This window comes from Cyanobium sp. ATX 6A2 (genome assembly GCF_024346355.1).
In the GTDB taxonomy this organism is placed as follows: domain Bacteria; phylum Cyanobacteriota; class Cyanobacteriia; order PCC-6307; family Cyanobiaceae; genus NIES-981.
Window position 1 is genome coordinate 56,899 of record NZ_JAGQCU010000005.1, and the last position, 55,674, is coordinate 112,572.

The 55,674-nt window shown below is 70.9% G+C and carries 54 protein-coding genes and 1 tRNA gene (1 of these 55 only partly in view); 32 read left to right on the forward strand and 23 right to left on the reverse strand.

Annotation, left to right across the window (positions count from 1 at the left end; translation table 11 throughout):
* Nucleotides 1-95: 95 nt before the first annotated feature.
* From gcvP to KBY96_RS06575, 4 genes are read right to left on the reverse strand one after another with little or no spacing between them, the layout of a single operon-like run.
* Complete coding sequence (gene gcvP, locus KBY96_RS06560; RefSeq protein ID WP_254978560.1) at nt 96-3,032, reverse strand: aminomethyl-transferring glycine dehydrogenase; 2,937 nt, start codon at nt 3,030-3,032, stop codon at nt 96-98.
* A complete protein-coding gene (gcvH, locus tag KBY96_RS06565) occupies nt 3,029-3,421 on the reverse strand; it encodes a glycine cleavage system protein GcvH (RefSeq protein ID WP_254978561.1) in 393 nt (130 codons plus the stop codon). The genes gcvP and gcvH overlap by 4 nt, the downstream gene beginning before the upstream one ends.
* Nucleotides 3,422-3,448: 27 nt before the next feature.
* Nucleotides 3,449-4,708, reverse strand: a complete 1,260-nt coding sequence (locus tag KBY96_RS06570) for a methionine gamma-lyase family protein (protein WP_254978562.1) — start codon at nt 4,706-4,708, stop codon at nt 3,449-3,451.
* Nucleotides 4,705-5,517: a hypothetical protein gene (locus tag KBY96_RS06575; protein WP_254978563.1), complete on the reverse strand. Its 813-nt coding sequence runs from the start codon at nt 5,515-5,517 to the stop codon at nt 4,705-4,707. Before KBY96_RS06575 ends, KBY96_RS06570 begins: the two co-directional genes overlap by 4 nt.
* A 104-nt stretch (nt 5,518-5,621) precedes the next feature.
* Here KBY96_RS06575 and KBY96_RS06580 point away from each other — a divergent pair, with 104 nt between their 5' ends.
* The 12 genes from KBY96_RS06580 to KBY96_RS06635 all read left to right on the forward strand — a co-directional run bounded on the left by KBY96_RS06580 (nt 5,622) and on the right by KBY96_RS06635 (nt 18,460).
* Nucleotides 5,622-6,623 (forward strand): acyl-CoA desaturase, encoded by a 1,002-nt coding sequence (locus KBY96_RS06580; protein WP_396122286.1) that lies wholly within the window; start codon nt 5,622-5,624, stop codon nt 6,621-6,623.
* Nucleotides 6,624-6,854: 231 nt separating this feature from the next.
* Nucleotides 6,855-7,313 (forward strand): 50S ribosomal protein L9, encoded by a 459-nt coding sequence (gene rplI, locus KBY96_RS06585; protein ID WP_254978564.1) that lies wholly within the window; start codon nt 6,855-6,857, stop codon nt 7,311-7,313.
* A 216-nt stretch (nt 7,314-7,529) separates the two neighbouring features.
* Nucleotides 7,530-8,915 (forward strand): replicative DNA helicase, encoded by a 1,386-nt coding sequence (dnaB, locus tag KBY96_RS06590; protein WP_254978565.1) that lies wholly within the window; start codon nt 7,530-7,532, stop codon nt 8,913-8,915.
* Nucleotides 8,915-10,435, forward strand: a complete 1,521-nt coding sequence (locus KBY96_RS06595; RefSeq protein WP_254978566.1) for a glycosyltransferase family 39 protein — start codon at nt 8,915-8,917, stop codon at nt 10,433-10,435. The genes dnaB and KBY96_RS06595 overlap by 1 nt, the downstream gene beginning before the upstream one ends.
* Nucleotides 10,432-11,544: an S-(hydroxymethyl)glutathione dehydrogenase/class III alcohol dehydrogenase gene (locus KBY96_RS06600; RefSeq protein ID WP_261358176.1), complete on the forward strand. Its 1,113-nt coding sequence runs from the start codon at nt 10,432-10,434 to the stop codon at nt 11,542-11,544. The genes KBY96_RS06595 and KBY96_RS06600 overlap by 4 nt, the downstream gene beginning before the upstream one ends.
* Before the next feature lie 13 nt (nt 11,545-11,557).
* Nucleotides 11,558-12,457, forward strand: a complete 900-nt coding sequence (gene fghA, locus KBY96_RS06605) for an S-formylglutathione hydrolase (protein WP_254978567.1) — start codon at nt 11,558-11,560, stop codon at nt 12,455-12,457.
* Between the two features lie 18 nt (nt 12,458-12,475).
* Entirely contained in the window at nt 12,476-14,443 is a 1,968-nt protein-coding gene (gene mnmG, locus KBY96_RS06610) for a tRNA uridine-5-carboxymethylaminomethyl(34) synthesis enzyme MnmG (RefSeq protein ID WP_254978568.1), read from the forward strand.
* A complete protein-coding gene (locus KBY96_RS06615) occupies nt 14,437-15,126 on the forward strand; it encodes a hypothetical protein (RefSeq protein ID WP_254978569.1) in 690 nt (229 codons plus the stop codon). Before mnmG ends, KBY96_RS06615 begins: the two co-directional genes overlap by 7 nt.
* On the forward strand, nt 15,123-15,932 hold the full coding sequence (locus KBY96_RS06620) for a hypothetical protein (protein WP_254978570.1): 810 nt from the start codon (nt 15,123-15,125) through the stop codon (nt 15,930-15,932). The genes KBY96_RS06615 and KBY96_RS06620 overlap by 4 nt, the downstream gene beginning before the upstream one ends.
* A gap of 26 nt (nt 15,933-15,958) precedes the next feature.
* On the forward strand, nt 15,959-16,711 hold the full coding sequence (locus KBY96_RS06625; protein ID WP_254978571.1) for a sulfotransferase: 753 nt from the start codon (nt 15,959-15,961) through the stop codon (nt 16,709-16,711).
* Nucleotides 16,712-16,811: 100 nt separating this feature from the next.
* A complete protein-coding gene (locus KBY96_RS06630) occupies nt 16,812-17,666 on the forward strand; it encodes a hypothetical protein (RefSeq protein WP_254978572.1) in 855 nt (284 codons plus the stop codon).
* 113 nt (nt 17,667-17,779) lie between these two features.
* Entirely contained in the window at nt 17,780-18,460 is a 681-nt protein-coding gene (locus KBY96_RS06635; protein WP_254978573.1) for a chorismate lyase, read from the forward strand.
* Here the strand turns inward: KBY96_RS06635 and KBY96_RS06640 are convergent.
* The 3 genes from KBY96_RS06640 to KBY96_RS06650 form a co-directional block, all read right to left on the reverse strand.
* The gene (locus KBY96_RS06640) at nt 18,404-18,925 is read right to left on the reverse strand and encodes a DUF1269 domain-containing protein (protein ID WP_254978574.1); all 522 of its coding nucleotides are present in this window, start codon (nt 18,923-18,925) and stop codon (nt 18,404-18,406) included. The two genes, KBY96_RS06635 and KBY96_RS06640, sit on opposite strands and share 57 nt — an antisense overlap.
* 28 nt (nt 18,926-18,953) lie before the next feature.
* On the reverse strand, nt 18,954-19,595 hold the full coding sequence (locus KBY96_RS06645; protein ID WP_254978575.1) for an RNA helicase: 642 nt from the start codon (nt 19,593-19,595) through the stop codon (nt 18,954-18,956).
* 128 nt (nt 19,596-19,723) lie between these two features.
* Nucleotides 19,724-20,275, reverse strand: a complete 552-nt coding sequence (locus KBY96_RS06650; RefSeq protein ID WP_254978576.1) for a SprT family zinc-dependent metalloprotease — start codon at nt 20,273-20,275, stop codon at nt 19,724-19,726.
* A 65-nt stretch (nt 20,276-20,340) separates the two neighbouring features.
* On the opposite strand from KBY96_RS06650, the gene KBY96_RS06655 reads away from it, so the two are divergent.
* Complete coding sequence (locus KBY96_RS06655; RefSeq protein WP_254978577.1) at nt 20,341-20,760, forward strand: hypothetical protein; 420 nt, start codon at nt 20,341-20,343, stop codon at nt 20,758-20,760.
* A gap of 5 nt (nt 20,761-20,765) precedes the next feature.
* Nucleotides 20,766-22,886: an NAD-dependent DNA ligase LigA gene (ligA, locus tag KBY96_RS06660; RefSeq protein ID WP_254978578.1), complete on the forward strand. Its 2,121-nt coding sequence runs from the start codon at nt 20,766-20,768 to the stop codon at nt 22,884-22,886.
* 15 nt (nt 22,887-22,901) lie between these two features.
* On the opposite strand, the gene KBY96_RS06665 is transcribed toward ligA, so the two are convergent.
* Nucleotides 22,902-25,640, reverse strand: a complete 2,739-nt coding sequence (locus KBY96_RS06665) for an HAD-IC family P-type ATPase (protein ID WP_254978579.1) — start codon at nt 25,638-25,640, stop codon at nt 22,902-22,904.
* A gap of 83 nt (nt 25,641-25,723) precedes the next feature.
* Here KBY96_RS06665 and KBY96_RS06670 point away from each other — a divergent pair, with 83 nt between their 5' ends.
* The gene (locus KBY96_RS06670; RefSeq protein ID WP_254978580.1) at nt 25,724-25,930 is read left to right on the forward strand and encodes a valine--tRNA ligase; all 207 of its coding nucleotides are present in this window, start codon (nt 25,724-25,726) and stop codon (nt 25,928-25,930) included.
* Here KBY96_RS06670 and KBY96_RS06675 read toward each other — a convergent pair.
* On the reverse strand, nt 25,906-26,523 hold the full coding sequence (locus KBY96_RS06675; protein ID WP_254978581.1) for a TVP38/TMEM64 family protein: 618 nt from the start codon (nt 26,521-26,523) through the stop codon (nt 25,906-25,908). The genes KBY96_RS06670 and KBY96_RS06675 overlap by 25 nt on opposite strands.
* A gap of 67 nt (nt 26,524-26,590) precedes the next feature.
* Between KBY96_RS06675 and KBY96_RS06680 the strand changes: the two genes are divergently transcribed.
* Together KBY96_RS06680 and KBY96_RS06685 are read left to right on the forward strand one after the other, a co-directional pair.
* A complete protein-coding gene (locus KBY96_RS06680; protein ID WP_254978582.1) occupies nt 26,591-28,252 on the forward strand; it encodes a mechanosensitive ion channel family protein in 1,662 nt (553 codons plus the stop codon).
* An 84-nt stretch (nt 28,253-28,336) separates the two neighbouring features.
* Nucleotides 28,337-28,882 carry a hypothetical protein gene (locus KBY96_RS06685; protein ID WP_254978583.1) on the forward strand — a complete coding sequence of 182 codons (546 nt, stop codon included), beginning with the start codon at nt 28,337-28,339 and terminating at the stop codon, nt 28,880-28,882.
* 26 nt (nt 28,883-28,908) lie between these two features.
* On the opposite strand, the gene KBY96_RS06690 is transcribed toward KBY96_RS06685, so the two are convergent.
* The 4 genes from KBY96_RS06690 to KBY96_RS06705 form a co-directional block, all read right to left on the reverse strand.
* Nucleotides 28,909-31,755, reverse strand: coding sequence for a valine--tRNA ligase (locus tag KBY96_RS06690; RefSeq protein ID WP_254978584.1), 2,847 nt, complete (start codon nt 31,753-31,755; stop codon nt 28,909-28,911).
* Between the two features lie 58 nt (nt 31,756-31,813).
* Entirely contained in the window at nt 31,814-32,644 is an 831-nt protein-coding gene (locus tag KBY96_RS06695; RefSeq protein ID WP_254978585.1) for a mechanosensitive ion channel family protein, read from the reverse strand.
* A gap of 162 nt (nt 32,645-32,806) precedes the next feature.
* A complete protein-coding gene (locus KBY96_RS06700; protein ID WP_254978586.1) occupies nt 32,807-33,442 on the reverse strand; it encodes a 2OG-Fe(II) oxygenase in 636 nt (211 codons plus the stop codon).
* Nucleotides 33,443-33,452: 10 nt separating this feature from the next.
* Entirely contained in the window at nt 33,453-33,956 is a 504-nt protein-coding gene (locus tag KBY96_RS06705; RefSeq protein ID WP_396122287.1) for a protein phosphatase, read from the reverse strand.
* Nucleotides 33,957-34,021: 65 nt separating this feature from the next.
* Between KBY96_RS06705 and KBY96_RS06710 the strand changes: the two genes are divergently transcribed.
* Nucleotides 34,022-34,276 (forward strand): hypothetical protein, encoded by a 255-nt coding sequence (locus KBY96_RS06710; protein ID WP_254978588.1) that lies wholly within the window; start codon nt 34,022-34,024, stop codon nt 34,274-34,276.
* A gap of 9 nt (nt 34,277-34,285) precedes the next feature.
* Nucleotides 34,286-36,985, forward strand: a complete 2,700-nt coding sequence (locus tag KBY96_RS06715) for an HAD-IC family P-type ATPase (RefSeq protein WP_254978589.1) — start codon at nt 34,286-34,288, stop codon at nt 36,983-36,985.
* A gap of 21 nt (nt 36,986-37,006) precedes the next feature.
* On the opposite strand, the gene KBY96_RS06720 is transcribed toward KBY96_RS06715, so the two are convergent.
* From KBY96_RS06720 to KBY96_RS06740, 5 genes are all read right to left on the reverse strand, one after another.
* Nucleotides 37,007-37,240: a hypothetical protein gene (locus KBY96_RS06720; RefSeq protein ID WP_254978590.1), complete on the reverse strand. Its 234-nt coding sequence runs from the start codon at nt 37,238-37,240 to the stop codon at nt 37,007-37,009.
* Nucleotides 37,241-37,264: 24 nt separating this feature from the next.
* Nucleotides 37,265-38,092, reverse strand: a complete 828-nt coding sequence (locus tag KBY96_RS06725; protein WP_254978591.1) for a DUF3598 family protein — start codon at nt 38,090-38,092, stop codon at nt 37,265-37,267.
* A 42-nt stretch (nt 38,093-38,134) separates the two neighbouring features.
* Nucleotides 38,135-38,878: a hypothetical protein gene (locus tag KBY96_RS06730; protein ID WP_254978592.1), complete on the reverse strand. Its 744-nt coding sequence runs from the start codon at nt 38,876-38,878 to the stop codon at nt 38,135-38,137.
* A gap of 453 nt (nt 38,879-39,331) precedes the next feature.
* Nucleotides 39,332-39,673 carry a hypothetical protein gene (locus KBY96_RS06735; protein ID WP_254978593.1) on the reverse strand — a complete coding sequence of 114 codons (342 nt, stop codon included), beginning with the start codon at nt 39,671-39,673 and terminating at the stop codon, nt 39,332-39,334.
* A gap of 41 nt (nt 39,674-39,714) precedes the next feature.
* Nucleotides 39,715-40,326 carry a MarC family protein gene (locus tag KBY96_RS06740; RefSeq protein WP_254978594.1) on the reverse strand — a complete coding sequence of 204 codons (612 nt, stop codon included), beginning with the start codon at nt 40,324-40,326 and terminating at the stop codon, nt 39,715-39,717.
* 9 nt (nt 40,327-40,335) lie between these two features.
* Here KBY96_RS06740 and KBY96_RS06745 point away from each other — a divergent pair, with 9 nt between their 5' ends.
* Nucleotides 40,336-41,181, forward strand: coding sequence for a TIGR01458 family HAD-type hydrolase (locus KBY96_RS06745; RefSeq protein ID WP_254978595.1), 846 nt, complete (start codon nt 40,336-40,338; stop codon nt 41,179-41,181).
* Nucleotides 41,182-41,190: 9 nt separating this feature from the next.
* Here KBY96_RS06745 and KBY96_RS06750 read toward each other — a convergent pair whose 3' ends face one another.
* Nucleotides 41,191-42,195, reverse strand: coding sequence for a zincin-like metallopeptidase domain-containing protein (locus KBY96_RS06750; RefSeq protein WP_254978596.1), 1,005 nt, complete (start codon nt 42,193-42,195; stop codon nt 41,191-41,193).
* 140 nt (nt 42,196-42,335) lie between these two features.
* Here KBY96_RS06750 and KBY96_RS06755 point away from each other — a divergent pair, with 140 nt between their 5' ends.
* Complete coding sequence (locus tag KBY96_RS06755) at nt 42,336-43,109, forward strand: AhpC/TSA family protein (protein WP_254978597.1); 774 nt, start codon at nt 42,336-42,338, stop codon at nt 43,107-43,109.
* Nucleotides 43,110-43,157: 48 nt separating this feature from the next.
* Here KBY96_RS06755 and KBY96_RS06760 read toward each other — a convergent pair.
* A tRNA-Val gene (locus KBY96_RS06760) sits at nt 43,158-43,229 on the reverse strand.
* Between KBY96_RS06760 and KBY96_RS06765 the strand changes: the two genes are divergently transcribed.
* The 5 genes from KBY96_RS06765 (at nt 43,230) to KBY96_RS06785 (ending at nt 46,978) form a co-directional block, all read left to right on the forward strand.
* A complete protein-coding gene (locus tag KBY96_RS06765; protein WP_254978598.1) occupies nt 43,230-44,255 on the forward strand; it encodes a lysophospholipid acyltransferase family protein in 1,026 nt (341 codons plus the stop codon). It abuts the tRNA gene before it with no gap.
* Nucleotides 44,256-44,258: 3 nt separating this feature from the next.
* Nucleotides 44,259-44,798 carry a metal-binding protein gene (locus tag KBY96_RS06770; RefSeq protein WP_254978599.1) on the forward strand — a complete coding sequence of 180 codons (540 nt, stop codon included), beginning with the start codon at nt 44,259-44,261 and terminating at the stop codon, nt 44,796-44,798.
* Nucleotides 44,795-45,715, forward strand: coding sequence for a nucleoside triphosphate pyrophosphohydrolase (mazG, locus tag KBY96_RS06775; protein ID WP_254978600.1), 921 nt, complete (start codon nt 44,795-44,797; stop codon nt 45,713-45,715). The genes KBY96_RS06770 and mazG overlap by 4 nt, the downstream gene beginning before the upstream one ends.
* Nucleotides 45,716-45,815: 100 nt before the next feature.
* Nucleotides 45,816-46,103, forward strand: coding sequence for a hypothetical protein (locus KBY96_RS06780; protein WP_254978601.1), 288 nt, complete (start codon nt 45,816-45,818; stop codon nt 46,101-46,103).
* Between the two features lie 62 nt (nt 46,104-46,165).
* A complete protein-coding gene (locus tag KBY96_RS06785; protein ID WP_254978602.1) occupies nt 46,166-46,978 on the forward strand; it encodes a Coq4 family protein in 813 nt (270 codons plus the stop codon).
* Nucleotides 46,979-47,021: 43 nt separating this feature from the next.
* Here the strand turns inward: KBY96_RS06785 and arfB are convergent, their stop codons facing one another.
* Complete coding sequence (gene arfB / locus KBY96_RS06790) at nt 47,022-47,474, reverse strand: alternative ribosome rescue aminoacyl-tRNA hydrolase ArfB (protein WP_254978603.1); 453 nt, start codon at nt 47,472-47,474, stop codon at nt 47,022-47,024.
* Between the two features lie 158 nt (nt 47,475-47,632).
* On the opposite strand from arfB, the gene speE reads away from it, so the two are divergent.
* Entirely contained in the window at nt 47,633-48,463 is an 831-nt protein-coding gene (speE, locus tag KBY96_RS06795; protein WP_254978666.1) for a polyamine aminopropyltransferase, read from the forward strand.
* A 38-nt stretch (nt 48,464-48,501) separates the two neighbouring features.
* Entirely contained in the window at nt 48,502-49,377 is an 876-nt protein-coding gene (gene speB / locus KBY96_RS06800; RefSeq protein WP_254978604.1) for an agmatinase, read from the forward strand.
* A 9-nt stretch (nt 49,378-49,386) separates the two neighbouring features.
* Here speB and KBY96_RS06805 read toward each other — a convergent pair whose 3' ends face one another.
* Complete coding sequence (locus KBY96_RS06805) at nt 49,387-49,785, reverse strand: cyclic nucleotide-binding domain-containing protein (protein ID WP_254978605.1); 399 nt, start codon at nt 49,783-49,785, stop codon at nt 49,387-49,389.
* Nucleotides 49,786-49,919: 134 nt separating this feature from the next.
* Complete coding sequence (locus tag KBY96_RS06810) at nt 49,920-50,174, reverse strand: hypothetical protein (RefSeq protein WP_254978606.1); 255 nt, start codon at nt 50,172-50,174, stop codon at nt 49,920-49,922.
* A gap of 231 nt (nt 50,175-50,405) precedes the next feature.
* On the opposite strand from KBY96_RS06810, the gene gcvT reads away from it, so the two are divergent.
* The 4 genes from gcvT to KBY96_RS06830 all read left to right on the forward strand — a co-directional run.
* Nucleotides 50,406-51,572 carry a glycine cleavage system aminomethyltransferase GcvT gene (gcvT, locus tag KBY96_RS06815; protein ID WP_254978607.1) on the forward strand — a complete coding sequence of 389 codons (1,167 nt, stop codon included), beginning with the start codon at nt 50,406-50,408 and terminating at the stop codon, nt 51,570-51,572.
* Nucleotides 51,573-51,616: 44 nt separating this feature from the next.
* The gene (gene aspS, locus KBY96_RS06820) at nt 51,617-53,440 is read left to right on the forward strand and encodes an aspartate--tRNA ligase (RefSeq protein ID WP_254978608.1); all 1,824 of its coding nucleotides are present in this window, start codon (nt 51,617-51,619) and stop codon (nt 53,438-53,440) included.
* A gap of 66 nt (nt 53,441-53,506) precedes the next feature.
* Nucleotides 53,507-53,995 (forward strand): Dps family protein, encoded by a 489-nt coding sequence (locus KBY96_RS06825; RefSeq protein WP_254978609.1) that lies wholly within the window; start codon nt 53,507-53,509, stop codon nt 53,993-53,995.
* A 316-nt stretch (nt 53,996-54,311) separates the two neighbouring features.
* Nucleotides 54,312-55,674, forward strand: the 5' portion of a protein-coding gene (locus KBY96_RS06830) for a CTP synthase (RefSeq protein WP_254978610.1). The gene runs 350 nt beyond the window's last position; the window shows 1,363 of its 1,713 coding nt (coding positions 1-1,363); the start codon lies at nt 54,312-54,314; the stop codon falls past the right edge of the window.

Sequence of the window (55,674 nt, forward strand, 5' to 3'; positions counted from 1 at the left end):
GTTGCAACACATGGGGCCGACAAGACAAGGCCTGGATGCCAGGGAAATCCTGAAGATTCAGGTTCGCCCGGGCACATTATGCCCCCGGATCGCGCTCAGGCCAGGGCCACCGCCAGCTCCTCCACCGACGGGCAGGTGCACACCAGATTGCGATCGCCGTAGGCGTTGTCGACGCGGGCCACCGCCGGCCAGAACTTCTGCTGCCGTTGCTCCTCGCCAGCCGGGAAGGCGGCCTGGCTCCGGCTGTAGGGCCGCTCCCAGGCCTCGGCGGTGACTGCCGCCAGGGTGTGGGGGGCGCGCTTGAGGGGGTTGTCGAGGGGGTCCACCTCGCCGCGCTCGATGGCTGCCGCCTCGGCGCGGATCGCCGCCATGGCGGCGCAGAAGCGATCCAGCTCCGCCAGCGATTCACTCTCGGTGGGCTCCACCATCACCGTGCCGGCCACCGGCCAGCTCACGGTGGGGGCATGGAAGCCGTAGTCCATCAGGCGCTTGGCCAGGTCGTCCACCTCCAGAGCGCAGCTGCGCTTGAGCGGCCGCAGATCGAGGATGCACTCGTGCGCCACCCGGCCCCCGGCGCCGCGGTAGAGCACCGGGAAGTGGCGCTCCAGCCGCTCGGCGATCAGGTTGGCGGCCAGCAGGGCCACCTGGCTGGCGGTGCGCAGGCCGGAGCCGCCCATCATGCGGATGTACATCCAGCTGATCGGCAGGATCGAGGCGCTGCCCAGGGGCGCCGCCGCCACCGGGCCCACCGCCGCACCGCCGGCACCGCCGGCACCGGGCAGGAAGGGCAGCAGGTGCTCGGCCACGGCGATCGGGCCCACCCCCGGGCCGCCGCCGCCATGGGGGATGCAGAAGGTCTTGTGCAGGTTGAGGTGGCAGACGTCGGCCCCATAGAGGCCCGGCTTGCACAGCCCCACCTGGGCGTTGAGGTTGGCGCCGTCGAGGTACACCTGGCCGCCCCGCTCATGCACCAGGGCGCAGATGCGGCGGATGGCCGGCTCGAACACCCCGTGGGTGGAGGGATAGGTGACCATCAGGGCCGCCAGGCGCTCGGCGTGGGCCTCGGCCTTGGCCTCCAGATCGGCCAGGTCCACGTTGCCCTGCGTGTCGCAGGCCACCGCCACCACCCGCAGACCGGCCATCACCGCACTGGCCGGGTTGGTGCCGTGGGCGCTGGTGGGGATCAGGCACACGTCGCGGTGCTGCTCGCCGCGGCTGCGATGCCAGGCCCGGATCGCCAGCAGGCCGGCGTATTCCCCCTGGGAGCCGGCATTGGGCTGCAGCGATACGCCGGCAAAGCCGGTGATCGCCGCCAGCCACTGCTCCAGGTCGGCCGCCAGGCGGCGGTAGCCGCCCTGCTGCTCGGCGGGCGCAAAGGGATGCAGCTGGGCGAAGGCGGGCCAGCTCACCGGCAGCAGCTCGGCAGCGGCGTTGAGCTTCATGGTGCAGCTGCCCAGGGGGATCATCCCGTGCACGAGGGAGAAGTCGCGGGCCACCAGCCGCTGGATGTAGCGCAGCAGCTCGGTTTCGCTGCGGTACTGATGGAACACCGGCTGGCTGAGCCAGGCCCCCTGCCTGCGCGGCAGGGGGCGGGAGGCGCCCTGCCAGGCCTGCTGCCAGAGCCGATCGCCCTGCTCCAGGGCCAGCTCCAGGGCCGCCAGGGCCGAGCTCAGGGCCGCCGGCGCAACCGCCGGCGCAACCGCCAGCGCCTTCAGCAGCCGGCGCAGCTCCTCAACCGTGCTGCACTCATCGAGGCTGATGCCCACGCCGCCTGGGTGGCGGCGCAGGTTGAAGCCTTCGGCCAGGGCCGCGGCGATCAGGCCGTCGGGGTCGGCGACCGGCACCACCAGGGTGCCGAAGCCGGGGCCGGGTTCGCTCTCCAGGCCGAGGGCCGCCAGGGCGGCCACCAGGGCCTGGCGCAGGCCGGCGATGCGGCCGGCGATGGCGGTGAGCCCATGGGGGCCGTGGTGCACGGCGTAGAACCCGGCCATCACCGCGAGCAGCACCTGGGCGGTGCAGATGTTGCTGGTGGCGCGGTCGCGGCGGATGTGCTGCTCCCGGGTCTGCAGGGCCAGGCGCAGGGCCGGCCGGCCCTCGGCATCGCGGGAGCGCCCCACCAGGCGGCCGGGGATCTGGCGTTTGTAGGCCTCGCGGGTGGCGAAAAAGGCGGCATGGGGGCCGCCGCCGCCCATGGGCACCCCATAGCGCTGGGCACTGCCCACGGCGATGTCGGCACCCAGCTCAGCCACCGGGGTCAGCAGCACCTGGGCAAGGGGATCGATGGCCACGGCCCGGATCAGCCCGGCCGTGCCGGCGGCGGCCAGCAGCGGCGCCGGATCCCACACACGGCCGCGGTCGCCGGGCAGCTGCAGCAGCAGGCCGAAGGCATCGGCGGGCAGCTGGTGGCCGCTCAGGGCTTCGGCATCCACCAGCTCCAGGGTGATGCCGAGGGGTTCGGCCCGGGTCTGCAGCACCGCCAGGGTCTGGGGAAACACCTGGCGGTCCACCAGAAACCGCCCGGCGTGCTGACGGCCGCAGACCGCGTGTGCCAGGGCCATCGCCTCAGCGGCGGCCGTGGCCTCATCCAGCAGCGAGGCGTTGGCGATCGGCAGGCCGGTGAGCTCACTGATCAGGGTCTGGAAGTTGAGCAGGGCCTCGAGGCGCCCCTGGGCGATCTCGGCCTGGTAGGGGGTGTAAGCGGTGTACCAGGCGGGGTTCTCGAACACATGGCGCTGAAGCAGGGCCGGGGTGGCCGTGCCGTAGTAGCCCTGGCCGATCAGGGAGCGCCGCACCTGGTTGCCAGCGGCGATCGCCCCCAGCTCCGCCAGGGCCCGGGCCTCGTCGCAGGGTTCGGGCAGGGATTCAGCGGCGGCCTCGGGCGGCAGCAGGATGTCGGCCGGCACCACCTGTTCGGCCAGGTGCTCGAGGCTGTCGAGGCCCAGTTCAGCCAGCATCCGGGCCTGATCGGCTGCGCTCGGGCCCAGGTGACGCTGGCTGAAGTCCGGGCTGGTGATCACGGGCCCCGCGTTCATCCCTGGCCCTGCACTTTGGCGGCGTAGCTGTCGGCCTGCATCAGGGCATCGAGCTGCTCGGGGGCGCCGGGGCGGACCAGCAGCAGCCAGCCCTCCCCATAGGGGTCGTGTTGCAGCTCCTCGGGGTTGGCCAGCACCGCCTCGTTGCGGGCCTCCACCACGCCGCTGATGGGCGCCAGCAGGTCTTCCACCGCCTTCACCGACTCCACACTGCCGAAGCTCTGGCCGCAGCTGAGCACGGCCCCCACCTCCGGCAGCTCCACAAACACGATGTCGCCGAGCTGATCCACGGCGAAGGCACTGAGGCCGAGGCGAACGTGCTCCCCCTCGGGCCGCACGTATTCATGGCTGTCGGCGTAGCGGCAGTCGCTGGGGAAGCTGAGCGCCATGGCTGGCGGGCCTGAAAGCGGTGCCGCTCAGTCTGTCGGAAGGTGGTGGGATTCGCTGATCACCGTGAGGGCCCGTTGCAGGGCGATGGCGGCATGGGCCCGGTGGGTGCCCCCCTGGACATAGAGCACGTAGGGCTCCCGCAGCGGCCCGTCGGCGGAGAACTCACTGGTGCTGCCATCGATGAAGGTGCCACCGGCCATCACCAGCTCGCTGGCGTAGCCGGGCATCGGCGCCGGCACCGGATCGAGGTAGGAGCCGATCGGCGAGGCGGCCTGGAAGGCGCGGCACACGGCCTTGAGCAGCGCCGGGTCGCCCAGCCGCACCGCCTGGATCACATCGCTGCGCTCGGCGCCGGGCAGGGGATCCACGGCGAAGCCCAGATCGCTGAACACCTGGGCCACCAGCTCGCTGGCGATCAGCGCCTCAGCCACCATCTGGGGCGCCAGGAACAGCCCCTGGAAGAGCAGGCGGTTGAGATCGAAGCTGGTGCCGCCCTCGCTGCCGATCCCCGGGGCGGTGAGGCGGCAGCAGGCCTGCTCCACCAGGTCGGCGCGGCCGGCCACGTAGCCGCCGCTGGGGGCGATGGTGCCGCCCAGGTTCTTGATCAGCGAGCCGGCGATCAGATCGGCGCCCACAGCGGTGGGCTCCTGCTCGTTCACCAGCTCGCCGTAGCAGTTGTCCACGAACACCACACAGCCGGGCTGCAGGCTCTTCACCCGCTCCACCAGCCGGCCGATCTCGGCCACCGCCAGCGACGGCCGCCAGCTGTAGCCGCGGCTGCGCTGGATCAGCACCATGCGCGTGGGCAGGGCCAGGGCCGCGGCGAGACCATCCCAGTCGAGGCCGCCATCGGGCCGCAGACCGAGTTCGTCGTAGCGGATGCCGAAGTCGGCCAGGGATCCCTGGCCGCGCCCGCGCAGGCCGATCACCTCCTCGAGGGTGTCGTAGGGACGGCCGCTGAGAGCCAGCAGCCGATCACCGGGCCGCAGCACGCCAAAGAGCGCGGCGGCGATGGCGTGGGTGCCGCTCACAAACTGCAGCCGCACCGCCGCGGCCTCGGCCTGCAGCACCCGCGCGAACACCCGATCCAGCACCTGCCGGCCCTGGTCGCCGTGGCCGTAGCCGCTCACCGAGGCGAAGTGCTGCACCCCCACCCGCTCGGCGGCGAGGGCGGCCAGCACCCGCGCCAGGCGCCCCTGCACCGCGGCGGTATGGGCAGCGGCCAGGGGGGCGATGCGGGCCTCGGCGGCGGCCACCCGCTCGGCTGCCCAGCTGCCGGCGCTCATGCGTCACGGGGCGGACAGGCCACCGCCGCGCCGGCCAGCTGGGCCCGGATCGCGGCCCCGAGATCACTCTGCGGCGCAGCCGCCCAGCCCCGCTCCTGCAGCTCCCGGGCCCGCTGACGCAGCAGCTCCAGCACCTGATCGGTCTCCAGCTCGCCCTCCCCGGCCCCCCCCAGGGCCGCCAGGGTGAGGCTCAGATCGGGCAGTTCCGCATCCAGCTCAGCGGCGCTGTAGTCACGCTGGCCAGCCATCACCTCACCAAAGCGGTCGCGCCGCTGGCGCTTGGTCACCGGATAGGCGGCCAGCACCGGCTCACGGCAGAGCCGCCAGGGGCGACCGGCACAGAAGAGATCGGCCAGGGCGGCGCTGAGGGCGGCGGCTTCGGCGTCGGCGATGCGCAGATCGAAGGCCGCCGGCGGCTGGCGCAGGCCCACGAACACCTCCAGCAGCTCACCGGGCCCCAGCACCGGCTCACCGGGGGCCTGCACCGGCAGGGCCGAGGCCTCCAGGGCCGCCAGCAGTTCAGGGTGAGCCACCAGGAGCTGGCGCAGCTCGGGGGAGAGCGTTCCACCGATGGCCTGCTCAGCCAGCAGGCAGTTGATCCGACCCAGGGCCAGGAACACCTCCGGACCCGGGGAGGCGAGCTTGCCATTGCGCAGCATCGACAGCTGGGAGTTGTGCACCCGGCCCAGGTCGAGCGCCTCCGCCAGCCCCGGCAACACCCGGTGACTCCAGCCATTGCGGCCATGCCACACGCGGATCAGGTGGGCGAAGGCCACCCGGCCAGCGGTGAGGTCATCCCGATAACCCACGGGGGTGCTCCAAGGTTCGGTTCGCAGATCCGGTTGGCGAATTTGGCTCGCAATCCGAATTCGTATTGCTACCATCCTATCGATTGATCAGGAGTCGGTCCGCTATGGCCGCTACAACCGCCACACGATCGGGAACGCGCACCAGGGCCTCAGCCTCAGGCACCCGCCCCTCATCCCGTGGCACCCGCAAGCCCGCCTTCATCAACGTCGGCGAGCGGGGCCTGCGCCGAGCCGAGGCCCTGCATCTGGCCCGCGTCGGCGAACCCGAGCCCAGCGTCAAGCGCGGCACCCGCTGGGGCACCATCACCTACATGGTGACCATCCATGTGCTGGCCCTGGTGGCCCTGCTGCCCCGCTTCTGGAGCCTGCCCGCCGTGGCCAGCTTCCTGGTGCTCTATTGGATCACCGCCTGCCTGGGCGTGACTCTCGGCTACCACCGCATGCTCAGCCACCGCGCCTTCCGCGTGCCCCACTGGCTGGAGCGCTTCTTCACCACCTGCGGCGCCCTCAGCTGCCAGCACGGCCCGATCGACTGGGTGGGCCTGCACCGCCACCACCACAAGTTCTCCGACACCGACGTCGATCACCACACCAGCCTGAAGGGCTTCTGGTGGAGCCACATGGGCTGGATGTTCCACACCATTCCCGCCATGTCGGCCGTGCCCCGGCTCACCGGCGATCTGGCCAGGGATCCTTACTACCGCTGGCTGAACAACTGGTTCCTGCTGCTGCAGCTGCCCCTGGCCGGTCTGCTGTTCTGGATCGGCACGGTGACCGGTGCCGGCGGCCTGGCCCTGGTGCTGTGGGGCATCCCCCTGCGCCTGGTGGTGGTGTACCACTGCACCTGGCTGGTGAATTCGGCCACCCACTGCTGGGGTGGCGTGCGCCACGCCAGCGGCGACAACTCCAAGAACAACTGGTGGGTGGCGGCACTCACCTTCGGCGAGGGCTGGCACAACAACCACCACGCCTTCCCCCACTCGGCCCGCCACGGCTTCGGCCCTCAGATCGACCTCACCTGGCAGCACATCCGGCTGATGCGCAGGCTGGGGCTGGCCAGGCAGGTGCGCCTGCCCGCGGCGGCGGCTCTGGGCTCACGGCGCTGAGCGTTCCCACCACGGCTGCTCACAGGAGCCACTGGTCACACCAGCAACCCCCCCAGCCCCGAACGCTGGGGGCGGGCTCACCCCACACTCCACCCCGGGGTGTGGGGTTGCTGTGTTTGTGGAGGCGGGATCGGCCACCCATGCCCTGGTGGCGGGGCTGCGTGCCTTCAGCGCACGACCCCTGATCTAGGGTGGCCAATCGGCTCGTGATCCATTCCGCTCCCTAACTCCATGGCCAAGCGCGTACAAGTCGTCCTCCAGGAAGACGTCCTCAGCCTGGGCAAGGACGGAGATCTGGTGGATGTGGCCCCCGGTTTCGCCCGCAACTTCCTGGTGCCCACCGGCAAGGCCGTGCCGGTGACGGCGGCTGTGATGCGCCAGGTTGAAGCCCGCCGGGCCAAGGAAGCCCAACGCCAGGCCGCCCTCAAGGCCGAAGCCGAGGCCTTCAGCACCGCCCTCGCCACCATCGGCCGCTTCACCGTGAAGAAGCAGACCGGCGGTGACGACGTGCTGTTCGGCACCGTGACCAATGGCGACGTGGCCGAGGCCATCGAGGCCGCCACCAAGAAGGATGTGGACCGGCGCTCCATCCTGGTGCCTGAGATCCACCGCACCGGCTCCTACAAGGTGCAGGTGAAGCTGCACCCCGAGGTGACCGCCGAAATCAACCTGGAAGTGCTCAGTCACTAAGCCCCCGCCTTCACGCTGCAGCAGATCAGCTGAGCACTGCTCAGATCAAGGCTCAGTTCAACGGCTCCGATCAACTGCCAGCCACCCCCCACCGCTGGGGTGGCTTTTTGCTGGCAACACCATGGACAGTGCCAGAGCGCTGGTCAAAGCAGCTGCCAGCCGGCAGAGTGAACAACCCGGCAGCTGCACCCGGTCACCCCGCATCCCTGTTCGCCGATGGTGAGCGTTCCCCTCCACCCCAAAGGCCGCGACGGGGCCAGCGACGAGGCCCGCTTCGAGGCCCTGCCCGATTCGGTGCCCCCCCAGAATCTGGAGGCCGAAGAGGCGGTGCTGGGCGGCATCCTGCTCGATCCCGAGGCCATTGCCCGGATCGCCGATGTGCTGCGGCCGGAGGCCTTCTATCTCAGCGCCCATCGGGAGATCTATCGCACCGCCCTGATGCTCAACAGCCAGGGCAAACCCACCGACCTCACCGCCATGACCGCCTGGTTGGCGGACACGGGGTCGCTGGAGAAGGTGGGCGGCAGCAGCCGGCTGGTGGAGCTGGTGGAGCGCATCACCTCCACCGCCTCGATCGACCAGGTGGCCCGCCTGGTGATGGACAAATTCCTGCGGCGCCAGCTGATCCGCTCCGGCAACGAGGTGATCGCCCTCGGCTTCGATCAGAGCAAGCCGATGGAGATGGTGCTCGACGAGGCCGAGCAGAAGATCTTCGCCATCAGTCAGGAGAAACCTTCGGTGGGGCTGACGCCCACCGCTGAGATCCTCACCTCCACCTTCAACGAGATCGAGAGCCGCTCCCTGGGCACCGCGGTGGCCGGCCTGCCGGTGAACTTCTACGACCTCGATGCCATCACCCAGGGGCTGCAGCGCAGCGACCTGATCATCGTGGCCGGCCGGCCGGCGATGGGCAAAACCTCGATCGTGCTCAACATCGCCAAGAACGTGGCCCAGCTGCACGGCCTGCCGGTGTGTGTGTTCAGCCTGGAGATGAGCAAGGAGCAGCTCACCTACCGGCTGCTGTCGATGGAAGTGGGGATCGAGAGCGGCCGGCTGCGCACCGGCCGGCTGCAGCAGGAGGAATGGCCCCTGCTGGGCCAGGGCATCAACACCCTCGGGCAACTGCCGCTGTTCATCGACGACAAGCCCAATGCCGGCGTGCTGGAGATGCGCTCCCTGTGCCGGCGGCTGATGGCCGAACAGGGCCGAGAACTGGGCCTGGTGGTGATCGACTACCTGCAGCTGATGGAGGGCTCCACCCCCGACAACCGGGTGCAGGAGCTGTCGCGTATCACCCGCGGCCTCAAGGGCCTGGCCCGGGAACTGCACGTGCCGGTGATCGCCCTCTCCCAGCTCAGCCGGGGGGTGGAATCGCGCACCAACAAGCGACCGATGCTCAGCGACCTGCGCGAATCGGGGTCGATCGAGCAGGACGCCGACCTGGTGCTGATGATCTACCGCGACGAGTACTACAACCCGGAAACAGCCGATCGCGGCATCACCGAGGTGATCGTGACCAAGCACCGCAACGGTCCGGTGGGCACGGTGAAGCTGCTGTTCGAGCCCCAGTTCACCCGCTTCCGCAACCTGGCGGCACCCTGATGGACCGGTTACCTGCGGGCGTGAGCGCCACGCCGCCCGGCTCGCGCCTCCTGCTGGCGGCGATCCTCTACCTGCTGGTCAACGCCATCGGCCTCTGGCTGGTGGCGGCCGGCGCCGACCAGGACCAGGCCCAGCAGCTGCTGCTCTCCCAGGGCTGGGCCCTGGGGTACGGGCCCCAGCCGCCGCTCTACACCTATCTGGTGAACCTGGTGTTTCAGGTCACGGGGCCGGCGCTGTGGCCCCTGCTGGCCCTGAAGGTGGTGCTGCTCAGCCTGCTGGTGGCGGCGGTGCTACGCATCGGCCGGGAGCTGCGTCTGCGCGGCGACCAGCAGCTGATGGCACTCAGCGGCCTGATCCTCATCCCCCAGTTCATCTGGGAGTCCCAGCGGGACCTCTCCCACTCGTTGCTGGCCACGGCGGTAGCCGCCTGGACCCTGGTGCAGCTGCTGCGGCTGCTGCGCCGGCCCAGCGCGGCGAACCATGCCCTGCTGGGGGTGCTGGTAGCCGCCGGCCTGCTGAGCAAATACAGCGTGGCGCTGTTCCTGGCCAGCCTGCTACTCACGGCCCTCACCATCCCCGCCCTGCGCCGCGCCCTGCTGCAGCCGCAGCTGCTGCTGGGGGTGGCTGTGGCCCTGGCCCTGCTCAGCCCGCACCTGGTCTGGATGCTGAGCAATCCTGAGCTGGCCCTTGCAGGGCTGGAGAAGACCCGCGCCGGCGAGGCCCTGCCCTGGCGCGGGGTGCTCAGCGCCCTGGGAGCGGCGGTCGCCTTTCTCAGTCCCTTCTGGCTGGCGGCCCTGGCCGTGCTCTGGCCGCAGCGCCGCCACCTGCACATCGCCGACCCGACCCGCGAACCCGGCAGCGCTCTGCTGCAGCGGCTGCCGCTGGCGCTGATGGGGGTGCTGCTGGTGTTCGTGCTGAGCACCGGCGCCACGCGGATCAAGGACCGCTGGTATCAGAGCTTGCTGTTCTATGCGCCGATCAGTGCCGCCACCCTGGCGTCGCCGCTGCCCCGGCGGCGGCTGCGCTGGATGGTGGGTGCCGGCGTGGGCGCCGCGGCGGCAGTGGCGATCCTGCTGCCGGCGCGCACCACCCTGGCCGGGATCAGCGGCCGCAGCAGCCGGCCCAACTACCCCCTGCCGCAACTGGTGCTGAGCCTGGGCGAAGCCGGTGGCACGCCCGAGCTGATCCTGGCCAGCAGCACCCTGCTGGCGGGCAACGCCAGGCTGGCCTTTCCCACCGTGCCGGTGCTCACCCCGAAAGCCCCGGCGCCGGGGGCTGGTCGGCCGCCGCTGCCCGGGGGGAGCAAGCCGCGGGTGCTGGTGCTGATCGACCAGGGGGACGACCCAGCCGCGACCCTGGCCCTGCTGACCAGCCTGCTGCCGCTGGAGCCGGGCCAGCTGCGCACCCACAGCCTGCCCCTGCGCTGGGCGCAGCAGCAGCGCTACACCATCCGCTACGCCTGGCTGGGGCCAGCTCCCGGGGCCCAGGATGGAGATCTCCCCCGCCTGCCGCCCCGATGATCCGTTCCCGCGCCGCCGTCGCCTGGGCCCCGGGGGAGCCCCTGGAGGTCACCGAGATCGACGTGGCGGCGCCGCGCGAGGGAGAGGTGCTGCTGCGCGTGGTGGCCAGCGGCGTGTGCCACACCGATGCCTTCACCCTCTCCGGCGCCGATCCGGAGGGCCTGTTCCCGGCGATCCTGGGCCATGAGGGCGGCGCCATCGTGGAGGAGCTGGGTCCTGGCGTCACCTCCGTCGCCGTGGGTGACCACGTGATCCCGCTCTACACACCGGAATGCGGGCAGTGCAGGTTCTGCCGCTCAGGCAAGACCAACCTCTGCCAGGCGATCCGCGGCACCCAGGGCCAGGGCCTGATGCCTGACGGCAGCAGCCGCTTCTCGAAAGGCGGCCGCCTGCTGCACCACTACATGGGCACCTCCACCTTCTCCGAATACACGGTGCTGCCGGAAATCGCCGTGGCCCGGATCAACAAGGCGGCACCGCTGGAGAAGGTGTGCCTGCTCGGCTGCGGCGTGACCACCGGCATCGGCGCCGTGCGCAACACCGCCAAGGTGGAGGCCGGCAGCACCGTGGCCGTGTTCGGGCTCGGGGGCATCGGGTTGGCGGTGGTGATCGGGGCGGTGATGGCCGGCGCCTCGCGCATCATCGGCATCGATGTGAACCCCGAGAAATTCGCCATCGCCCAACAGCTCGGCGCCAGCGACTGCATCAACCCCCGCGACCACGACGCGCCGATCCAGGAGGTGATCATCGACGCCACCGATGGGGGCGTGGATTACTCCTTCGAGTGCATCGGCAATGTGGAGGTGATGCGCGCCGCCCTGGAGAGCTGCCACAAGGGCTGGGGTGAATCCACGATCATCGGTGTGGCCGGCGCCGGCCAGGAGATCAGCACCCGCCCCTTCCAGCTGGTAACCGGCCGGGTGTGGCGCGGCTCGGCCTTCGGCGGCGTGCGCGGCCGCAGCGAACTGCCGGGGTTTGTGGAGGAGTTCCAGCAGGGATTGATCCCGCTGGACACCTTCATCACCCACACGATGGGGCTGGAGGACATCAACCGCGCCTTCGATCTCATGCATGAGGGCAAAAGCATTCGCTCGGTGATCCACTTCTGATGACACGCTGCCCATGACTGCCCTCGACCTGCTCAGCGAGCACCGCTGCTTCGGCGGGCTGCAGCGCCGCTACCGGCACCAGTCGCCATCGCTGCAGTGCGCGATGACGCTGGGGGTGTTTCTGCCGCCGACCGCCCTGGCCGCCGACGCCCAGGCTCCGGCGCGGCCGGTGCCGGCCCTGTGGTGGCTCTCCGGGCTCACCTGCAGCGATGAGAACGCCGTCCAGAAGGCCGGCGCCCAGCGCCTGGCGGCGGAGCTGGGACTGGCGCTGATCACCCCCGACACCAGCCCCCGCGGTGCGGCGGTGCCCGACGATCCCGACGGGGCCTGGGACTTCGGCCATGGCGCCGGCTTCTACGTGGATGCCACGCAGGAACCCTGGGCGCGCCACTACCGCATGCACACCTATGTGGTGGAGGAACTGCCGGCGCTGCTGGAGGCGGGGCTGCCCCTGGATCCGGCGCGCCGCGGCATCAGCGGTCACTCGATGGGCGGCCACGGCGCTCTGGTGGGCGCCATGCGCCATCCGGGCCGCTACGCGTCGGTGTCGGCCTTCGCGCCGATCAGCCAGCCCAGCCGCTGCCCGTGGGGGCGCAAGGCGTTCGGCCACCTGCTCGGCCCCGATCCCCAGACCTGGCAGGCCTGGGATGCCAGCCAGCTGCTGGCCAGCGGGCAGGGCCCGGTGGGGCCCGATGGCGCCGCCCTGCCGCTGCTGGTGGATCAGGGCCTGGCCGATCCCTTCCTGGAGGAGCAGCTGCTGCCCGAGGCCCTGGAGGCGGCCGCTGCCGCCAGCGGTCATCCGCTGACCCTGCGCCGCCAGGAGGGCTACGACCACAGCTACTTCTTCGTGGCCAGCTTCATCGGCGACCACCTGCGCCACCACGCCGCGGCCCTGCTGGGAGCTGCGCCTTAGCCTGGCTCGATGGCACCGATGGCAGATCCCCTCTCCTCCGGCCCCCCCACCGAGCAGTTCGACGTGATCGTGGTGGGCGGCGGTCATGCCGGCTGCGAGGCGGCAATCGCCGCCGCCCGGCTGGGCCTGTCCACGGCCCTCTTCACCCTCAACCTCGACCGCATCGCCTGGCAGCCCTGCAACCCGGCGGTGGGCGGTCCGGCCAAGAGCCAGCTGGTGCATGAGGTGGATGCCCTGGGCGGCGTGATCGGGCGGCTGGCCGATGCCACCGCCCTGCAGAAGCGGGTGCTCAACGCCAGCCGCGGCCCGGCCGTGTGGGCCCTGCGGGCCCAGACCGACAAGCGGCAGTACGCCCGCCAGATGCTGCAGCTGCTTCAGCACACCCCAAACCTGGCCCTGCGCGAGGCGATGGTGACGGGGCTGGAGATCGAGGGCGACGCCGATGGCGGCGGCGAGCGCTGGACCCCGCTGCAGAGTGCGGCGGCGCGGATCACCGGCGTGCGCACCTACTTCGGCAGCGTCTACGCCGCCCGGGCGGTGGTGCTCACCACCGGCACCTTCCTGGGCGGCCAGATCTGGGTGGGCACCCAGTCGATGAGCGCCGGCCGGGCGGGCGAACAGGCCTCCGAGGGACTCACCGAGGCGCTGCAGCGGCTGGGCTTCGCCACCGACCGCCTCAAAACCGGCACCCCGGCCCGGGTGGACCGGCGCAGCATCGCCCTCGACCAGCTGGAGGAGCAGCCCAGCGACGCGGCCGATCGCTTCTTCTCCTTTGATCCGGCCGCCCGGGTGAGCGGTGAGCAGATGAGCTGCCACATCACCCGCACCACCGCCGCCACCCACCAGCTGATTCGCGACAACCTGCACCTCACGCCGATCTACGGCGGCTTCATCGACAGCAAGGGCCCCCGCTACTGCCCCTCGATCGAAGACAAGATCGTGCGCTTCGCCGAAAAGGACAGCCACCAGATCTTCCTGGAGCCCGAGGGACGCGACACTCCCGAGATCTACGTGCAGGGCTTCTCCACCGGCCTGCCGGAGCGGCTGCAGCTGGAGCTGCTGCGCACGTTGCCGGGGCTGGAGCACTGCGTGATGCTGCGGCCCGCCTACGCCGTGGACTACGACTATCTGCCCGCCACCCAGCTCAGGCCGTCACTGGAGACCAAGCGGGTGGCCGGGCTGTTCACGGCCGGCCAGCTCAACGGCACCACCGGCTACGAGGAGGCCGCCGCCCAGGGGCTGGTGGCCGGCCTCAACGCCGCCCGGCTGGTGCGCGGCCAGGAGCCGGTGCACTTCCCCCGTGAGGGCAGCTACATCGGCACCATGATCGACGACCTGATCAGCAAGGATCTGCGCGAGCCCTACCGGGTGCTCACCAGCCGCAGCGAATACCGCCTGGTGCTGCGGGGCGACAACGCCGACCGCCGCCTCACCCCCCTGGGCCGCGAGCTGGGCCTGATTGATGAGCGCCGCTGGGCGATCTACACCGCCAAGCAGGAGGCGATCACGGCCGAGAAGCACCGGCTGGACACGGTGCGCCTGAAGGCGACGGACCCCGCCGCCGCCGCGGTGCAGGAGCAGACCGGTGCGTCCATCAAGGGCTCGATCACCCTGGCGGAACTGTTGCGCCGGCCCGGCTTCCACGCCGCCGACCTGGTGCGCCACGGCCTGGCCGCTGCCGCCCTGCCCGCCGACGTGCGCGAGGGCGCGGAGATCGACATCAAGTACAGCGGCTACCTGGCCCGCCAGCAGCAGCAGATCGAGCGCGTGAAGGAGCAGGAACACCGGCCCATCCCGGCGGATGTCGACTACGCCGCCATCGCCACCCTCTCCCGCGAAGCGCGCGAGAAACTCGCCGCCGTGCGGCCCCTCACCCTCGGCCAGGCGGGCCGGTTGGCCGGCGTGAGCCCCGCCGATGTGACCGCCCTGATGCTCTGGCTGGAGCTGAACCGCCGCCGGCTGAGCCTCAGCAGCAGCCCATGCTGATCTGCCATCGCCACCGGTTCATCTTCCTGAAAACCCAGAAAACGGCGGGCACCGCCATCGAAATCGCCCTGCGCTCGCTGATGGACAGGGGCGATGTGATCACGCCGATCTCCCGGGAGGATGAGCAACTCAGCCGCCAGCTGGGCTATGCGGGCCCGCGCAACTTCCGTGCCCCCCTGCATCGCTACTCCGGCACCGACCTGGTGCGGCTGGTGGGGCGAGCCAGGCTCAAGAAGCGCTTCTACAATCACATTCCGGCAGCGCAGGTGAAGGCCCAGCTCCCTGCCCCGATCTGGGACGGCTACCTGAAGATCAGCGTTGAGCGCAATCCGTTCGACAAGGCGATCAGCAGCTACTACTGGCGCACGCGCAAGCAACAGCAGGCCCCACCGATCGCCGCGTATCTGCGCAGCTGCCCGCGATCGGAACTCTCCAACTGGGACATCTACACCATCAACGACAGGCCTGTCACCGATGTGATGCTGCACTACGAAACGCTGGCGGCGGAGCTTCTCGCTCTCTCGCAGCGCCTGGCTCTGGAGCACCCTCTCACCCTGCCGGCACAGCGGCCCAAGGGCCAGCACCGCCGCGACTCACGGCCCTGGCAGCAGGTGCTTGACGCCGCCAGCCAGGAGCGCATCCGCGAGATCTGCGCCCGCGAAATCGAGGCGTTCCACTATTGACAACCACGAAGCTGATTCTGTGCATCAAGTGGGGCGCGAAATATGGCGCCACCTATGTCAACCGACTGCAGCGCATGGTGGCGCGCCACATCACACCGCCGTTCCAGCTGGTGTGCTTCACCGACGATGCCGATGGCATCGACCCGGCCATCCGCACCCTGCCCCTGCCCGAACTGGGCTGTGAGGAACCGCAGCGCACCCGCGGCAAGTGGCGCAAGCTGGCCCTCTGGGGCAGACAGCTGGATGGACTGGAGGGGCTGGCAGGCACGGCCCTGTTCGTGGACCTGGATTCGGTGATCGTGGGCGACATCGATGCTTACTTCAGCTACGGCGCCCCGGATGCCGTGATCCTGGAACGCAACTGGTCACGCCCCCTCAGCGGCCTGGGTCAAACCTCGGTGTTTCGCTTCCCCATCGGCTCCCATCCTGAGATCCTGGACCGTTTCCGGCGGGACCCGCAGGCGATCGCCGACCGCTTCCGCTATGAGCAGCACTTCGTGACCGCCTGTCTGGGCGATCAGCTGCGCTTCTGGCCCCGGGGCTGGACGCGCCATTTCCGGCTCCACTGCCTGGGCCCACTCCCTCTGCGCTATCTGCGGCCAGCGCGGCTGCCTGCCGGCAGCAGGATCATCACCTTTCCCGGGGGGCCCAACCCGGGTGATGTGAGGGTCGGGCGATGGAAAGCCGATTCCCCCCCCTACGCCGGACGGTGGGCCCATCTGCGGCGTCAGCTGAGCCAGGGCACCTGGGGGGGACTGCGCCGGTTCGCCATGCCGGTGCCCTGGATCGACCGGCACTGGACCTGAGGGAGATCACGCGAGGAGGCAGAACGATGCGCAGACTCTGGCGACCACCCCTGCGGGGGAGCATCCATGTGTGCGGCTGCGGCCACTCCGGCACCTCGATCCTCACCCGCCTGGTGGGGGCCCACTCCCGGATCCACGCGATCGCCGGGGAAACCGGTGTGGCCAAGAAGGAGCGCTATGGCCGCTACCGCCTCGCCCTGGAGCAGTTCTGGAGTGCCACTGAGGCGGCGGGAGCCGATCTGTGGGTGGAGAAAACGCCCAAGCATGTGCGCCACCTCGGCTTCATCCTCGGCGCCGCTCCCGCCTCCCGCATCCTGTTGATCTGCCGCCATCCCCTGGACACGGTGGCGTCGCTGAAGCGGCGCTACGGCCGCCTGGGCAAAGGGCTGCGCCGCTGGAAACAGGACAATGGCCGGGTGCTGCACTGGCGCGCCCATCCCCAAGTGCTGGTGGTGCGTTACGAGCGGCTGGTGCAGAGCCCCCAGAGCTGCCTGGAAGAGGTGATGGGCTTCGTGGGCCTGGGCTTTGAAGCTGAGCAGCTCGCCTACCACCAGCAACCGGTGCAGTGGTACGGGGGCACCGGCCAGGAGCAGGCCGCCGCCGCCCGCAGCGAGCACGACCTGGCGGGGCTGAGCCACGTGGTCCACCGCAACCGGCAGATCAACCAACCGCTGTTCGACAACACCGGCACCTACCGCCAGCACCTCGACGCCAAGGAGATCGCACGGGTGCAACGGTCGTGCTCCAGGCTCGCAGCAGCACTGGGCTACAGCCTCTGACCACGGGCACCGTCACCGCGGTGGTTGTCCCAGCAGCCGGCAGCGTCGTCAAATCAGGCCCATACCGGTAGGGTGAGCACCAAATTTCTGGTAGCGGGCCGTGACATCTGTACGTGCCATCCCCACCTCGCGGGCCTACTGGGAACTCCGCGCCGAGCAGGTGCTCAACCGGGTGTTTTCACCGGAGGCGCCGATCGAAGTGGAGGTGTGTGAAACACCCGCCAGCGCCGAGGCCACGCCGTTTCCAGCCCGGCCCGCAGCCGCTGCACCCCGGCGGCCTCAGGTGTCGCGGGCCGGCAGACGGATGGCCTCGGCCTGGAGCGGTGGCCTGCAGCGTCAACCCGCCCTGGTGATGGCCGCGGTGGGGCTCACGGTGACCACCCTTGCGGGCAGTGTGCTGGTGGGCCTGAGCCTGTGGGGCCAGAACCAGCAGGCCCTGCGCCAGGAGCGCAACTTGCTGCTGGTGGAGCGCCTGCGTGCCATGGGCCCGGCCACCATGGCCTCGCCCGCCGCGGCGGCCTCCGGCGAGCTGGCCCTCCAGCCCGTTGACGCCTCCACCCTGGCCAGCGGCGGCAACGAGCTGCCGCCGCCGCCCCTGGAGCCCTGGATGGAGGAGCTGGCCACCCTGCCGGCCGGCAGTGCCCCCGCCGCCAACGTGCTCAAGGTGCCGATGAGTGCCAAGGTCTCCAGGCCCGCCCCTGCGGCGGCCACCGGAGCGGGTCCGGCCGCGGCGAGCGCGATCGATGACGCCTCCCTGCCCCTGCTGGTGGGGGTGGTGCAGGTGCCGGGCCAGAACGGTTCGGCCATCTTCCAGGTGGGCGGCAGCTCCACCAGCGCCGCGATCGGCGAGTCGATCGGCAACAGCGGCTGGCGCCTGGCGGGCGCCAGTGGCGATTCGGCGGTGATCGAGCGCAACGGCCAGCAGCGCCGCATCAGTCTCAGCAGCGGCTCCTGAGGTCGACACACCAGAGCCCTGCGGCCCCCAGCCACGTCACCTCAAACCACGGCAGACGGAGCCGGTTTCTACGCTGAAACCCAACCCCGCGTCCGGAGCCCGAGGAGTCAGCCATGACGGCCACGGGTCTCAGCCTGTCCCCCTCCCCGATGCCCACGCCATCGCCACAGGCAGTGTGGGAGCGCCACCTGGGGGAGGGGGATCTGCAGACCCTGGGCCAGGCCCTCAGCGGACCCTGGAGGCTGCTGCTGCTCGGTGACGGCAGCCCCACCCGGCACCTGGAGTCGCTCACCGGCCTGCCTGTGCGCATCGAGCTGATCGCCATGACGCCCCAGGCGCAGCCCGAGCAGGACGGAGCCCGCCCTCCCGAGGAGGTGGCGGAGCTGGAGCTGCCCCTGCTGCGCCGTCAGGTGTGGCTGCGCTGCGGCGACCACACCCTGGCCTGGGCCGAGAGCTGGTGGAACCAGGGCCAGGCTGACGCCCATCTGCGTGAGCGCGAGCAGCCCATCTGGCGCAGCCTCACCAGCAACAGGGCCGAGCTGTTCCGGGAGGTGGATGGCCTGGCCCTGGTGCAGGCCCCCTGGCTGGTGAGCCGCTTCGGCCATGGCGGGCCGTTCTGGAGTCGCCACTACCGTTTCTTCCGCGGCGGCGAGCCGCTCACGGTGATCCGCGAGGTGTTCTCGCCCGAGCTGGAGCGTTGGCTGGGCCCCGCCGCCGGAGCCGCCCCTGCCGCCGGATCAGGCGAGGCGCAGGGCCTCGGCCTGGCTGGCCGCGCTCTCCAGCAGGGTGCGTAGCTGATCCTCGTCCGTGTGGCTGAGGTTGGTGCGCAGCAACTTGGCGTGCGGGGCATGGGCCCGCAGCCGCTCGATCACCCGATCGGCGGTGGCTTCGCGGATCAGCAGACACAGGGCGGCGCTGCCGCGGGGCAGGGTTTCGCCCAGCTCGCGCATGAAGGTGTCGTTGATGCCGATGTCGGAGAGGGATCCGGACGCGGCGCCCACGCCGGCGCCGACGGCGGCCCCGAGCAGGGGGTTGAGGAACAGCAGACCCACAAGCGTGCCCCAGAAGCCGCCACCCAGGGCCCCGGCGGTGGTGAGGTTCACCGCCTGTTTCAGGTGCACCTGGCCATCGCCGTCATGCTCCACCACCACGGCATCCTCCAGGGCGATCAGCCGCTCCTTCTGGATGTCAACGAGTTCACGGCGTACCTCTTCGGCCTCCGCCACCTTGGGGAAGCCCACCACCACCAGGTTGCTCATGGAGCCTGCTCAGGAACTCCCAGAGTAGTCAGCCAGGCCGGCGGCGACTGGAGCGCGGCAGCGGCCGGGCGGGCTCCTGCCGGCGCTCGGCCCCATCCCGGGCAGCCTCGGCGCCGAGGTCGGGAGCGCGGCCGGGTTGCTTGGGCGGGCGTTGCCAGCGGGGCCGGGCGAAGCTGCTGTCGTCGGGCCAGGCGTCGGCCGCGGGCGACGGCGAAAGCGGCGGGGATGGCACGGCGGGGCGGCGCCGCTCCCCGCGGCGGGAGACGGCTTCCAGGGGGCGGCGGCCGGAGCCACCGGCCGGTGGCGCGGGGGACTGGGGCGCGGGGGACGGGGCCGGACCGGCGGGCAGGCGCCGGGACTGGGCCAGCCGCCCGGGGCGGGGCTCCTGCCAGGGCTCGCGCCAGTCGTCCTCGTCCTCGAGGATCCAATCGAGCTTGTCTTCCACCCAGCGGCCCAGCTCGCCGAGCCGGGGGCGGCCGGGGCCGGCGGGCGCTCCGCCGGCGGGACGCTGGGGGCGCTGACTGCTGCGGGAGCCCGGGCGCGCACCGGAAACTCCATCCACCAACTGGCGGCCGGCGCTGACCAGCCGGTCGAACCCCTGCTCCAGCGGCTCGGACCCACGCCGCGGCTCTGCGGCGGGGCGCTGGACGTCAGGCCGGCGGTCGTACATGGGCCAACGCTACCGGCGCCGCAGCGCCAGCCGACGCTCGCGCAGCAGCCCCACCCCGGCGATGGCCACGCCGGCCCACTGCAGGGTCCAGAGAAAGACGCTCACGGCCTGGGGCGGGTGCGGCGAACCTAGGCCGCCGCCTCCACGAACTCCAGCAGACAGCTGGCATCCCAGAGGCCGCCGTGGTGAAGCTCGCAGCAGGCCCGGCAGGCCAGATTGCGGACGCGGCGCCGGTAGGGCGCGCTGACGCCGCAGCGGGGGCAGCGGGCGATCCAGCGGCAGCCCGGCGCCGCGCCGGCGGGCAGGGGGTAGCGGTGGCGCACGCTCACCACAAACCCGTCCTGGGCGGCGTTGATGACCGCCATGCGCGCCCGGAAGTGGGGCCCGTGCACCTCCTGCACCACAAGCACCCGATCCACCCAGGCGTGGATCATCTCGTGGCAGAGGGTGGAGAGCAGGGCCTCGCGGGGCAGCGGCTCCAGCAGCGGGCGCGACAGCACGATCTCGCAGACCACCCGGCCGGTGGCGTCGCGGCCGCTGCGATACAGCCCGGCACTGCGGCGCAGGCGTCCATCGCTCCAGCGCAGGCTCACCAGCGGGCGAGCGGCGGGCGCCAGCGACCCGTCGAAGTGCTCGCGGTTGAGCCGGTGGAACAGCGGCAGCAGGGGTTCGAGCGGCACGCCGGACGCTGGGGGAGGGCTGGTCAGTCAGACTCTGGGGCCATTCAACACAGCCGGGCCGTTCCATGGATCGGGGTCTGATCAGCACCATCGGCACCAAGGCCCTGCTGGCCGGCGCCGGGGTCCTGCTCCTCTACTGGACGGTCACGGCGGTGAAGCTGGTGCTCAGCACCCGCAGCATCAACCCGCTGCTCAAGCAGTTCTTCACCCAGATCGCCAACGGGCAGGTGGACGGCGCCTACCTGCTCACCACCAAGAACTACCGCACCCATGTGAACCGCAAGCAGTTCATCAACTTCCTGGCGGGCCTCAAGCTCAACAAGTACCGCAACCTCAAGAGCGGCCGTCCGCGGCTGAACGACGGCCAGCTGATCCTCACCGTGAAGCTGCTCACGGAAGCCAAGGAGGAGCTGCCGCTCGACTTCACCTTCGTGAAGCTGGACGACCAGTGGCGCATCGACCGGATCCGCAGCCAGGCCGCCTGACGGCCTTGACCTCAGCGGAGCAGGAGGCCCGGGCCGCCGAGCTGCGACGGCTGCTCAACCGCGCCGCCCACGCCTACTACGTGCTCGACGCGCCGGTGATGGAGGACCCGGTCTACGACCGGCTCTACCGGGAGCTGCTGGAGCTGGAGACGGCCCATCCCGCGCTGCGGACCGTGGACAGCCCCACCCGGCGGGTGGGGGGCACGCCGGCGGAGAGCTTCACCAGCGTGGAGCACCGCATTCCGCTGCTCAGCCTCGACAACGCCTTCTCACTCGAGGAGCTGGAGGCCTGGTATGGCCGGCTGCTGAAGACGCTCGACCGCACCCCGGAGCCCGGTGCAGCGTTGCCGGAGCTGGCGATGGTGGGGGAGCTGAAGATCGACGGCAACGCCCTGGCCCTCAGCTACGAGCAGGGCGTGCTGGTGCGGGCCGCCACCCGCGGCGACGGCGAGCGCGGCGAGGAGATCACCGCCAACGTGCGCACGATCCAGAGCGTGCCGCTGCGCCTGCAGTTCGAGCAGCCCCCCGCCTGGGTGGAGGTGCGCGGTGAGGCCCTGATTCCCGACGCCAGCTTCGCCGCCATCAACGCCGAGCGGGAGACCCGGGGTGAGCCCCTGTTTGCCAACCCCCGCAACGCCTGCGCCGGCACCCTGCGCCAGCTCGACCCGAAGGTGGTGGCGGCACGGCGGCTGGACTTCTTCGCCTACACCCTGCACCTGCCGGACGACTGGCAGGGGGGCGAGGGAGATCCTCCACGGCCCACCACGCAATGGGAGAGCCTGCAATGGCTGCAGTGCGCCGGCTTCAAGGTGAACCCCAACGCCGAGCTGCTGCCCTCGCTGGCGGCGGTGGAGGGGTTTTTCGCCCAGTGGGAGGACGGCCGCAAGGCGCTCCCTTACGCCACCGACGGCGTGGTGGTAAAGCTCAACAACCTGCGCCTGCAGGCCGATTCCGGCTTCACCCAGAAGGCGCCGCGCTGGGCGATCGCCCTCAAATACGCCGCCGAGGAGGCCCCCAGCCGGCTGCTGCGGCTGACCTGCCAGGTGGGCCGCACCGGCGTGGTGACCCCGGTGGCCGAGTTCGAGCCGGTGCCCCTGGCCGGCACCACGGTGAGCCGCGCCACCCTGCACAACGCCGACCGGTTGGCGGAGCTGGATCTGCACGCCGGCGACACGATCGTGGTGCGCAAGGCCGGCGAGATCATCCCCGAGGTGGTGCGGGTGCTGAGCGAACTGCGGCCCGCCGGCGCCATGCCCCTGGCCCTCCCCCACACCTGCCCGGAATGCGCGTCGGAGCTGGTGCGGGAGCAGGGCGAGGCGGCCACCCGCTGCGTGAACAGCAGCTGTCCGGCGATCCTGCGCGGCGCCCTGCGCCACTGGGTGAGCAAGGGGGCCCTGGATGTGGACGGCCTGGGCAGCAGGCTGATCGAGCAGCTGGTGGAGAAGGGCCTGGTGGCTTCGATCGCCGACCTCTACCGCCTCGATGCGGCCCTGCTGGCCAGCCTGGAGCGTATGGGCCAGAAGTCGGCCACCAACCTGGTGGCGGCCCTGGCGGCCTCCAAGGCCCAGCCCTGGCACCGCCAGCTCTACGGCCTCGGCATCCACCACGTGGGCGAGGTGAACGCCAAGGCCCTCGCTCGGGCCTTCCCGAGTGTGGAGGCGCTGGCCGCGGCCACCACGGCCACCGACCCCGACACGCCGGAGGCGATCACGGCGGTGTTCGGAATCGGCGGCGAAATCGCCCAGAGCCTGCAGCAGTGGTTTGCCACGCCGGCCAACCAGGGCCTGCTGCTGGATCTGCAGGGGCTGGGCTTCTCCCTGGCGGCCAGCGAAGCGGAGCGGGCCGCGGCGGCCACGGGAGCTGGCTCAGGCGGGGCGGGTGGCGATGGCGCACCCCTGGCCGGCCAGACCTTCGTGCTCACCGGCACCCTCCCCAGCCTCAGCCGCCGCCAGGCCCAGGACCTGATCGAGGCGGCCGGCGGCAAGGTGAGCAGCTCGGTGAGCAGGAAATCCAGCTACGTAGTGGCCGGCGAGGAGGCCGGCAGCAAGCTCACCAAGGCCGAGAGCCTGGGGGTGGCGGTGCTGGATGAGGCGGGCCTGCTGGCGCTATTGGCTGAAGGCGGCTGACGCTGTCCGGCCGGCTCAGGCCTCGGGATCGAGGCGGTTGGCCAGCCAGGCCACCGGCAGCATCGCCACCATCGCCAGGGCGCACACCAGCAGCTCCGGGCCGCCGATCGGGGCGGTGTTGAACAGCACGTTCATCGGCCCCCACTGGCTGAACACCACCTGCAGCACCACCGCAACCCCCACGCCGAGCAGCAGCTGGGGCGCGCGGGCCAGGGGGATGGAGGGATCCCGCAGGCGCTGCGCCAGGGTGCGGCCCAGCTGGCTGATGCTGAGCAGGTAGATGATCCGGGCGGCAACGAGGGCCTGGATAGCGGCGGTGCGGGCCAGCTCCAGGCTGCCGCTGTCGCCGCGCACCCACTCGAACACCCCGAAGATCAGCACCCAGTTGAACAGCGACACCACCAGGATCCGGCGCAGCAGGCGCTTTGTGATCAGCGGCTCGCCGGGATCCCGGGGCGGGCGGGCCATGGTGTCGTCGGCCTTGGGCTCGAACGACAGCGGCACCGTCATGGTGATCGAGTTGATCATGTTCAGCCACAGCACCTGCAGGGCCAGGATCGGCAGATCGCGGGCCAGCAGGGCGCTGATCAGGATCGTCATCGACTCGCCGCCGTTCACCGGCAGCAGGAAGGCGATCGCCTTGCGCAGGTTGCGGTACACCGTGCGCCCTTCCTCCACCGCCGCCTCGATCGAGGCGAAGTTGTCATCGGTGAGCAGCATGTCGGCGGCCTCGCGCGCCACTTCGGTGCCCCCCTTGCCCATGGCGATGCCGATGTCGGCCTGGCGCAGCGCCGGGGCGTCGTTGACGCCGTCGCCGGTCATCGCCACCACCGCGCCGGCGGCCTGCAACGCCTCCACCAGCTTCAGCTTCTGGGCCGGCGCCACCCGGGCGAACACCTGCCCATCGCTGGCCGCCGCGGCAAAGGCGGCAGCATCCATGGCCCCCAGTTCCTGGCCGGTGTACGCCCGCAGCTCTTCTGCGCCGGCCGAGCCGATGCCCATGCGGACGGCGATGGCGGCGGCGGTGGCGGCGTGATCGCCGGTGATCATGCGCACGGAGATGCCTGCCCGCTGGCAGGCCTCCACGGCGCTGATCGCCTCGGGGCGCGGCGGATCGAGCATGCCCTGCAGGCCCAGAAACACCAGTTCAGCGTCGAGGTCGGCATGGTCGAGGTCGTGGCGGCGATGGGGCAGCACCCGCGAGGCAAAGGCGATCAGCCGCAGCCCCTCCCCGGCCAGGCCATCCACCCGCCGGTGAATGGCCTCGGCGTCGAGTGGCACCACGGCGCCATCGGCGGCGAGCATGCCGCCGCAGCGCGTCAATAGCGCCTCCACCGATCCCTTCACCTGCAGCAATCGCTCCTCGCCGTCGTGGAGGCTGGCCATGTACTGGTATTCGGAGGCGAAGGGAATCGCATCGAGCCGCGGGAACACAGGCTCCAGCCCCGCCCGGGTGAGACCGCCCTTCTCGGCTGCCGCCAGCAGGGCCGCCTCGGTGGGGTCGCCCTCCATGGCCCAGGCGCCGTGCTCCTGCCTGAGGCGGGAGTCGTTGCAGAGCACCCCGCAGCGCAGCACCCGCTCCAGCGGTTGCGGCAAGGGATCCACCACCTCGCCGTCCGCATCAAGCAGATCGCCGTGGGGGCTGTAGCCGGTGCCACTCACCTGGTAGCTGACCCCACCGGCCACCACCACCTGCACGGTCATCTGGTTTTCGGTGAGCGTGCCGGTCTTGTCGGAGCACACCACCGTGGCGCTGCCCAGGGCCTCCACGGCCGGCAGCTTGCGGATGATGGCGTGGCGGGCGGCCATGCGGTTCACGCCGATGGCGAGGGTGATGGTGACCACCGCCGGCAGGCCTTCCGGGATGGCGCTCACCGCCAGGGCCACGGCCGCCTCGAACACCTCGGCGAAGGGCTGGCCGCGGCCCAGGCCGATGGCCAGGGTGAGGGCCGCCACCGCCAGGATGAAATACAGCAGCACCCGGCTGAAGCTGGCGAACCGGCGGGTGAGCGGGGTGCTCAGCGACACCCGCTGCTGCAGGGAGCGGGAGATCTCCCCCATCTCGCTGGCCTCACCGGTGGCCACCACCACGCCCCGGCCCTGGCCGAAGGTCACGAAGCTGCCGGCGTAGGCCATGCAACGGCGATCGGCCAGGGGGGTGTCCTCCGGCAGGGGCGCCAGGTCTTTGGCCACGGGCAGGGATTCGCCGGTGAGGCCCGACTCGTCGATCTGCAGATCGCGCACCGCCAGCAGGCGCAGGTCGGCCGGCACCTTGTCGCCGGCGGCCAGCAGCACCACATCCCCGGGCACCAGCTCCCGGGAGGGGATGGTCAGGGTCTGGCCATCGCGCAGCACGGTGGTTTCGGTGCTCACCGAGCGGGCCAGGGCGGCGATCGCCCCCTCGGCGCGGGCCTCCTGCACGTAGCCGATCACGGCATTGATCACCGCCACCGCCCAGATCACCAGGGCGTTGGTCCAGGAGGCCAGCAGGGCCTTGATCAGGCCGGCCACCAGCAGGATGTAGATCAGGGGCTGGTTGAACTGCAGCAGCAGCTTCAGCCAGGCCGGCTGGCCCTTCACCTCGGGCAGTTCGTTCCAGCCGTAGCGCCCATGGCGGTGGGCCACCTCGGCGGCATCGAGGCCGCCATCCAGGTTGCTGCCCCACTGGCTGAGCACCACCTCGGCAGCCTGGGCGTGAGGCTGCTCACTGCTCTCCGGAGCGGCGCTGGGCGGGGCGGTGGAGGCAGGCGACATGGCCCTCCGTGGGCTTGGAAAGCGATGAGCGCAAGCTAGGCAGGTCAAGCTGGGCCGATCGCTGGCAGCGCAGAGGATCACCCATGAACGCACCGGACTCCCGAGCCCCAGGCCAGGCACCCCGCTGGATCAAGACCGACTGCGGCCGCGCCAAATACGCCGAACTGGCCAGCCGCACCGGTGCGCTGGCCCGGCTGCGGCTGGTGTGGTTCGTGCTGATCGCGGCACTGCGCGACTGGCGGCTGCCGGATCCGCCGGACGCCGATCAGGCCGACGTTTCAGGATCCTGAAGCGCCCGCCGCGCCGCCCGGCCCACCAGCACCACCGAGCCCACGGTGGCCAGCACCCCCACCAGCCGCAGGGTCCAGGTGCCGGCATCGGCCTGGCCGGAGAGCACCTCGCCGAAGCGGGCCACATCGCCGGCCAGAGCCCCCAGGCTGCAGAACAGGATCGTGCCGGGCACGATGCCGATCAGACCCAGGTTGTAGTCGCGCAGGCTCACCTCGCTGAGGCCATAGGCGAGGTTGAGCAGGCTGAAGGGAAAGGCCGGCGACAGGCGGGTGAGCAACACCAGCCGCAACCCCTCACGGCTCACGGCCTGCTCGATCGCCAGCAGCTTGGGCGCCGCCGCCAGGCGCCGGCGGGCCCAGCCCCGCAGCCAGCCGCGACCCAGCAGGAAGGCAGCCTCGGCCCCCAGGCAGGCCCCCACAAACACCACCAGGCTGCCCCACCAGGGCCCGTAGAGGGCCCCGGCCAGCATCGAGGCCCACACACCAGGCAGCAGCAGCGTTACCCAGAGGGCATAGAGGGGCACGAAGGCCACGGCCCCCAGGGGTGAACGCAGGGCGGGCAGCAGCTGATCGAGCAGATCCGAAAACGTCATCGCCTCTGCCGTGACCGAAGAAAGGGCCAGAACCCCCTGCCTAGCCTGCACTCCCATGCACACCGCCATGAGGCCTGCTCGCCACCGCTCCGGCACTCGCCCCCCGTGGCTCGTGCCCCTGCTGGCGGCAGTGCTCGCCCTGGCGGTGGCCCTGGCGCCCGTCTGGAGCGGGCAACCCGAGGGTGCCGCCAGGGCCCAGGGCCTCACCCCGGTGCTGGCGGGCGGTGAGCCGCCCCGATCGCCGGCGCCGATCGTGCTCGATGGCCGCACCCTGTTCCGCATCTGGCCCTCCAGCACCCTCAGCGCCGAGCAGCGCAGCGACACGATCAACCAGCAGCTGGCCGTGGCAGCCGCAGGCGAGGGCGACCTGGAGCTGGAGCTGCGCCGCAGCAACAACCTGCCGGTGCTGGTGCTCAACGGCCGCACCCTGCTCACCGTCACCGAGCGCGACGTGCCGGAAGGCATGGAGACGATGGAGCAGGCTGAGGCCTGGCGGCAGCAACTGGAGCAGGGGCTGAGGCGGGCCCGGCTCGAACGGCGCCCGGACCATCTACGCCGCCAGCTGCCCCGGGTGCTGGCGGCCCTGGCCGTGGCCGCCACCTTGCACTGGGGGGTGCAGGCGTTCTGGCGCCGCCGCTTTCCCCAGGCCTGGGCCCTCCAGCCCGAGGAACCCATCGAGCGCCAACGCCGGGGCGCCCGCTTCCTGCAGCGGGCGACGCTGCTGCTGCTGCAGGTCGGCGTATGGCTGGCGGCCATGGTGTGGATCAGCGACCAGTTCCCCATCAGCCGCCAGCTCCGCAGTGCAGTTATGGGGGAAACCAGCCGCTGGCTGGGGGTGCCCCTCCTGCCCCTCGGAGAGCGCAGCTATTCACTGCTGGATGTGGTGATCCTGGTGGCGCTGCTGCTGCTGCTGGTGCGGGCCGTGGGGCTGGTGCTGCGGCTGCTGCGCACCCGGGTGCTGCGCTACACGGGCATGAGCCTGGGGGGCCAGGAGGCGGTGGCCTTCCTCACCCGCTACGGGCTGCTGTTCGTCGGTGCGCTGGTGCTGCTGCAGCTCTGGGGGCTCGACCTCAGCTCCCTCACCCTGTTCGCCAGCGTGCTGGGCGTGGGTGTGGGCCTGGGCTTCCAGACGATCAGCAAAAACCTGCTCAGCGGCATGGTGATCATCTTCGAGCGGCCCATCCAGGTGGGCGACTTCGTGGAGATCGGCGATCTCCAGGGCACCGTGCAGAAGCTGGGACTGCGCAGCACGGTGGTGGAAACCCTGGATCGCATCGCGATTATCGTGCCCAACTCGGAATTCCTCGATTCCCGGGTGGTGAACTGGAGCCACGGCAGCCCGGTGTCGCGGCTGCGGCTGCCGGTGGGGGTGGCCTACGGCTCGGACACCAACGCCGTGCGCGAGGTGCTGCTCGACGCCTGCGTGGGCCAGCCCTCGGTACTCAGCGAGCCTCCCCCGCGGGTGTTCTTCAGCGGCTTCGGTGACAGTGCCCTCGACTTCACCCTGCTGGTGTGGATCCGCGAGCCCATGCGCCAGTACCAGATCACCAGCGACCTCAACTTCCGCATCGAAGCCCTGCTGCGCGAGCGGGGCATCACCGTGCCCTTCCCCCAGCGCGATCTGCACCTCACCGGCGAGGCCCTGGAGCTGCGCCTGTCTCCCGAGCTGGAGAGCCGCCTGATGACAGACCAGCAACAACGCCACGAAGACAGCCAGCCCCCTCACTGACAACGCTTCAGGCCGGAGAGGAACCGCTCCCGAACCCGGCCCACACCCTTACGGTGGCTGGGTCGAGCCCAGGAGTGGGACCCCATGGCGCGCCGCGCACGATCCAGCACAGCGGGCTTCGCACCCGGCACCCGCACCGTGAGCGCACCGCCGGCTGGCCCGGAAGCCCAGCTCGTGGCCAAGTTGCAGCGCATCGAAGCGCTCTACGCCAGGGCCGGCAGCGCTGGTGAGCGGGTGGCGGCGGAACGGGCCCGCGAGCGGATCCAGGCCCGCCTGGAGCAGCTGGCCAGCGCAGAACCTCCGGTGGAATACCGCTTCTCGCTCACGGATCAGTGGTCCCGCCATCTGTTTGTGGCGCTCCTGAGGCGCTACGGCATCCAGCCCTACCGCTACAGCCGGCAGCGACGCACCACGGTGATGGCCCGCCTCAGCCGCAGCTTCGTGAACGACACCCTCTGGCCGGAGTTCCTGGAGCTTCAGGCCAGCCTCTCGGCCTACTTCGACGCCCTCACCGACCGGGTGATCGAGCAGGCCCTCGAGGTGAAGGCCGGCGAAGCCGAGGAGCGAGGCGAGGCGGCCGCCGCCACCGCCCAGCTGGAGCCGGTCGACCACCAGCCGTCGCTGCTGTGAGCCGATGGGCTGTGAGCTGATGGGCCTCAGCCCAGATCAGCCAGCCGCTTGCGGGCCAGCGCCGCCTGGGCCTCGGCCTCCGCCAGGTTGGCGCGGCACTCGGCCACCACCGCCGGTGGCGCCTTGCCGGCGAAATTGGGATTGGCCAGCCGGCCGGCGAGCCCCTTGATCTCCTTCTCGGCCTTGGCCAGGTCTTTCTCGAGGCGGCCGCGCAGGGCATCGAGATCCACCAGACCCTCAATCGGCAGCAGCACCTGCAGCTCGCCGCTCACGCCGGCCAGGGCCCGCTGGTTGCCCTTGGCACTGCTGGCGGCTTCGGCCTGCTCGGGGCTGAGCACCTCCACCCGCTCGGCCCGGGTGAGGGCGGTGATGTCGGCCGTGGCCTCCCGCAGCAGGGCCGCCAGCTCGGAGCGCACGGTGAGGAAGCGCACCGGGGCGCTCTGGGAGGGCTTCAGACCCGCCACCGCCCGCAGGTTGCGCACCACCCGGATCGCCTCGATCAGCTCGGCGAAGCTCGCCTCCAGCTGGTCGTTGAGGGCGGCCTCGTTGAGCGCCGGCCAGCTCTGCAGGGCCAGGAACGTGCTCTCCGCCTCGCCGCTGAGCCCGTGCCAGAGCTCCTCGCTGAGGTGCGGCATCAACGGATGCAACATCACCAGCAGCTCACTCAGCACCTTGGCCAGCACCTGGCGGGCCGTGCGCTGCTGGGCCGGATCCTGCAGCCGCCGCTTGATCAGCTCCAGATACCAGTCGCACACCTCGTTCCAGGCGAACTCGTAGAGCCCCTTGGCCGCTTCCCCAAGGCCGTAGCCGGTGTAGCGCTCGGCGGTGCCCTGGTTCACGCGGGCCAGGCGCGAGAGGATCCAGCGGTCGGCCAGCTGCAACGCCGCCGGCTCGGGCTCACCCAACGAAGCCGGCGTCTCGCCGCCCAGGTTCATCAGGGCGAAGCGGGTGGCGTTCCAGAGCTTGTTGGCGAAGTTGCGCGCCCCCTCCACCGTGGCCGAGGTGTCGGATTTGCGGTCGTAGTCGAGGCGGATGTCCTGGCCGGCGCCGGCCACCTCGCGCACCAGGGCGAAGCGCAGGGCGTCGGCGCCATAGCGCTCGATCAGCAGCAGCGGGTCGATGCCGTTGCCCGCCGATTTGCTCATCTTGCGGTTGTTCTCATCCCGCACCAGGCCGTGGATGTACACATCCCGGAAGGGCATCCAGGTGTCGCGGCCGCCCACCGGTATCTCGCCGTCCTGCATCAAGGCGCTGGCCATCATCGTCATCCGGGCCACCCAGAAGAAGATGATGTCGAAGCCCGTCACCAGCACGCTGGTTGGGTACCAACGGGCCAGATCGGCGGGCTCAGGTCCCCCCGGCGCACCCTGGGCACGCTCACCCGGCCAGCCGAGGGTGGAGAAGGGCCACAGACCGCTGGAGAACCAGGTGTCGAGCACGTCCGGGTCCTGCTCCAGCACCACCGGGTGGGCATGGGTGCCGGTGCCGAACTGGGCCTCGGCCTTGGCTTGGGCCTCGGCTTGATCGCGGGCCACCACGTAGGGGGTGCTGTCGGAGATGGCACCGCCGGTTTCACTCACCACGAACCAGGCGGGGATGCGGTGGCCCCACCACAGCTGGCGGGAGATGCACCAGTCGCGGATGTCGGTGAGCCAGTCGCGATACACCTTACTCCAGCGCTCCGGCACGAAGAGGGGCTCGGCGCCGGACGGATTGGCGAGGGCCTCGCGGCAGCGGGCCGCCAGGGGCTCGGCCTGCACGAACCACTGGGTGGACAGCAGGGGCTCCACCGGCACCTTGCCGCGATCGGAGAACGGCACGCTGTGGCGGTAGGGCTCCACCTTCACCAGACAGCCCTCCGCCTCCATCGCCGCCACCACGGCCTGGCGGGCCGCGAAACGATCCAGGCCGGCAAAGCGCCCGGCCGCCGCGTTCATGGTGCCGTCCTTGGCGATCACGGTGATCAGCGGCAACTGATGGCGCTGGCCGATGGCGAAGTCGTTGGGGTCATGGGCGGGGGTCACCTTCACGCAGCCGGTGCCGAATTCAGCCTCCACGTGCTCGTCGGCCACGATCGGGATCTGGCGGCCCACCAGCGGCAGGGTGAGGGTCTGACCCACCAGAGCGGCATAGCGGGGGTCGCTGGGGTTCACCGCCACGGCCGTGTCGCCCAGCAGGGTTTCCGGGCGGGTGGTGGCCACCTCCAGGTGGGTGCGGCCGATTGCTGCAGCAGCCGTGGCCGGGGCGCTGAGCGGATAGCGGAAGTGCCAGAGGTGGCCGTCCACCTCCTTCATCTCCACCTCCAGATCACTCACCGCCGAGCCGGAGGCGGGGCACCAGTTCACCAGGTATTCGCCCCGGTAGATCAACCCCTGCTCGTGCAGGCGGTTGAAGGCCTCGATCACCGCGGCACTGCAGCCGGCGTCGAGGGTGAAGCGCTCCCGCTGCCAGTCCACCGAGTAGCCGAGGCGGCGCAGCTGGCCCACGATCGTGCCGCCGCTGCCTGCCTTCCACTCCCAGGCCCTCTCCAGAAAAGCCTCGCGGCCCAGGTCTTCCTTGCGCTGGCCGCCTGCATTGAGCTGCTTCTCGAGGATCGTCTGCACGGCGATCGAGGCGTGGTCGGTGCCGGGCAGGCAGAGCACGTTCCTGCCGCGCAGGCGCTGGAAGCGCACGATCGTGTCGATCAGGGCCGTATTGAAGGCATGACCCATGTGCAGGCTGCCGGTGACGTTCGGCGGGGGGATCACCACGCTGAACGGCTCACCAAGAGCACCGGGGTCGGGATGAAAGGCGCCGCTGGCTTCCCAGGCCTGCTGCCAGCGGGCTTCGGTGCCCGCCGGGTCGTAGGTCTTGGGGAGGTTGGCCTCAGGCACGGAAACGGAGCTGGCAGGGCCCCATCGTCTCAAAGGGCCCTGCCACCGGGAGCGGGCGTCAGTTGACGGAGCTGCCCTGCATCGCCACCGGGATGCGCGGCACGGGGAAGCCGGCCTTGCCGAGCACCTCCACGATCATGCGATTGGTGTCGAAGTACACCTGCCAGTAGTTGGCGGTGTGGGTGTAGGGACGCACCGCCAGGCGGGGGCCCCGCTCGCTGAACTCCAGCACCTCCACATCGGCATCCATGCCCTCCACCTGGTTGGGCACCTGCTTGATCCCTTCCTTGAGCAGGCCGATGGCCTTGGCCACGTCGGCGCTGTTGTCGAGCTGGGCCACCAGCTCAACGCGGCGATGGGAATTGGCGGAATAGTTCTTGATGGTGTCGCCGAAGAGCTTGGCATTGCCCACAAAGTTCTGCACGTTGTCCGGCGATGTGATCGCGGTCACGAACATGCCCACCTCATCAACCGTGCCCTCAACACCACCGGCATCGATATAGTCACCGGCATTGATCGGCCGGAAGATCTGCAGGAACACTCCGGCGGCGAAGTTGCCGAGCATGCCGCTCCAGGCTGCACCGATCGCCACGCCGGCACCGGCCAGCAGGGCGGCGAAGCTGGCGGTTTCGATACCGAAGAAGCCCAGAATGGCCACGATCAACACCACCCGCAGCAGCGCGCCGAGGATGTTGAGCAGATAGCTGATCAACGTCGGTTCGAGGGCGCCCTGGTTGAGCACGCGTCGCAGCAGGCGCAGGGCCAGACCGATTAGCCAGCCGCCGGCGATCCAAAGGGCAACTGCGCCGACTAACTTGAACAGGAAGGGAACGATCAGTGCAGCGATATCTGCTGCGGGAACCAAAGCGAACATACCAGGTAGGGACATGACCATCAAAAAACCAGGTGCCACCAAAAACTAGCCCTAGAAGCGGCGACGCCTTGCCGGTCCGGTGAGGGTTCACACACTGATCCACAACAGACCCTGCACCACGACTGGGCAGGTTCGTGCACCCAGCCCGCTTCAGCAGCCGGTATCAGCAGGCGGAGCTCAGGCGGCCAACCGCTGCACATAGGCCGCCAGCGTGCCGGCATTGATCCAGCCGGTGGCGATTGTTTTGCTGTGGATCTGGCTCACCCGCCCCCTGTGAATGTGCGACACGCCGGCCGGGAAGATCAGCAGCTTGCCCCGCTCGGCCTCCTCGTGGTGCTGCTGCCAGTGGAACTCCGTACCACCATCGGGCAGGTCGTTGCAATAGAGGATCCAGGCCAGCACCCGGGCCTGGGGCTCAGTGGCCTCCTCGCTGAGGGTCCAGTCGCAGTGCCAGGCCCTGAAGCCCTCCCCCGGGGCATAGCGCTGCAGGTTGAAGATCGGGTTCACAAACAGGCTCTGCTCAGGGCAGCAGCGGCGCAGCAGCGGTCGGTCCTGGAGGTAACGCTCCAGGCCAGCGCTGACGCCGCGCGCGATCACCTCCGCAAGGGCGAAGGCCTCCGGATCGCTGCGATCGATCGCCACCAGGCTGATATCTGTGGAGAGTTTTGCGGGCTCAGGGTTGGGCGCCGCCGCGCCCTCCGGCCCGAAGGCGACGCCGGGTCGGCGCAGATCGGCGCGGCGATCGAAGAAGGCCATCGCGCCATCGGCCACGGCGGTGTAGCCGGCATTGCGATAGCGCGCGATCAGGTTCATCGGCTGCAGCTCAGAACGCGGGCGGGCTGGTGGGCCCTGGGGCGGCGTCCCGCCAGGGGATCGCCAGAGCCTGCTCCAGCCTGCTCCAGCACTCCCGCTCGGCCGCCACGCGCTCCAACAGGCCCAGCCGCTCCAGGGCGGTGGCGGCCTGCGCTCTGCTGAGGGCTGCGCCGCTGGGTGCCAGCGGCAGCACCAGCACCTGCGGGTCGGCTGGGTCGGCCATCACCTGGAGGTGGAGATCGGCCAGCTCCCGCTCGAAGAACACCCGCCGCAGGCGCCGGCCGAGGGAGGGCCCGAGGGCGGTGGCGAAGGTCTGCAGGCCCTCCTGATCGCCGCTGCAGCCGCAGTTGAGCGCCAGCCAGATCAGCAGCTTGGCCCAGCTGTCGGCACTCCAGAGGGGCTGAAAGCTCTCGCGGTGCTGGCGCACCAGTTCGGCCAGGGCGAAATCCACCAACGTGGCCTGCAGATCTGCGGGATCGCTCACGGGGCGGGGGGCGGGCGGATACCGACCCATCCTCGCCAGTGGGCAAATGCCGGCCAGCGGGCAAACTGCAGGAGCAACGTCCCGCGGAGACGCCCATGGCCCTGGATCTCAACGACCCGGAGCTCGAGTTCGCCGATCTGGTGAGCGCCTACCAGAGCTGGGTGATGGCAGTGATCAACGACGAAAAGCTGGGCGGAGAACCCCTGCTCAGCGACGAGATCGTCGATGACGCGCTCAACGCCATGCGCTTCCTTCCCGACGTGGTCACCAGTGCCGTGGAAACCACCCTGGCCCGCGTCTACGACGTGGATGCCGATGAATTGGCGGCCCTGCTCTACCCGGAGGAGTAGCCGAACCGGATGGCCCCCGCTCCGAGCGCCGCGAGCCCGCCCCGGTCGGAGCCGGCCCACGCCACCCCCTGGCCGGCGCTGATCGAGGCGCTCGCCAGCGACCCGGAGCGGGGACTCGAACCAGACCAGGTGCCCCGGCGCCTGCAGGAATGGGGGCCCAACAGCCCCGATCAGCAGGAACAGAAGCCAGCCTGGCGGCGCTTTCTGGGCCAGTTCCACGACCCCCTGCTCTACACCCTGCTGGTGGTGGGGCTGGTCAAGCTGCTGCTGGGGGAGCCCGGCGAAGCCGTGGTGATCTGGAGCGTCACGGTGATCAACGCCGTGATCGGCTACGTGCAGGAGAGCCGGGCGGAGACCGCCATCGCCGCCCTGGCCCGCTCGGTGCGCACCCAGGTGGAGGTGATCCGCGGCGGCGAGCCGCGGCGGCTGGATTCCGTGGAGCTGGTGCCCGGCGATCTGGTGCTGCTGGAGGCGGGGAACAAGGTGCCGGCCGATCTGCGCCTGCTGCAGGGCCGCAACCTGCAGATCGACGAGTCGGCGCTCACCGGTGAGTCGCTGCCGGTGGCCAAGGGCACCACGGCCGTGGAGGCTGAGGCGCCCCTGTCCGAGCGCATCGGCATGGCCTACGCCGGCAGCCTGGTCACGGCGGGTCAGGGGCGGGGGCTGGTGGTGGCCACGGGCAACGCCACCGAAGTGGGCCAGATCTCCGGGTCGCTCGCCCTGCAGGTGAACCTGAACACGCCGCTGACGCGCAAGTTCCGGGGCTTCAGCAACACCCTGCTGCGCATCGTGCTGCTGCTGGCGGGGCTCACCTTCCTGGTGGGTCTGGCCCGCGGAAGGGCGGCCAGCGAGATGTTCGATGGTGCCGTGGCCCTGGCGGTGGGTGCGATTCCCGAGGAACTGCCGGCGATCGTCACGATCACCCTCGCCATCGGCGTGAACCGCATGGCCCGTCGCAACGCCATCATCCGCAAGCTGCCGGCGGTGGAAACCCTGGGCAGCACCACGGTGATCTGCTCCGACAAAACCGGCACCCTCACCCAGAACCGGATGACGGTGCGTGAGATTCACGCCGGGGGGGAGCGGGTGCACCTCGGTCGGCTCTGGAACGGGGCGGACGGCGACGACCCCCTGGCGCGCAACCTGGCGCTGCGCGAAACCCTGCTGGCCGGGGTGCTCTGCAACGATGCCCGCTCCAGCCAGAGCGAGGGGCTGGTGGGCGATCCCACCGAAACGGCCCTGCTGGATGTGGCCGAGAACCTCGGCATGGACAGGCAGAAGGCGCTCGATCGCCACCCCCGCCGCGACGCGATCCCGTTCGCCTCCGAACAGCAGTTCATGGCCACCCTGCACGGCGGCAGCAGGCGCATCCTGATGAAGGGATCGGTGGAGACCGTGCTGCGGCGCTGCACCCACCAGCTGCGCGCCGATGGCGCCAGCGAGCCCATCGACCGGGAGGCGATCGAGGCGGCGGTGGCGGCCATGGCCCAGCAGGGAGAGCGGGTGCTGGCCTTCGCCATCGCCGAGGCCGAGCCCACCCAGGAGCGCCTCGCTGAAACCCAGCTGGACGAGGGGCTCACCTTTCTCGGCCTGCAGGGCCTGCTCGATCCGCCCAGGCCCGAGGCCATCACGGCGGTGGCGGCCTGTCAGCGGGCGGGCATCCAGGTGAAGATGATCACCGGCGACCATCCGGACACGGCCCGCTCGATCGCCACCCAGCTGAATCTGGGCCGAGGCCGCGAGGTGCGCACCCGCACCGGGCAGTCGCTGGAGGAGAAGTCACCCGAGCGCCTGCTCGCGATCGTGCGCGACACCGACGTGTTCGCACGGGTGGTGCCGGCCCAGAAGCTGGCGCTGGTGCGGGCCCTGCAGGAGCTGGGGGAGGTGGTGGCGATGACCGGCGACGGCGTCAACGACGCCCCGGCCCTGCGTCAGGCCGACATCGGCATCGCCATGGGCAGGGGGGGCACCGAAGTGGCGCGCGAGGCCGCCGACATGCTGCTTACCGACGACAACTTCGCCACCATCGAGTCGGCGGTGGAGGAAGGACGGGCCGTGTACCTCAACCTGCGCAAGGCTCTGGCCTTCGTGCTGCCGGTGAACGGCGGCGCCTCGATGACGATCCTGCTGGCGGCGGTGCTGGGGCTGGAGCTGCCGGTCACCGCCCTGCAGGTGCTGTGGCTGAACATGGTGTGTGCTCTCACCCTGTCGGTGCCGCTGGCCTTCGAGCCCAGCCCGCCGCTGCTGATGGAGCAGCCGCCGCGCTCCCCGGAGGAGCCCCTGCTCAACCGGGGCCTGGTGCAGAAGGTGCTGCTGGTGTCGGCGTTCTACTGGCTGTTCATCTTCAGCATGTTCCTGTGGGCGCGCGATCAGGGCCACGACCTGGCCCTGGCGCGCACGATGGCGATCCAGGCGCTGGTGCTGGCCCAGGTGGCCTACCTGGTGAGCATCAGCCAGGTGAGCAAGGGCGGCTGGGGGCAGCTCAGGCGGGCTCCGCTGCGCGCACCGATCCTGCTGGCGGGGATTGCCGCGGCCCTGCTGCTGCAGCTGGCCTTCAGCCAGCTGAGCTGGATGAACAGCTGGTTCGACACGGCTCCCCTGAGCCCCGGCCAGGCCCTGCTCTGTGCCACCTCCCTGCTGGTGATGGTGCCGGTGGCCTGGCTGGCGGAGCGCTTCGATCCCACCACCGGGGTGGTGGCGGTGCGCTGAGGGCCGCGGCTGCGCCCCGGCTCAGGTGGGCTTGAGCCAGATCACTGGAATCAGGATCAGCAGCAATACCGCCACCACGGTGGTGGCCAGATCCAGCCCCAGCACCGTCGTGGACAGTCCCACCTGGGGGAAGCGCTCGGCGGTCCACACCAGAGCGCCCCGCAGCCAGCCCTGAACGGCGGGGGCAGCGTCGTCGGAGAGCAGCCAGGCGGCGGCGGCCGCCAGCAGTGCCGTGCATAGCAGACGGGATTGCATCGGCGGGGATGACCTCAATGCCACTCAGCCGCTGCCAATCTGACTCAGGTTTCGCTGGAGCACCAGGTGGGTGGAGGAGAGCCACTCGCCACGCGGGCCGTAGCGGCGGATCAGCCGCTGCCAGCAGTCGGGGGATTCCAGCCAGCCCGCCTCCACGCGGAAGGCCTGGCGGTGGGTGATGCGCAGCGGCGCCAGGCTCAGGCCCCCATCAGGCAGCAGCAGCAGCCGGGCCGGCGGCTCACCGTCGCTGCTGAGGTCATCCACGGTGTGCTCCGCGCCCAGCTGAGTCTCGAGGCGCAGGCCGTGCCCGTCGGGCTGCTCCACCGCCATGCTGGCGGTGGTCAGGGTGGGCTCAGGCCAGTCCGCCTCGATGGTGGCGTCCTGGCCCTGCCAGCTGCCGATCAGCTGATCCAGGCTGAGGGGCGGGCGTTCGCAGGCGGCACTGCCGGCGCGGAACTCCCGGATCAGCACCAGGGAGGTGAAGCCCCCATCGTCCCCGAACAACTGCACCAGCCGATGGCGGCGGTCACCGCTGATGAACCCGTATTCGGCGCCGAAGCGGGTCGCCGGCGCGATCTGCAGCGACCCTTTGGAGAAGGAGCCGTTGTCGAAGAACACCACCTGCTTGCCCAGGGTCCGGTACTCCTGGGCCGTGTCCTGGGTGGGGGGCTCACTGACGTCACCGCCCGCGAAACGGCGCAACCGGAAGTGCACCACCCGGCCCTCCTCGGCACTCGAGAGGGTGAGCAGCGAGGGCGTGGCCTCCAGCGGCTGGCCCGCGGCATCCAGGTTGGTGAACGACCCCCGCCAGTCGCCCAGGTTGCGCTGAAAGTTCTGCCACTGGCTGGCCATGGGAATCGACCGCGTCGCAGCGCTCAGGCCGCGGGATGCTAGTCAGCGCCTCGGCACCGGCAGGCGCAGCCAGGCCACCAGGCCGGCCAGCAGTCCCAGGGGGGCCAGGCGGGAGGCCAGCCGCCAGCCCGGATTACCGGGTCGCAGCAGCTGCACCTCGCTCACGTACAGGGTTTCGCAGGCGCCATTGCCGGTGTCGTCGCGGCTGATGCTGGTGCCGCGTCGGTAGCCCTGGCCGAGTTTGTGGCTATAGCTGGCCAGGTAGCCGCGCAGGGCGATCTGATCACCGCGGCGCAGGTCGCTCAGCTGCCGGCGCAGGTTGGGATCCACCGCCAGGAGGTGGTTGTTGGAGAGGGCACGAGGCACAAAGGCCCGGGCGGGCTCCGCCGCGGCAAAGCGCACATAACAGGTGAACTCACCGCTGTGGAAGCGAGCCTGGCGGTAGCTGCCGTTGGCGGCGTTCTCCCCCCAGACCACGCACACGTCCTTGACGTTGAGCCGGTCGTTGGCGCGGGTGTGGAAGGTGCGGGGGCGCCACCACGACGCGGTGACGTGCTCACTCACCACCAGACCCTCGATGGCGTAGCTGAACTCGGGTTCCACGCTGTAGGTGATGCCCTCCAGCTCCACCGTGAACGGGGCGCGATCGGTGGGCCATTGGCGGGGCTCCTGGCGCAGGCTGGCATCGAGCCGATCGGCGGGCGGCAGCGAGCGGGCACGCCAGCTGGCCAGAGGCCAGAAGGCGAGCGCCCCCAGCAGCCATACATAGACGAGTCGATAGGCCAAGGCCGCCGCCGGAAACCTTCCCAGCCTGGCGTCGCCCCTCCGCCCCGGCCTTCATGAAGGGACCTTGATGAAGGGCTGTTGCCGCCGGTGAAGAGGCGTGTCGCCAGCGGCCCGGGGCCTTGCTGAAAGCCGCCTTTGGTCCGATTGTGATCTCAGCGGCCCCCAGGGGCATCTGCCCCGAAGCCGCCTTCCAGGAGCGCACCGTCGCTCCGTCGTGAGGAGCGCCCTGACGCTCTGGCCCCTGCTCCAACAGTCTCAGACGACATCCGGTTTCCAGACCCGCCCTTCGTGAGCGGGCCATCCCCGATGCACCGCCCCAGGTGCCCGCGGGCCAACGGAAGCCCATCTGGATCCCACGGCCCCAGGTGCCTGCGTCAGGAGTTCCTCCCTCACCATGCGAATCCAGCCCGGGGCCCCCACCCCGGGCTTTCGCCTGGGGAGCCCTGGGGGCCTCTAATGCAGGTGCGGATGGCGGTGGCCATGGCGGCTGTCGGAGTGGCGATCGTCGCAGTGGCGGCAGCGGCGAGGGCCCGAGGCCATCGGCCGGCCGCACTCGGGGCACGGCACCCGGTAGGCGATGTGCCGGCGTTGATGCTCCTGGCCCAGAACGTCGACCTCCAGCACCACCCACTCGATGAAGGTGTTGCCGTCCCGGTCGGTGCCGCTGCGGATGGCGTCCACCTGACGCCAGGTGCCGAACAGGGGCTCATGGGGATGATCCTGTTCCCGGCGCAGGGCGTGTTCCACGAGCTCCCAGGGGCAGCCGCCGACGCTGGCCGCGGTGGGGTAGAGCATGGAGCGCCTGACAGGCCTGAAAAAAATCTAGCGACGCCGGCTCAGCCAGCCAGGGCCGGGAAGCTCTCGCGCAGGCCGCTCACCAGCATCTGGGTGGCCACCGAGGCGATCAGCACCCCCATCAACCGCGAGATCAGCCGGACCCGCAGCTCCCCCAGGCTGCGCTGCAAGCGGATGGCGCTGGCCAGCACCAGGAACACCACCAGGGCGAGCACGGCAATCACGGCGCTGAGCACCAGGCGACCGATGGCGTCGGGCGGGGCCTCCGCCACCACCAGGGAGATGGTGCCGGGCCCGGCCAGCATCGGCAGGCCGATGGGCACCACCGCCAGCAGCCGGGCGTCGTCGTCGTGGTCGGGGGCGAGGCTGGGTGGGCTGACCACCGCGATGCCGTCGATCAGACGCAGGCCGTAGGGCAGCAGGATCAGGCCACCGGCGATGCGGAAAGCCGGCAGGCTGATGCCGAAGAGGTCCAGCAACGGCTGGCCCCACCAGCAGGAGAGCAGCAGGGTCACCAGAAAGGTGGTGGCCGCCAGGCGGCCGATGCGCCGCACGCGCGCCGGGTTGGCATTGGCCGCCTCGATCACCACCGGCAGCACGCCGATCGGATCGGTGAGCGCCACCAGGCCCACGGCGGTGTTGATCAGAGACATCAGAAACGGTTGACAACGCCACTGCCATCACAGCCCGGCTTCGCCAGGCTGGCCGCGATCGATGGGCTGGTGATGGACGGGAAGGCAACACCGCCCGCGGCCCTGCTGCTCGACCTCAACGGCGTGCTCTTCGACGAGCAGGGCGTGGTGAGCGGGGCGGTGGACAGCGTGCGCGAGGCGCGAGGGCGCGGGCTGGCCATCCGCTACGTGACCAACACCGCCACCCGCCACCACGACAGCCTGCGCCAGGAGCTCGAAGCCATGGGCTTTCCGGTGCAGCCCGGCGAGCTGTTCACCGCGCCCCTGGCGGCCCTCGGCTGGCTTGAGCGCCGGCAGCGGCGACCCTTCTGCCTGGTGCATGACGCGATCGCCCCCCTGTTTTTGGAGCTGAGCGCCGTGGAGGGGGGCGACGGCCCCGACTGCGTGCTGCTCGGCGATGCCCGCGATCAGCTCTCCTACGCCAACCTCAACTGCGCCCTGGAGCTGTTGCTCGACGGCGCGCCGCTGATCGGCATCGGCATGAACCGCCGCTTCCGCGAAGGGGGGCACTGGCTGCTCGATGCCGGGGCCTTCATCCGGGCGCTGGAGTACGGCGCCAACTGCAGCGCCACGGTGATGGGCAAGCCCTCGCCCGCGTTCTACCGGGAGCTGGTGGACTCCCTCGGCCTGCAGCCGGGGCAGTGCCTGATGGTGGGCGACGACGTGGAGGCCGACGTGGCCGGGGCGATGGCCTGCGGGCTGCAGGCGGTGCTCACCCAGACCGGCAAGTACCGCCCGGACGATCGCGAGCTGCTGCCCCCCGGGGCCGGCCTGATTCCCAGCCTGGCGGGGCTGGGGGAGCTGCTGGGCTGGTGAGGCCCAGGGTCAGCCGGCGCCATCGGCTGGCTCCGGACAGATCAGATCGGCGGCCTTGCGGGCATCGCTGAGCACCTGCAGCAGCACCCGGGGCGATTCGCGCAGCAGGGCGATCCAGCCCCCCAGGTAGGCGGCGTGGTTGGCCATGGCACTGCCGATCTCCAGCCGATCGCCGAGCAGCACGGCTCCCAGCTCGGCCACCAGCTCCTCACGGGCATAGGCCCGCCCGCCATCGCCGCCGCTGCCCATGCCGCCGGAGAGATCGCGGGCCAGCCGCGAACGATGGCCGGTGGAGTGGATCGCCTCATGGGCCCAGGTGGCATAGAGGGCCGCCGGGCGATGGAATGCCGAACGCTCCGGCAACCGGATGCGATCCGGGCCGGGCAGGTAGCAGGCGCGATCGCCCGCAAAGCCCACCGGCACGGGCCAGGCGGCCAGCACCGTCTCGGCGGCCGCCAGCCGCTGCGGCTCGGGCCGGGCTTGGGCCCCCTCCGCCTGGCGCCGTGCCTGCACCAGAGCGGGGAGGCCCTCGCCCTCCAGATCGGCCACGTTGAACAGCGGCAGCGGCCGGTAGCTCACCCAGCGGCACCCGCCCTCCGGGGCGGTGTCGGTGCGGGCGGTGTTGGCGGTGTTGGCGGTGGCAGGGTCAGTGCCCTCAGCCTGGGCGCCAGCGGCCAAGCGGCCCTCCCCGCCCTGATGCAGCTGGGGCCGCAGCACGTGCACGGCTTTGCTGCCCCGGCGGGGCACGAGGCCATGGGCCCGGGCCTCGACATAGCCGCACCAGTAGGGAAGGGCTGATCCACAGCGGTGCAGGCCCAGGCCGAGCAGCACCGGATTGGCCCCGCGGTAGCGGCGACCGGAGAACAGATTCACGTGGTGGCCGGGGCCGGCGGCATCCCACTCGCGGCGCCAGGGGGTGGTGCCGGCCTCGAGCTGGGCGATCAGGGCGGCAACGAGCTTCTCCTCCGGGGTGGCCGGCGCAACGGCAGATCGGGGGCGGGCGGCAGGGGCCATCGGGGGCAGCGGCAGAGAGCGGCAAGCGCCGGCGCGGCCAGGGACAGGCGCGGGCCGGGGGGCTCACAACAACCAATGCCCCGGGCGTCCCATCCCCGGAGGCGCCAGGCTGGTGGGCAGCATTTGCGTTCAGGCAGCTGATGGCGCAGCAGGCCACCCCCAGCACGGCCGCCCCCCCGGCACCGGCAGCACTGCTGGAGGCCCTGGCTGCCATCCCGGGAATGGAGGCAGGCCAGCGGCGCCTGGTGCTGCTGTGGGGCCAGCTGGGGGACTTCGACAGCCTCGAATATGCCCAGGCCCTGGTGCCACGGCTGCCGACCCTGGAGGCCGCCCGCATCGCCGTGCAGGCGTTCGGCATCGGCAACGGGGCCGGCCGCGATCGTTTCTGCGCCTTCACCGGCTTCCCGCCGCAGCGGCTCCAGGTGCGGCCCGACGCACAGCTGCACCGGGCCCTCGATCTCTATGCCGGGCTGCAGCTGCCCATCGGGGCCTGGGGCAATCTGCTGCTGATGTGCGCCGGCATCGGCTCAGCGGGCACCCTGCGGGAGGTGCTGCGCGGCTACACGGGCGACCGCCGCGCCCCCCAGCGGATCGCCGATGACGCGGTGATCGAGGCGCCACCGCTGCCGCCGATCCGCGGATCCCTGTTCGCCCGGGCCGGCGGCAGGGGCTTCCTGCGGCCGTTCGAGCTGGCCACGATCCGCCTGCGCAACATGGGCGAGGTGCTGAGCCACTGGCGCACCTACGTGCCCTGCGAGGATGCCCTTCCCCAGCGGGGCGGCACCTGGCTGCTGGCCGAGGACGACACCCTGCTGTACCACCACCGGGATCCCGGGATCCTGGCCTTCTCGGAAACGATGGCCCAGCCTCTGAGCTTCCTCGAGCCCCATCTGCGGTCCCCCCTTGATGGCTGACTGCAGCGCCCGGCGGTGGAGCCCGTAGGGTTCGCCCGATCAAGCCGATGCGCGATGCCGGTTTCGAACCAGCGACATCCTGCTTGTAAGGCAGGCGCTCTACCGCTGAGCTAATCGCGCGTGAATCAAAAGTTACCGCAACCCATCCAGCCCGCCGCCCGCCCGGCGCGACCACGGCGCCGCTGGATCCACGCCTCCCGTCGCCAACGGCTGCGCTGGTGGGCAGAAGCCCTCCTGTTGCGCCTGTTGCTGCTCCTGCTCCGCGGTCGCCGTCACCACAGCATCGCCAGCGGCATCCGGCAGGTGGTGCGGCTGGGCCAGCCAGCCCTCGGCCGGCGGCTGGCCACCGCCGAGGCCAACCTCGAGCGCGTGTATGGCACCAGCCTCAGCCCGGGCCAGCGCCAGCTGCTGGCCCGGCGCTCCCTGGAGAGCTTTTTCCTCTCCTGCCTGGAATCGATCATTGAGCCGGTGCAGCCCAGCCGCATCCATGCCGAAGGCGAGGGGCTGGAGCCGCTGCTCGCGGCTCGCCAGCCCAACCAGGGCGTGATCATCGCCTCCCTGCACCTGGGCTGCTGGGACCTGGGGCTCCGCTGGCTGAGCCAGCGCCTGGAGAAGCTGGCAGTGGTGTATCGCCCGGCCCACAACCCGCAGGCCGACCGGTTGCTGAACGCGGCCCGCCGTGCCAACAGCCAATGCCACTGGATTTCCCAGTTCGATGTGCGTTCCATGCTCGAGTGGCTGCGCCGGGGTGGTGCCCTGGTGGTGATGACGGATCTCTACGGCGGTCAAAACCCCCTGCCGGTGGATGTGCTTGGCCTCAGCACCCACGCCCTGCGCACGCCGCTGGCCCTGTCGCAGAAAACCAACGCCCCGATCTACCCCGTGGCCCATGTACGCGAGGACAACGGCAGATTCCAGCTGAGCTTCGGCTGGCCCCTGACAGCGGCCCCGGGAGTGGAGGGGCTGGTGCAACAGGCCCAGGCCCTGGCCGATTGGCAGGAGCCCCTGATCCAGGCCTACGCCGAGCAGTACTACTGGATCCAGCGGCGCTGGCGCACCGGCGACGGCAGCGGCACCCGCTTGCGGACTCTGGCGCCGCCGGCCCCCCGAGCCCTGGCCGCAGCCGCTGCTCGGGGCAGGCCCTGAGCGGTGGCCAGCGGCCGCGCCCACGACCGCGCCACCTGGCAGCTGGCCCTGCCCTTCGGCCTGGTGTTCGCCCCGGCCCTGGGGCTGGCGGGGGTGGTGAGCGCCGCCACGGGCTTCCTGGTGGGGGGCCTGCTGCTCTCCCCCGACCTCGACACCCGCTCCAACGCCACCCGCCGCTGGGGACCGTTGCGGATGCTGTGGTGGCCCTACCGACACGGGCTGGCGCACCGCTCAGTGCTCTCCCACAGCCCGCTGCTGGGCACGGCCGGGCGGCTGGCCTACATGGCGGCCCTGGCGCTGCTGGCCTCCGCCCTCCTGGCGACCCTGCCCCTGGGAGTGCCCACACCCCCCGAGCTGCTCGCCGCCGCCCTGGAGCTGTGGCAACGGCAGCGGCCGCTGCTGCTCAGCGCCCTGGTGGGCCTGGAGGCCAGCAGCTGGCTGCACCTGATCCAGGATGGCGACCCGCTGCCGCGGCTGCCCCGGCCGTGGCGCCGCCTGCGGCCACGATCCCGCACCCGTTCCCCCGCCCGCCGCCGCCGATGAGTTCCGACCCCCAGCTGCCGGCCACCCTCCACGCCCTTGCGGAGCTGGTGGCGGTGGTGGCCCGCCTGCGCGATCCCGAAACCGGCTGCCCCTGGGACCTGGAACAGACCCACGCCTCCCTGGTGCCCTATGTGCTGGAGGAGGCCCACGAGGTGGCCGATGCCATCCGCCACGGCGACGACCGGCATCTGGAGGAGGAGCTGGGCGACCTGCTGCTGCAGGTGGTGCTGCACGCCCGCATCGCCAGCGAGGCGGGACGGTTTGATCTCGAGCGCATCGCCCGGGGCCTCAGCGCCAAGCTGATCCGTCGCCACCCCCATGTGTTCGGCGGCGCAGAGTGCGGCGACGCCAGCGCCAGGGCGACCGACAGCGCTGCGGTGCACGCCAGCTGGGAGGCGATCAAGGCGGCTGAGCAACGCCAGCGCGAGGCCGAGCGCCGGGCCGGTGCTGAGGCGACAGCCCCCTCCGCGGCCCCCTCCGCCAGCCCCCTGAGCGACAAGCTGGCCGGCAAGGTGCGGGGCCAGCCGGCCCTGGCCGGCGCCATGACCATCTCCAGAAAGGCCGCCGCCGCCGGCTTCGAATGGGACGCCATGGCGAGGGTGTGGGAGAAGGTGCACGAGGAGCTCGACGAGCTCAAGGAGGCGGTGGCCGCGGCCCAGGCAGGCGGCGGCCGGACCCATGCCGAGGAGGAGCTGGGTGACCTGCTGTTCACCCTGGTGAACGTGGCCCGCTGGTGCGGCCTTGACCCGGAAACGGGCCTGGCCGGCACCAACCGCCGCTTCCTGGATCGCTTCTCGCGGGTGGAGGCGGCCTTGGGCGGCGAGCTGCAGGGCCGCGGCATCCGCGAGCTGGAGGGGCTGTGGCAGCAAGCCAAGGCCCAGATCCGCGCCGAGCGCGAGGGCGCCGGCGGGACCTGAGGCCCAGCCCCCTGTGTCCTGCGACACCGGCAGGGCTGCCAGGTGCGCCGGGGCCGCCAGGCTGGGACCAGAGATCCACCGTTCCCGACGGCAGCCCGCGATGAGCGACACCCAGCCCGCCCCCACGCCGGATCCCAGCACCCTGATCCCCCCCGACGAGGTGTTCACCGTGTTGCGGGTGGACCCCGACGGCAGCGCCCAGTTGCTCGACCCCCAGCTGCGCCAGCACGCCGATTCCGAGGGCACGGCCTTCTGGTGCCGGCCCAACCAACCGCTGCAGGCCGGCCAGCGGGTGCAGGGGATCCTGGAGTTCCACCCCCGCGAGGCGGTGGCGCATCAGCGTCCGCCCTTCTTCACGGTGAACGTGGTGCTGGCTGCTCAGGACTGAGGCCGCGGACGGGAACAGCCGAGGTGAGCGGAGGTGAGCCGTGCTGAGGGAGCCGCACCCGGATGGTGCGCGAAAGTACGGATGTCCAACCGTCTGATTCGATGGGCTTCCGCTACCTCGATCGCATCGCCACCGAGGACAACATCCGCTCCTTTCTGGAACTGGCCGACCTGGCCGCCGGTGCCGGCAGCTCCGCCCAGAACGTGTTTCTGTTGTCGCACCGGCTGCGGGGCTCGATCCCGATGCAGCTGTGCCGCAAGCGGCTCGGCCGCGATCCCCAGGCCCAGGCACTGATCGACTCCAGACGGCTCTGCGGGCCCTACGACAGTGCCGCGCTGCGTGCATTGCCGAAGGGAAGCCTCGGCCACACCTACGCCACCATTCTGGAAACGCTGGGCTACGACATCAACTTCTTTCCCGAGCCCGCGTTCTACAACAATCTGGAAAGCGATGCCGACTACATCAACTATCGGGTTTATGCCACCCATGATCTGCATCACATCCTCACCGGATTCAGCCTCGACAACTTCGGCGAGCTGGGGGTGATCAGCGTCAGCGTGGCCCAGTTCTCCCACCCGGGCCTGATGTTCACCGACCTGATGGCGCTGCTGCTGCAGTGGCTGCGCAGCGACACCCCGATCGACGAACTGGAGACACCCGAGGAACAGGCGCGCACCGCCGCCTACGCCTTCGGCCGCATCAGCCAGGGGCTGGAGATGGGCCTGGCGGCCCGGCCCCTGTTCCCGGTGCTGTGGGAAGAGCAGATGCACCGCAACCTGGATGAGCTGCGCGCCGAACTCGGCATCGAGGCCGTGCGCGAGGGCCCCTGGAGCTGGCACGCCGACCCCAGGCTGCAGACAGCCCTTGCCGGCTGAACGGCGCAGGCGGCAGGAGAGGATCCCGAGGGGCCCGAGGGTCTCAGTCGTCCGGGAGCGATCCGGCGCGGCGGCGGCTGCTCTTGAGGGCCGCGCGCCGCTGCTTGGCCGCCAGGCGCCGCTCCACCGCCGCGCGGCCGGGACGGGTGGCCCGGCGGGCGGGCGGCGGCGGCCGCAGGGCCTCGCGCAGCACGGCCTCCAGTCGCCGCTGGGCAGCCACGCGGTTGCGCCACTGGGAGCGGTGCTCGCTGGCGCTGATCTGCAACGCACCCCCCACCAGCCGCCCCCGCAGGCGCTCCAGGGCCCGCGCCTTGAGGGCAGGCGGCAACGCCGAGGATGCCGCCAGGTCGAACACCAGCTCCACCCGCGAATCGGTGGTGTTCACGTTCTGGCCGCCGGGTCCGCCGGAACGGGAGAAGCGCCAGCGCAGGTCGCTGGCGGGAATGCGCAGAGCATCCCCGATCCGCAGGTCGTCGCTGGGTCGCTCACCGGCCATGCCGCCAGCCTGGCAGGGGCCCGCGCGACCAGACAGCCCCAGCTGAGCCGACCCGGCCGGACGCTTAGCTGGAGCCGATCGCGTCTTCGCCGGTGACCCATCCCTCCTCGAGTGCCACTCCGAGCCCCGCTGCGCCCCCGCCCGCCACCCCGGGCTGGGTGGATGAGGTCTTCGACGGCGTGCGCTACGGCCTGGCCGGCCGGGTGATCGCCGAGCGGCAGTCAGCCTTCCAGCGGCTCACGATCATCGACAGCGACCGCTACGGCCGGGGCCTGCTGCTCGATGGCTGCTGGATGACCGCCGAGCGCCAGGAGCGGCACTACCACGAGCCGCTGGTGCACCCGGCCCTGTGCGGCGCCGAGGCCATCGAGCGGGTGCTGGTGATCGGCGGCGGCGATGGCGGCACCGCCCGCGAATGCCTGCGCCACCCGGGTGTGCGCCACCTGGACATGGTGGAGATCGACGGCCTGGTGGTGGAGTGGAGCCAGCAACACCTGGCCAGCATCGGTGGGGGCTGCTGGAGCGATCCCCGCTTCCAGCTCACCGTGGGTGACGGCATCGCCTGGGTGCGCGAGGCCAGCGCGGCCAGCTACGACGTGGTGATCGTGGACGGTTCCGATCCGGCAGGGCCGGCCGAGGGCCTGTTCAACCGGGCCTTCTTCGAACACTGCCGGCGCATCCTGCGGCCCGGCGGCGTGTTCGCCACCCAGAGCGAATCACCGGAGGCCTTCCGCGCCGTGCACATCGACACCGTGCGCCTGCTGCGGGAGGTGTTCGGCCACGCCGATCCGCTCTACGGCTGGGTGCCGATGTACCCGAGCGGCTGGTGGAGCTGGACCTTCGCCGCCAGCGACGGCCCCCGCTACCGCCAGCCACGGCCCGAGCGCGCCGCCACCATCACCGCCGGCTGTGAGATCTGGAGTCCCCGCTGGCAGCGCGGCGGCTTCGAGGCCATGCCGGCCTTCGTGGAGCGGGCCCTCGCCGGCTGAACGGCGGCAGCGGGCACTGAGCAGCGGAGACTGAACCGATGAGCGATCACCACCCCTCCCACCACGTTCTGTTCGACACCGACGGGGCGGTGTTCATGGCCAGCCGCCGCGACCCGGCCGGTTGCCGGGTGGGCCTGTTCGGCGTGCCCTACGACGGCACCACCTCCTTCCGCCCCGGCACCCGCTTCGGGCCGGCGGCGATCCGCGAGGTGAGCCAGGGGCTGGAAACCTATTGCCCCCAGCTGGATCGGGATCTGGAGGATCTGGCCTTCGCCGACCTGGGCGCCGTGGCCATCCCCTATGGAGCCCCGGAGCCGGTGGTGGCCGCCGTGAAGCGGGCCGCAGAAGCGGTGCTGGCCCAGGGCCTGAAGCCCCTGATGCTGGGGGGCGAGCATTCGATCAGCTCCGGCGCGGTGGCGGCCGTGGCGGAGCGCCACCCGGAGCTGGTGCTGGTGCAGCTCGACGCCCACGCCGATCTGCGCCAGGAGTGGCTGGGCGCCCGCCACAGTCACGCCTGCGCCATGCGTCGCTGTCTGGAGGTGCTGCCCAGCCAGCGGCTGCTGCAGATCGCCATCCGCAGCGGCACCGCCGAGGAGTTCCATGAGCTGCGCGGCAGTGGCCGGCTGGTGGCGATCGATGCCATGGCCGCGGCCCTGCGCCCTCTGCGCGGCCAGCCCCTCTATCTCACCGTCGACCTCGACTGGTTCGATCCAGCCGTGATGCCCGGCACCGGCACCCCCGAGCCTGGGGGCTTCCTGTGGCGGGATTTCGCCGCCCTGGTGGAGGAACTGCGCCACCACCGCCTGGTGGCCGCCGACGTGGTGGAACTGGCGCCCCAGCTGGACGGAAGCGGGATCAGCAGCGTGCTGGCCGCCAAGGTGGTGCGCAGCCTGCTGCTGGTGCTGGGGGGTTGATCGAGGCAATCAGTAGCAGCAGGTGCCGCTGGTGCGCTGCTCGCGCAGGCGGTCGTGCTGCTGACCGATCAACAGGAGCGCCAGGGTGGGATGGTTGTGGAGCAGGTTGAGAAAGTGCAGGCGCTCGAGCCGCAGAATCTCCACCGGGGTCCGGGCGATGGCGGTGTTGTCGTGACGACCGACGCCCCACACGATGTCCTGGTAACAGAACAGCTCACCAGGCCTGTAGCAGAGCTTTTCGCCGTCGCGCCCGATCAGCTCGATGATCCCTCGACGGATGCCGTAGATGGCGTCGGCCTGCATGCCCTGCTCGAACACCGTGGCTCCGGTGGGCAGGGCGAGGTGCTCGCACTCCACCTGCACAGCCATCAGATCAATGGCGGCATGCAGGAGGGGTGTGGTGACCAAGAGCGGCAGCGGCGAACGAGAGGCGGCAGTGGAGTGCCACCGCAGACGTTAGATAGGGATTGGCAAAATTGAGGACCGTGCGGGGATTTCCCTACCGCCGCCGCCGAACTGGCCTCGCCTGGCGGCCTCAGGCCTCAGTCCTGAAGCTGGGGCAGGAGCATCTCCAGGCTCAGCTGCTGGCAGCGAGCGCCCACCTGGGGATCCGCCGAGGCTCCACCGGAGGCCATGCCGGCGGGCAGTTGCGGCGGCCGGGCAGTCCAGTGGTGGCACCAGAGCTCCCCGGACAGCTCGGCGTGGATGGCGAGCTGGCGCAGCCGGCACCATCCCGCGCTGCTCCCCTGGGGGTTCGCGCAGTGACGGCAACTGCGGCAGCTGGGACGGTGGGGCATGGCTGGATGACCAGGTGGGTGGATGCAACGCCAGTTATCAGCGAGCCCAGACACTAGGGGGTTGACGCGCGGGTGCAGGGGCGGTTACCCGTTCTTTCGAATGTCTTCCCAAGCCGCGTCCAAGTCCCCCCTCGCCCGGCCGCTGCTGTTGCTGCTCTTCTGCCCGATGGCGGCCGCCGCCGCTGGTGCTTGGCGCCTCCAATAGCCTCGCTCCACCCGCCAGCCGGCCCCGTGGCACTCCTGCGCACTCCCCTGTTCGAGGCGGCCCGGGCCGCCGGTGGCCGCCTGGTGCCCTTCGCCGGCTGGGAGCTGCCGGTGCAGTTCCAGGGGCTGGTGGCCGAGCACCGGGCCGTGCGCAGCGCCTGCGGCCTGTTCGACATCTCGCATATGGGGGTGCTGCGGCTGCGGGGGGACGGCGCCAAGGACGCCCTGCAGGCCCTGGTGCCCAGCGACCTGTTCCGCATCGGGCCCGGGGAGGCCTGCTACACGGTGCTGCTGAATGAGGGGGGCGGCATCCGCGACGACCTGATCGTGTACGACCGGGGCCGGGTAGCGGCCGGCGGCAACGGCGCGGAGACCAACGAGCTGCCGCTGGTGGACGAGGTGCTGCTGGTGATCAATGCCGACTGCGCCGCGGCCGACACGGCCTGGATCAGCAGCCAGCTGCAGTTTGCCGGCATCGCCGTGGACGACCTCAAGGGCGATGGGGTGCTGCTGGCTCTGCAGGGGCCCCAGGCGGCGGCGCGGCTGGAGGCCCTGGCCGGCATCAGCCTCTCGGGCCTGCCCCGCTTCGGTCACCGGCAGCTGCCGCTGCGGGGCACGGCCGCGGGCGCCGCGGCGGGAGCGAGCGTGTTCGTGGCCCGCACCGGCTACACCGGCGAGGACGGCTTTGAGCTGCTGCTGGAGCGGGAGCCGGGCCTCGCCCTCTGGCAGCAGCTGCTGGCCGAGGGGGTGACACCCTGCGGCCTGGGCTCCCGCGACAGCCTGCGCCTGGAGGCGGCCATGCACCTCTACGGCAACGACATGGACGCCACCACCACGCCCCTGGAGGTGGGGCTGGGCTGGCTGGTGCACCTGGAGATGCCCAAGGAGTTCGTGGGCCGCGCGGTGCTGGAGCGCCAGAGCGCCGAGGGGGTGCGCCGCCGGCTGGTGGGCCTGGAGCTGCGCGGTCGCGCCATTCCCCGCCACGGCTACCCGGTGCTGGCGGCGGGGGCGGAGGGCGGCAGCAAGGCGGTGGGCACGGTCACCAGCGGCGGCTGGTCGCCCACGCTGGAGCGGGGTATCGCCCTGGCCAGCGTGCCGGCGGAGCTTGCCCGCCCCGGCACGGAGCTGGCGGTGGAGATCCGCGGCCGGGCCGAACCGGCCACCGTGGTGAAGCGCCCCTTCTACAGGCGTTGACCCGCCTGGATGGGAAGATCGCCCATTGCCTAGGACCTCCCGGTATGCGCAGCCACGGGTGCGGCGACCTGCGTCAGGACGCCACCGGCCAGCAGGTGCAGCTCTGCGGCTGGGTGGACCGGCGCCGCGACCACGGCGGCGTGATCTTCATCGATCTGCGCGACCGCAGCGGCACGATGCAGATCACCGTGGACCCCGACAACGGCGCCGACACCTTCGCCGTGGCCGAGCATCTGCGCAACGAAACCGTGATCCTGGTGAACGGCACGGTGCGGGAGCGGCCGGCCGAATCGATCAACGAGAAACTCGCCACCGGCCGTATGGAGGTGCTGGCCGCCGGCATCACCGTGCTCAACCCGGTGAAGGGGATCCTGCCCTTCCCGGTGTCGGTGCACGACGAGGAGAACACCCGCGAGGACCTGCGTCTGCGCCACCGCTACCTCGATCTGCGCCGCGAGCGCATGAACGCCAACCTGCGCCTGCGCCACCGCGCCGTGCAGGCGATGCGGCGGTTCCTGGAGGACGCCGGCTTCATCGAGGTGGAAACGCCGATACTCACCCGCTCCACCCCCGAGGGCGCCCGCGACTATCTGGTGCCCAGCCGGGTGTGCGGCGGGGATTGGTTCGCCCTGCCCCAGTCGCCCCAGCTGTTCAAGCAGCTGCTGATGGTGGGGGGCCTGGAGCGCTACTACCAGATCGCGCGCTGCTTCCGCGATGAAGACCTGCGCGCCGACCGCCAGCCGGAGTTCACCCAGCTGGACCTGGAGATGAGCTTCATGGACCAGGAGCAGATCCTGGCGCTCAACGAGGGGCTGATCACCGCGATCTGGAAGGCGGTGAAGGGCATCGAGCTGCCGCGGCCGTTCCCGCGCCTCACCTGGCATGAGGCCATGGCGCGCTACGGCACCGACCGGCCCGACACCCGCTACGGCCTGGAGCTCACCGACGTGAGCGACATCGTGGCGGACATGGGCTTCAAGGTCTTCTCCGGCGCCGTGAAAGCCGGCGGGTCGGTGAAGGCCATCGCCGTGCCGGGCGGCAACGAGGCGATCAGCAACGTTCGCATCAAGCCCGGTGGTGATGTGTTCAGTGAGGCCCAGGCGGCCGGCGCCGGCGGTCTGGCCTTCATCCGCGTGCGCGAGGGCGGTGAGATCGACAGCATCGGCGCCATCAAGGACAACCTCAGCGAGGAGAAGAAGGCCGAGCTGCTGGCGCGCACCGGCGCCGAGGCCGGCACCCTGCTGCTGTTCGGCGCCGGCGACACCGCCACCGTGAACAAGGCCCTCGACCGGGTGCGGCAGTTCCTGGCCCGCCAGCTGGGCCTGGTGCGGCCCGAGCGCGAGAACGACACCTGGAACTTCCTCTGGGTGGTGGATTTCCCGATGTTCGAGTTCAACATCGGCGAAAACCGCCTCGAGGCCCTGCACCACCCCTTCTGCGCCCCCAACCCGGCCGACATCGGCACCGATCCGGCGCGCTGGGCCGACGCCCTGCCCAGCGCCCGCGCCCAGGCCTACGACCTGGTGCTCAACGGCCTGGAGCTGGGCGGTGGCTCGCTGCGCATCCACGACTCAGCCCTGCAGCGCCAGGTGCTGCAGACCATCGGCCTGCCTGCCGAGGAGGCCGAGCGCCAGTTCGGCTTCCTGCTGGAGGCCCTCGACATGGGCGCCCCGCCCCACGGCGGCCTGGCCTACGGGGTGGACCGGATCGTGATGCTGCTGGCGGGCGAGGAGTCGATCCGCGACACAATTGCCTTCCCGAAAACCCAGCAGGCCCGCTGCCTGCTCACCCAGGCCCCGGCCGGGGTGGCCGACAAGCAGCTCCAGGAGCTGCACGTGGCCAGCACCTGGAGCGACGAGGAGGCCTGAGGCAGGCCGCCGGGGGACAGCGCACCGCTGCTCTGCTAAAACGTAGTCACTACGAGTTAGAGAGACATGGCTTCCGTCACCGCCCCCCCGATCGACATCGGCATCCCCGAGGCCCAGCGCCAGCAGATCGCCGAAGGCCTGGGCCGCGTGCTCGCCGACAGCACCGTGCTCTACGCCAAGACCCACGGCTTCCACTGGAACGTCACCGGGCCGATGTTCAACACGCTCCACCTGATGTTCATGGAGCAGTACACCGAGCTCTGGAACGCCCTCGACGAGATCGCCGAGCGCATCCGCGCCCTGGGCTGCCCCGCGCCCTTCGGCGGCAGCACCTACAGCGGCCTCTCCTCGGTGCCCGAAACCGAAGGCATCCCCACCGCCCTGGAGATGGTGCGGGAGCTGGTGGAGGGCCATGAGGCCGTGGCCCGCACCATCCGCGGCGTGTTCGCCGTGGCCGAGGACGCCAACGACCAGCCCACCGCCGACCTGCTCACCCAGCGGCTGCAGATTCACGAGAAGACCGCCTGGATGCTGCGCAGCCTGCTTGAAAGCTGAGGTTGCTCGGTGCGACTTGCAGCGGTGCGACTGGCGTCGGCCGGGCGAACCCGCTGCGCGGGTAACGCCGGCCTCTCACCAGCCGCACCGACAACCCGGCAGCCCGATGGTGGGACCGTCGGTGCTGACGTTGAAGCCGTGACGCTGCCCAGATGACGCCGCAACAGCGGCGGACTTGCCCATCCCACTGGCTCCTGGGGGCCGTGATGCGGTGAGGCCGGCGTTGCCCGCCCCGCGGGCTCGCCCGGCCGAACCCAGCACGGCCCCCAGGCACGTCTTGTGGCCACGGGTACATTGAACAAGCAGCCGAATCTCCATGCCCAGCCCCCCCAGCCAGCGAACCGCCAAGTTCGTGTTCGTGACGGGCGGGGTGGTGTCCAGCATCGGCAAGGGAATCGTGGCCGCCAGCCTCGGCCGCCTGCTCAAGAGCCGCGGCTACAGCGTGTCGATCCTCAAGCTCGACCCCTATCTGAACGTGGACCCGGGCACCATGAGCCCCTACCAGCACGGTGAGGTGTTCGTCACCGAGGACGGCGCCGAGACCGACCTCGACCTGGGCCACTACGAGCGCTTCACCGACACGCCCCTCTCACGTTTGAACAGCGTGACCACCGGCTCGATCTACCAGGCGGTGATCAACAAGGAGCGCCGCGGCGACTACAACGGCGGCACCGTGCAGGTGATCCCCCACATCACCGGCGAGATCCGCCAGCGCATCCACCGGGTGGGCGCCAACAGCGGCGCCGAGGTGGTGATCGGCGAGATCGGCGGCACCGTGGGCGACATCGAATCGCTGCCGTTCCTCGAGGCGATCCGCGAATTCCGCGGCGATGTGGGCCGCCACGACATCGCCTACGTGCACGTGACGCTGCTGCCCTACATCGGCACCTCCGGGGAGCTCAAGACCAAACCCACCCAGCACTCGGTCAAGGAGCTGCGTTCGATCGGCATCCAGCCCGATGTGCTGGTGTGCCGCAGCGACCGACCGGTGAGCGACGACCTGCGCCGCAAGATCGGCGGCTTCTGCGGCGTGCCGGAGCGGGCCGTGATCCAGGCCCTGGATGCCGACAGCATCTACGCAGTGCCGCTGGCGCTGGAACAGGAGGGCCTCTGCCGTGAGGTGCTCGACGCCCTGCAGCTGGAGGACCGCAGCAGCGACATGGCCGGCTGGGCGGAGCTGGTGACCAAGCTGCGCCACCCCGGCCCGGCCGTGACGGTGGCCCTGGTGGGCAAATACGTGCAGCTGAACGACGCCTACCTCTCGGTGGTGGAGGCCCTGCGCCACGCCTGCCTGGAGCGCGATGCCTCCCTCGACCTGCGCTGGGTGTGCGCCGAGCAGATCGAGCAGCAGGGGGCCGAGGCCCTGCTGGCGGGCATGGACGCGGTGGTGGTGCCGGGGGGCTTCGGCAACCGGGGCGTGGACGGCAAGGTGGCGGCGATCCGCTGGGCACGGGAGCAGCGGGTGCCGTTCCTGGGTCTCTGCCTGGGCATGCAGTGCGCCGTGATCGAGTGGGCCCGCAATGTGGCCGGCCTGGCCGGCGCCACCAGCGCCGAGCTCGATCCCGCCAGCCCCGATCCGGTGATCCATCTGCTGCCGGAGCAGCAGGACGTGGTCGACCTGGGCGGCACCATGCGCCTGGGGGTCTACCCCTGCCGCCTGGCCCCCGGCAGCCTCGGCC

Bases quoted from the DNA above. Each gene is read 5' to 3' on its own strand.
- KBY96_RS06725 (WP_254978591.1), bottom strand. From the start codon at position 38,092: ATGGCCAGCCAGTGGCAGAACTTTCAGCGCAACCTGGGCGACTGGCGG.
- KBY96_RS06705 (WP_396122287.1), bottom strand. From the start codon at position 33,956: ATGGGTCGGTATCCGCCCGCCCCCCGCCCCGTGAGCGATCCCGCAGAT.
- KBY96_RS06700 (WP_254978586.1), bottom strand. From the start codon at position 33,442: ATGAACCTGATCGCGCGCTATCGCAATGCCGGCTACACCGCCGTGGCC.
- KBY96_RS06735 (WP_254978593.1), bottom strand. From the start codon at position 39,673: ATGCTCTACCCCACCGCGGCCAGCGTCGGCGGCTGCCCCTGGGAGCTC.
- KBY96_RS06755 (WP_254978597.1), top strand. From the start codon at position 42,336: ATGGCGCAGCAGGCCACCCCCAGCACGGCCGCCCCCCCGGCACCGGCA.
- KBY96_RS06600 (WP_261358176.1), top strand. From the start codon at position 10,432: ATGATCCGTTCCCGCGCCGCCGTCGCCTGGGCCCCGGGGGAGCCCCTG.
- dnaB (WP_254978565.1), top strand. From the start codon at position 7,530: ATGGTGAGCGTTCCCCTCCACCCCAAAGGCCGCGACGGGGCCAGCGAC.
- gcvH (WP_254978561.1), bottom strand. From the start codon at position 3,421: ATGGCGCTCAGCTTCCCCAGCGACTGCCGCTACGCCGACAGCCATGAA.
- gcvP (WP_254978560.1), bottom strand. From the start codon at position 3,032: ATGAACGCGGGGCCCGTGATCACCAGCCCGGACTTCAGCCAGCGTCAC.
- KBY96_RS06685 (WP_254978583.1), top strand. From the start codon at position 28,337: ATGGCGCGCCGCGCACGATCCAGCACAGCGGGCTTCGCACCCGGCACC.
- KBY96_RS06720 (WP_254978590.1), bottom strand. From the start codon at position 37,240: ATGCAATCCCGTCTGCTATGCACGGCACTGCTGGCGGCCGCCGCCGCC.
- KBY96_RS06570 (WP_254978562.1), bottom strand. From the start codon at position 4,708: ATGAGCGCCGGCAGCTGGGCAGCCGAGCGGGTGGCCGCCGCCGAGGCC.
- KBY96_RS06780 (WP_254978601.1), top strand. From the start codon at position 45,816: ATGAGCGACACCCAGCCCGCCCCCACGCCGGATCCCAGCACCCTGATC.
- KBY96_RS06625 (WP_254978571.1), top strand. From the start codon at position 15,959: ATGCGCAGACTCTGGCGACCACCCCTGCGGGGGAGCATCCATGTGTGC.
- KBY96_RS06675 (WP_254978581.1), bottom strand. From the start codon at position 26,523: ATGACGTTTTCGGATCTGCTCGATCAGCTGCTGCCCGCCCTGCGTTCA.
- KBY96_RS06710 (WP_254978588.1), top strand. From the start codon at position 34,022: ATGGCCCTGGATCTCAACGACCCGGAGCTCGAGTTCGCCGATCTGGTG.
- KBY96_RS06655 (WP_254978577.1), top strand. From the start codon at position 20,341: ATGGATCGGGGTCTGATCAGCACCATCGGCACCAAGGCCCTGCTGGCC.
- KBY96_RS06740 (WP_254978594.1), bottom strand. From the start codon at position 40,326: ATGTCTCTGATCAACACCGCCGTGGGCCTGGTGGCGCTCACCGATCCG.
- aspS (WP_254978608.1), top strand. From the start codon at position 51,617: ATGCGCAGCCACGGGTGCGGCGACCTGCGTCAGGACGCCACCGGCCAG.
- KBY96_RS06825 (WP_254978609.1), top strand. From the start codon at position 53,507: ATGGCTTCCGTCACCGCCCCCCCGATCGACATCGGCATCCCCGAGGCC.
- KBY96_RS06785 (WP_254978602.1), top strand. From the start codon at position 46,166: ATGGTGCGCGAAAGTACGGATGTCCAACCGTCTGATTCGATGGGCTTC.
- KBY96_RS06715 (WP_254978589.1), top strand. From the start codon at position 34,286: ATGGCCCCCGCTCCGAGCGCCGCGAGCCCGCCCCGGTCGGAGCCGGCC.
- KBY96_RS06640 (WP_254978574.1), bottom strand. From the start codon at position 18,925: ATGAGCAACCTGGTGGTGGTGGGCTTCCCCAAGGTGGCGGAGGCCGAA.
- fghA (WP_254978567.1), top strand. From the start codon at position 11,558: ATGACTGCCCTCGACCTGCTCAGCGAGCACCGCTGCTTCGGCGGGCTG.
- KBY96_RS06670 (WP_254978580.1), top strand. From the start codon at position 25,724: ATGAACGCACCGGACTCCCGAGCCCCAGGCCAGGCACCCCGCTGGATC.
- mazG (WP_254978600.1), top strand. From the start codon at position 44,795: ATGAGTTCCGACCCCCAGCTGCCGGCCACCCTCCACGCCCTTGCGGAG.
- KBY96_RS06615 (WP_254978569.1), top strand. From the start codon at position 14,437: ATGCTGATCTGCCATCGCCACCGGTTCATCTTCCTGAAAACCCAGAAA.
- KBY96_RS06665 (WP_254978579.1), bottom strand. From the start codon at position 25,640: ATGTCGCCTGCCTCCACCGCCCCGCCCAGCGCCGCTCCGGAGAGCAGT.
- KBY96_RS06695 (WP_254978585.1), bottom strand. From the start codon at position 32,644: ATGTCCCTACCTGGTATGTTCGCTTTGGTTCCCGCAGCAGATATCGCT.
- mnmG (WP_254978568.1), top strand. From the start codon at position 12,476: ATGGCAGATCCCCTCTCCTCCGGCCCCCCCACCGAGCAGTTCGACGTG.
- arfB (WP_254978603.1), bottom strand. From the start codon at position 47,474: ATGGCCGGTGAGCGACCCAGCGACGACCTGCGGATCGGGGATGCTCTG.
- KBY96_RS06580 (WP_396122286.1), top strand. From the start codon at position 5,622: ATGGCCGCTACAACCGCCACACGATCGGGAACGCGCACCAGGGCCTCA.
- KBY96_RS06595 (WP_254978566.1), top strand. From the start codon at position 8,915: ATGGACCGGTTACCTGCGGGCGTGAGCGCCACGCCGCCCGGCTCGCGC.
- KBY96_RS06645 (WP_254978575.1), bottom strand. From the start codon at position 19,595: ATGTACGACCGCCGGCCTGACGTCCAGCGCCCCGCCGCAGAGCCGCGG.
- KBY96_RS06635 (WP_254978573.1), top strand. From the start codon at position 17,780: ATGACGGCCACGGGTCTCAGCCTGTCCCCCTCCCCGATGCCCACGCCA.
- KBY96_RS06750 (WP_254978596.1), bottom strand. From the start codon at position 42,195: ATGGCCCCTGCCGCCCGCCCCCGATCTGCCGTTGCGCCGGCCACCCCG.
- KBY96_RS06810 (WP_254978606.1), bottom strand. From the start codon at position 50,174: ATGCCCCACCGTCCCAGCTGCCGCAGTTGCCGTCACTGCGCGAACCCC.
- rplI (WP_254978564.1), top strand. From the start codon at position 6,855: ATGGCCAAGCGCGTACAAGTCGTCCTCCAGGAAGACGTCCTCAGCCTG.
- speB (WP_254978604.1), top strand. From the start codon at position 48,502: ATGAGCGATCACCACCCCTCCCACCACGTTCTGTTCGACACCGACGGG.
- KBY96_RS06680 (WP_254978582.1), top strand. From the start codon at position 26,591: ATGAGGCCTGCTCGCCACCGCTCCGGCACTCGCCCCCCGTGGCTCGTG.